The organism is Streptomyces sp. NPDC087270, assembly GCF_044744625.1.
In the GTDB taxonomy this organism is placed as follows: domain Bacteria; phylum Actinomycetota; class Actinomycetes; order Streptomycetales; family Streptomycetaceae; genus Actinacidiphila.
In genome coordinates this window covers 388,130-445,800 of record NZ_JBIUYR010000002.1, presented here as the reverse complement: position 1 = coordinate 445,800, position 57,671 = coordinate 388,130, and the positions used below count along the sequence as shown (strand labels likewise).

At 71.8% G+C, this 57,671-nt stretch carries 45 protein-coding genes, 2 tRNA genes and 2 pseudogenes (1 of these 49 cut by a window edge); 32 read left to right on the top strand and 17 right to left on the bottom strand.

Going from position 1 to position 57,671, the window contains the following annotated elements; all coding sequences use genetic code 11:
- Both pepN (ACIPAE_RS05390) and ACIPAE_RS05385 read left to right on the top strand, forming a co-directional pair.
- Nucleotides 1-655, top strand: partial view of an aminopeptidase N gene (gene pepN, locus ACIPAE_RS05390; RefSeq protein ID WP_366413321.1) — the final stretch only. Its footprint begins 1,931 nt before the window's first position; only the last 655 of its 2,586 coding nucleotides appear in the window; its start codon lies beyond the left edge, outside the window; its stop codon occupies nt 653-655.
- 326 nt (nt 656-981) lie between these two features.
- Nucleotides 982-2,409: an alkaline phosphatase family protein gene (locus ACIPAE_RS05385; protein ID WP_329369373.1), complete on the top strand. Its 1,428-nt coding sequence runs from the start codon at nt 982-984 to the stop codon at nt 2,407-2,409.
- Nucleotides 2,410-2,497: 88 nt separating this feature from the next.
- On the opposite strand, the gene ACIPAE_RS05380 is transcribed toward ACIPAE_RS05385, so the two are convergent.
- Nucleotides 2,498-4,069: an MFS transporter gene (locus ACIPAE_RS05380; RefSeq protein WP_402443029.1), complete on the bottom strand. Its 1,572-nt coding sequence runs from the start codon at nt 4,067-4,069 to the stop codon at nt 2,498-2,500.
- Between the two features lie 135 nt (nt 4,070-4,204).
- Between ACIPAE_RS05380 and ACIPAE_RS05375 the strand changes: the two are divergent.
- A pseudogene (locus ACIPAE_RS05375) lies at nt 4,205-4,690 on the top strand (MarR family winged helix-turn-helix transcriptional regulator); the annotation flags it as partial.
- Nucleotides 4,691-4,881: 191 nt separating this feature from the next.
- On the opposite strand, the gene ACIPAE_RS05370 reads toward ACIPAE_RS05375, so the two are convergent.
- Both ACIPAE_RS05370 and malQ read right to left on the bottom strand, forming a co-directional pair.
- Complete coding sequence (locus ACIPAE_RS05370; RefSeq protein WP_328464203.1) at nt 4,882-5,127, bottom strand: hypothetical protein; 246 nt, start codon at nt 5,125-5,127, stop codon at nt 4,882-4,884.
- 47 nt (nt 5,128-5,174) lie between these two features.
- Nucleotides 5,175-7,247: a 4-alpha-glucanotransferase gene (malQ, locus tag ACIPAE_RS05365; protein WP_402443027.1), complete on the bottom strand. Its 2,073-nt coding sequence runs from the start codon at nt 7,245-7,247 to the stop codon at nt 5,175-5,177.
- A gap of 283 nt (nt 7,248-7,530) precedes the next feature.
- Here malQ and ACIPAE_RS05360 point away from each other — a divergent pair, with 283 nt between their 5' ends.
- The 3 genes from ACIPAE_RS05360 to ACIPAE_RS05350 all read left to right on the top strand — a co-directional run bounded on the left by ACIPAE_RS05360 (nt 7,531) and on the right by ACIPAE_RS05350 (nt 13,076).
- Nucleotides 7,531-8,403 carry an ABC transporter ATP-binding protein gene (locus tag ACIPAE_RS05360; RefSeq protein WP_402443310.1) on the top strand — a complete coding sequence of 291 codons (873 nt, stop codon included), beginning with the start codon at nt 7,531-7,533 and terminating at the stop codon, nt 8,401-8,403.
- Entirely contained in the window at nt 8,400-11,045 is a 2,646-nt protein-coding gene (locus ACIPAE_RS05355) for an FtsX-like permease family protein (protein ID WP_402443025.1), read from the top strand. The genes ACIPAE_RS05360 and ACIPAE_RS05355 overlap by 4 nt, the downstream gene beginning before the upstream one ends.
- A 240-nt stretch (nt 11,046-11,285) precedes the next feature.
- Nucleotides 11,286-13,076 (top strand): TIGR03767 family metallophosphoesterase, encoded by a 1,791-nt coding sequence (locus ACIPAE_RS05350; protein WP_402443023.1) that lies wholly within the window; start codon nt 11,286-11,288, stop codon nt 13,074-13,076.
- A 39-nt stretch (nt 13,077-13,115) separates the two neighbouring features.
- Here ACIPAE_RS05350 and ACIPAE_RS05345 read toward each other — a convergent pair whose 3' ends face one another.
- Nucleotides 13,116-14,108 (bottom strand): hypothetical protein, encoded by a 993-nt coding sequence (locus tag ACIPAE_RS05345; protein ID WP_329369385.1) that lies wholly within the window; start codon nt 14,106-14,108, stop codon nt 13,116-13,118.
- A gap of 324 nt (nt 14,109-14,432) precedes the next feature.
- A complete protein-coding gene (gene pepN / locus ACIPAE_RS05340; RefSeq protein ID WP_402443308.1) occupies nt 14,433-17,027 on the bottom strand; it encodes an aminopeptidase N in 2,595 nt (864 codons plus the stop codon).
- Nucleotides 17,028-17,228: 201 nt separating this feature from the next.
- Between pepN (ACIPAE_RS05340) and ACIPAE_RS05335 the strand changes: the two genes are divergently transcribed.
- The 5 genes from ACIPAE_RS05335 (at nt 17,229) to ACIPAE_RS05315 (ending at nt 20,779) form a co-directional block, all read left to right on the top strand.
- A complete protein-coding gene (locus tag ACIPAE_RS05335; protein ID WP_328464193.1) occupies nt 17,229-17,870 on the top strand; it encodes a DsbA family protein in 642 nt (213 codons plus the stop codon).
- Between the two features lie 16 nt (nt 17,871-17,886).
- Entirely contained in the window at nt 17,887-18,273 is a 387-nt protein-coding gene (locus ACIPAE_RS05330; protein ID WP_328464191.1) for a VOC family protein, read from the top strand.
- A 292-nt stretch (nt 18,274-18,565) separates the two neighbouring features.
- Nucleotides 18,566-19,156 carry a biotin transporter BioY gene (locus tag ACIPAE_RS05325; RefSeq protein WP_328464189.1) on the top strand — a complete coding sequence of 197 codons (591 nt, stop codon included), beginning with the start codon at nt 18,566-18,568 and terminating at the stop codon, nt 19,154-19,156.
- A 229-nt stretch (nt 19,157-19,385) separates the two neighbouring features.
- Nucleotides 19,386-19,874, top strand: coding sequence for a ribose-5-phosphate isomerase (locus ACIPAE_RS05320; RefSeq protein WP_402443019.1), 489 nt, complete (start codon nt 19,386-19,388; stop codon nt 19,872-19,874).
- Between the two features lie 65 nt (nt 19,875-19,939).
- Nucleotides 19,940-20,779: an Fpg/Nei family DNA glycosylase gene (locus ACIPAE_RS05315; protein WP_402443017.1), complete on the top strand. Its 840-nt coding sequence runs from the start codon at nt 19,940-19,942 to the stop codon at nt 20,777-20,779.
- Nucleotides 20,780-20,964: 185 nt separating this feature from the next.
- On the opposite strand, the gene ACIPAE_RS05310 is transcribed toward ACIPAE_RS05315, so the two are convergent.
- A complete protein-coding gene (locus tag ACIPAE_RS05310) occupies nt 20,965-21,417 on the bottom strand; it encodes an Lrp/AsnC family transcriptional regulator (RefSeq protein WP_328464183.1) in 453 nt (150 codons plus the stop codon).
- 137 nt (nt 21,418-21,554) lie between these two features.
- On the opposite strand from ACIPAE_RS05310, the gene ACIPAE_RS05305 reads away from it, so the two are divergent.
- Nucleotides 21,555-22,586: an asparaginase gene (locus tag ACIPAE_RS05305; protein ID WP_329369392.1), complete on the top strand. Its 1,032-nt coding sequence runs from the start codon at nt 21,555-21,557 to the stop codon at nt 22,584-22,586.
- Here ACIPAE_RS05305 and ACIPAE_RS05300 read toward each other — a convergent pair.
- Both ACIPAE_RS05300 and ACIPAE_RS05295 read right to left on the bottom strand, forming a co-directional pair.
- Complete coding sequence (locus ACIPAE_RS05300; protein WP_328464179.1) at nt 22,551-22,745, bottom strand: hypothetical protein; 195 nt, start codon at nt 22,743-22,745, stop codon at nt 22,551-22,553. The two genes, ACIPAE_RS05305 and ACIPAE_RS05300, sit on opposite strands and share 36 nt — an antisense overlap.
- A gap of 131 nt (nt 22,746-22,876) precedes the next feature.
- Nucleotides 22,877-24,019: a PP2C family protein-serine/threonine phosphatase gene (locus tag ACIPAE_RS05295; protein ID WP_328464178.1), complete on the bottom strand. Its 1,143-nt coding sequence runs from the start codon at nt 24,017-24,019 to the stop codon at nt 22,877-22,879.
- A gap of 167 nt (nt 24,020-24,186) precedes the next feature.
- Here ACIPAE_RS05295 and ACIPAE_RS05290 point away from each other — a divergent pair, with 167 nt between their 5' ends.
- Nucleotides 24,187-25,422 carry a GNAT family N-acetyltransferase gene (locus tag ACIPAE_RS05290; protein WP_402443014.1) on the top strand — a complete coding sequence of 412 codons (1,236 nt, stop codon included), beginning with the start codon at nt 24,187-24,189 and terminating at the stop codon, nt 25,420-25,422.
- An 887-nt stretch (nt 25,423-26,309) separates the two neighbouring features.
- Here ACIPAE_RS05290 and ACIPAE_RS05285 read toward each other — a convergent pair.
- From ACIPAE_RS05285 to ACIPAE_RS05275, 3 genes are all read right to left on the bottom strand, one after another.
- Nucleotides 26,310-26,582: a hypothetical protein gene (locus ACIPAE_RS05285; protein WP_402443012.1), complete on the bottom strand. Its 273-nt coding sequence runs from the start codon at nt 26,580-26,582 to the stop codon at nt 26,310-26,312.
- A 246-nt stretch (nt 26,583-26,828) separates the two neighbouring features.
- Nucleotides 26,829-27,398, bottom strand: coding sequence for a hypothetical protein (locus ACIPAE_RS05280; protein WP_402443010.1), 570 nt, complete (start codon nt 27,396-27,398; stop codon nt 26,829-26,831).
- Between the two features lie 180 nt (nt 27,399-27,578).
- Nucleotides 27,579-27,788, bottom strand: a complete 210-nt coding sequence (locus tag ACIPAE_RS05275; RefSeq protein ID WP_402443307.1) for a transposase — start codon at nt 27,786-27,788, stop codon at nt 27,579-27,581.
- Between the two features lie 514 nt (nt 27,789-28,302).
- Between ACIPAE_RS05275 and ACIPAE_RS05270 the strand changes: the two genes are divergently transcribed.
- Nucleotides 28,303-29,172: a nuclease-related domain-containing protein gene (locus ACIPAE_RS05270; RefSeq protein WP_402443008.1), complete on the top strand. Its 870-nt coding sequence runs from the start codon at nt 28,303-28,305 to the stop codon at nt 29,170-29,172.
- Nucleotides 29,173-29,381: 209 nt separating this feature from the next.
- Here the strand turns inward: ACIPAE_RS05270 and ACIPAE_RS05265 are convergent.
- Nucleotides 29,382-29,455 (bottom strand) — tRNA-Gly (locus ACIPAE_RS05265).
- Between the two features lie 111 nt (nt 29,456-29,566).
- Between ACIPAE_RS05265 and ACIPAE_RS05260 the strand changes: the two genes are divergently transcribed.
- From ACIPAE_RS05260 to clpX, 5 genes are all read left to right on the top strand, one after another.
- Nucleotides 29,567-29,643: transfer RNA gene (locus tag ACIPAE_RS05260), tRNA-Pro, on the top strand.
- A 186-nt stretch (nt 29,644-29,829) separates the two neighbouring features.
- Nucleotides 29,830-31,281, top strand: coding sequence for a trigger factor (gene tig, locus ACIPAE_RS05255; RefSeq protein WP_402443006.1), 1,452 nt, complete (start codon nt 29,830-29,832; stop codon nt 31,279-31,281).
- Between the two features lie 445 nt (nt 31,282-31,726).
- The gene (locus tag ACIPAE_RS05250; RefSeq protein ID WP_202238536.1) at nt 31,727-32,341 is read left to right on the top strand and encodes an ATP-dependent Clp protease proteolytic subunit; all 615 of its coding nucleotides are present in this window, start codon (nt 31,727-31,729) and stop codon (nt 32,339-32,341) included.
- A 109-nt stretch (nt 32,342-32,450) separates the two neighbouring features.
- On the top strand, nt 32,451-33,134 hold the full coding sequence (locus ACIPAE_RS05245) for an ATP-dependent Clp protease proteolytic subunit (protein WP_402443004.1): 684 nt from the start codon (nt 32,451-32,453) through the stop codon (nt 33,132-33,134).
- A gap of 161 nt (nt 33,135-33,295) precedes the next feature.
- A complete protein-coding gene (clpX, locus tag ACIPAE_RS05240) occupies nt 33,296-34,579 on the top strand; it encodes an ATP-dependent Clp protease ATP-binding subunit ClpX (RefSeq protein ID WP_328464172.1) in 1,284 nt (427 codons plus the stop codon).
- 99 nt (nt 34,580-34,678) lie between these two features.
- Here the strand turns inward: clpX and ACIPAE_RS05235 are convergent, their stop codons facing one another.
- Nucleotides 34,679-35,545 carry a hypothetical protein gene (locus tag ACIPAE_RS05235; protein WP_402443002.1) on the bottom strand — a complete coding sequence of 289 codons (867 nt, stop codon included), beginning with the start codon at nt 35,543-35,545 and terminating at the stop codon, nt 34,679-34,681.
- A gap of 137 nt (nt 35,546-35,682) precedes the next feature.
- Complete coding sequence (locus ACIPAE_RS05230) at nt 35,683-36,717, bottom strand: hypothetical protein (protein WP_402443000.1); 1,035 nt, start codon at nt 36,715-36,717, stop codon at nt 35,683-35,685.
- A 208-nt stretch (nt 36,718-36,925) separates the two neighbouring features.
- On the opposite strand from ACIPAE_RS05230, the gene ACIPAE_RS05225 reads away from it, so the two are divergent.
- The 12 genes from ACIPAE_RS05225 to ACIPAE_RS05170 all read left to right on the top strand — a co-directional run bounded on the left by ACIPAE_RS05225 (nt 36,926) and on the right by ACIPAE_RS05170 (nt 54,887).
- A complete protein-coding gene (locus ACIPAE_RS05225; protein WP_366413338.1) occupies nt 36,926-39,586 on the top strand; it encodes a valine--tRNA ligase in 2,661 nt (886 codons plus the stop codon).
- A 74-nt stretch (nt 39,587-39,660) separates the two neighbouring features.
- Nucleotides 39,661-41,247 (top strand): folylpolyglutamate synthase/dihydrofolate synthase family protein, encoded by a 1,587-nt coding sequence (locus tag ACIPAE_RS05220; protein WP_329369407.1) that lies wholly within the window; start codon nt 39,661-39,663, stop codon nt 41,245-41,247.
- 118 nt (nt 41,248-41,365) lie between these two features.
- Nucleotides 41,366-41,701, top strand: a complete 336-nt coding sequence (locus ACIPAE_RS05215; protein WP_329369408.1) for a DUF4233 domain-containing protein — start codon at nt 41,366-41,368, stop codon at nt 41,699-41,701.
- Nucleotides 41,702-41,770: 69 nt separating this feature from the next.
- Nucleotides 41,771-42,184, top strand: a complete 414-nt coding sequence (gene ndk, locus ACIPAE_RS05210) for a nucleoside-diphosphate kinase (RefSeq protein WP_329369410.1) — start codon at nt 41,771-41,773, stop codon at nt 42,182-42,184.
- A 255-nt stretch (nt 42,185-42,439) separates the two neighbouring features.
- Complete coding sequence (locus tag ACIPAE_RS05205; RefSeq protein ID WP_328474074.1) at nt 42,440-43,462, top strand: rod shape-determining protein; 1,023 nt, start codon at nt 42,440-42,442, stop codon at nt 43,460-43,462.
- A gap of 156 nt (nt 43,463-43,618) precedes the next feature.
- On the top strand, nt 43,619-44,614 hold the full coding sequence (mreC, locus tag ACIPAE_RS05200) for a rod shape-determining protein MreC (protein ID WP_329369412.1): 996 nt from the start codon (nt 43,619-43,621) through the stop codon (nt 44,612-44,614).
- Between the two features lie 3 nt (nt 44,615-44,617).
- Nucleotides 44,618-45,319 carry a rod shape-determining protein MreD gene (gene mreD / locus ACIPAE_RS05195; RefSeq protein ID WP_329369414.1) on the top strand — a complete coding sequence of 234 codons (702 nt, stop codon included), beginning with the start codon at nt 44,618-44,620 and terminating at the stop codon, nt 45,317-45,319.
- A 90-nt stretch (nt 45,320-45,409) separates the two neighbouring features.
- On the top strand, nt 45,410-47,653 hold the full coding sequence (gene mrdA / locus ACIPAE_RS05190) for a penicillin-binding protein 2 (RefSeq protein ID WP_402442996.1): 2,244 nt from the start codon (nt 45,410-45,412) through the stop codon (nt 47,651-47,653).
- Nucleotides 47,650-48,849, top strand: coding sequence for a rod shape-determining protein RodA (gene rodA, locus ACIPAE_RS05185; protein ID WP_329369417.1), 1,200 nt, complete (start codon nt 47,650-47,652; stop codon nt 48,847-48,849). The genes mrdA and rodA overlap by 4 nt, the downstream gene beginning before the upstream one ends.
- 359 nt (nt 48,850-49,208) lie before the next feature.
- Nucleotides 49,209-50,741: a CHAD domain-containing protein gene (locus tag ACIPAE_RS05180; RefSeq protein ID WP_402442994.1), complete on the top strand. Its 1,533-nt coding sequence runs from the start codon at nt 49,209-49,211 to the stop codon at nt 50,739-50,741.
- Nucleotides 50,742-50,910: 169 nt separating this feature from the next.
- Nucleotides 50,911-52,857, top strand: coding sequence for a TIGR03960 family B12-binding radical SAM protein (locus tag ACIPAE_RS05175; RefSeq protein ID WP_329369420.1), 1,947 nt, complete (start codon nt 50,911-50,913; stop codon nt 52,855-52,857).
- A 176-nt stretch (nt 52,858-53,033) separates the two neighbouring features.
- Nucleotides 53,034-54,887, top strand: a complete 1,854-nt coding sequence (locus ACIPAE_RS05170; protein WP_402442992.1) for a glycoside hydrolase family 76 protein — start codon at nt 53,034-53,036, stop codon at nt 54,885-54,887.
- Nucleotides 54,888-54,983: 96 nt separating this feature from the next.
- Here the strand turns inward: ACIPAE_RS05170 and ACIPAE_RS05165 are convergent, their stop codons facing one another.
- The 3 genes from ACIPAE_RS05165 to ACIPAE_RS05155 form a co-directional block, all read right to left on the bottom strand.
- Nucleotides 54,984-55,934: an SPFH domain-containing protein gene (locus tag ACIPAE_RS05165; RefSeq protein ID WP_366414390.1), complete on the bottom strand. Its 951-nt coding sequence runs from the start codon at nt 55,932-55,934 to the stop codon at nt 54,984-54,986.
- A gap of 123 nt (nt 55,935-56,057) precedes the next feature.
- Entirely contained in the window at nt 56,058-56,510 is a 453-nt protein-coding gene (locus ACIPAE_RS05160) for a DUF5994 family protein (protein WP_402442989.1), read from the bottom strand.
- Between the two features lies 1 nt (nt 56,511).
- Nucleotides 56,512-56,820 carry a hypothetical protein gene (locus ACIPAE_RS05155; protein WP_402442987.1) on the bottom strand — a complete coding sequence of 103 codons (309 nt, stop codon included), beginning with the start codon at nt 56,818-56,820 and terminating at the stop codon, nt 56,512-56,514.
- 146 nt (nt 56,821-56,966) lie between these two features.
- Between ACIPAE_RS05155 and ACIPAE_RS05150 the strand changes: the two are divergent.
- A pseudogene (locus ACIPAE_RS05150) lies at nt 56,967-57,671 on the top strand (hypothetical protein); the annotation flags it as partial.

The following is a 57,671-nucleotide window of genomic DNA, read 5'->3' as shown; positions in this document are numbered from 1 at the left end:
GGCCGCCGCCCCCGGCAGCGACCACCAGCTCGCCTGGGCCCGTGCCTTCGCCGCCACCGCCCACACCCCCGAGCAGCTCGACGTCCTCCAGGGCCTGCTCGACGGCAGCGACAGCATCGACGGCCTGGCGGTGGACACCGACCTGCGCTGGGCGCTGCTGACCCGGCTGGCCGCGACCGGCCGGGCCGGCGAGGACGCGATCGACGCCGAGCTGGTCCGCGACCCCACCTCGGCCGGCGAGCAGCACGCCGCCGCGGCCCGGGCCGCCCGCCCCGGCGCGGAGAACAAGGCCGAGGTGTGGGCGTCGGTCGTCGACGAGGACAAGCTGCCCAACGCGGTGCAGGAGGCCGTCATCGGCGGTTTCGTGCAGAGCGACCAGCGCGAGCTGCTCGCCCCTTACGTCGAGCGGTACTTCGCCTCGGTGAAGGGCGTGTGGGACTCGCGCAGCTACGAGATGGCGCAGCAGGTCGTGGTCGGCCTGTACCCGTCCCTCCAGATCTCGCAGTCGACGCTGGACGCGACCGACGCGTGGCTGGCCTCGGCCGAGCCGGTGCCGGCGCTGCGCCGGCTGGTGGTGGAGTCCCGCTCCGGCGTCGAGCGGGCCCTGAAGGCGCAGGCCGCCGACGAGGCCGCGAGCCGGGCGGCCGCTTCGTAGCACCGCCTCGCGCCTGGCGGGCGCATGGTTCGACGACGGTGCCCCGGTCGTTTTCGGCCGGGGCACCGTTGCGTCTGCCGTGGGCTGAGGGAGCGTCATCGGCCATGCGTGGCGGGCGCGTTCGGAGGGTCGTGCGGCGCTCAGGTGAACAACGCGCCGCGGCGGGAGTGGCGTAGCGGTAACAGAGGTAAAGGTGTGGCCAACTGCTTCCTGCACGTTGGCCACTTGTTCACCGGCGGCCCCCATCGGCCCATGCCTCCCTCCGTTCAGAGTGCCCTGGGGCCTCGGCAAAGGGGGCCGCACCGACGGCTCAAGGAGGGACGTTCATGGCCGAGTTGACGCGACGCAGACTCCTCGGATCGACGGCTGGAGTGGTGGGCGGCGCGGCTGCGCTGGCGCTGCTTCCGCCGAGCGTGCAGAAGGCGGTCGCCGCCGGCCCGCCGCGCAGCGGCTCGCTGCGCGACATCGAGCACGTGGTCATGCTGATGCAGGAGAACCGGTCGTTCGACCACTACTTCGGCACCCTGTCCGGCGTGCGCGGCTTCAACGACCCGCACGCCAAGCGGCTGTCCACCGGCCGCTCGGTCTTCTACCAGCCGGACGCCGAGAACCCCGACGGCTACACGCTTCCCTTCCACCTGGACACCAAGAGCACCAGCGCCCAGGCGATCCCCTCCACCAGCCACGCCTACGCGGTGCAGCACCAGGCGTGGAACGGCGGCGCGATGGACCAGTGGCTGCCGGCGCACCGCGCGGCCGACGGCGCCAACGGCCCCTACGTGATGGGCTACTACACGCGCGAGGACATCCCGTTCCAGTTCGCGCTGGCCGAGACGTTCACCATCTGCGACAACTACTACTGCTCGATGATGGGCCCGACCTGGCCGAACCGGCTGTACTGGATGACCGGCACGGTCGACCCGGGCGGCACCAAGGGCGGCCCGATCATCAGCAACGTGGCGCCGAGCCCGTACCGCTGGACCACCTACGCGGAGCGGCTGCAGGCGGCCGGCGTGGACTGGCGGGTCTACCAGGAGACCGACAACTACGGCACCAACATGCTGTCGGAGTTCCAGCAGTTCCAGGACGCCAAGCCGGGCGAGCCGCTGCACGACCGGGCGATGGTCTTCCAGCCCGAGGGCACCTTCGAGGACGACGCCCGCAACGACCGGCTGCCGGCCGTGTCGTGGATTCTGCCCACCAGCTACCAGTCCGAGCACCCGGACTACCTGCCGGCCGCCGGCGCGGACTTCGTCGCCTCCAAGATCGAGGCGATCGCGTCCAACCCGAAGGTGTGGGCGAAGACCGCGTTCATCCTCAACTACGACGAGAACGACGGCCTCTTCGACCACGTGGTGCCGCCCACCCCGAAGGCCGGCACGCCGGACGAGTTCATCAACGGGCTGCCGATCGGCGCGGGCTTCCGGGTGCCCTCGATCATCATCTCGCCGTGGACGGTCGGCGGCTGGGTGGCGAGCGAGGCGTTCGACCACACCTCGTCGCTGCGGTTCCTGGAGCGCTTCACCGGGGTCGAGGAGCCCAACATCTCGCAGTGGCGCCGCCGCACCTTCGGCGACCTCACCTCGGCGTTCCGCTTCTCCGACACGACGCGGAAGCCGCCGCGGCTGCCCGACAACACCGCCGAGCAGCTGGCCGAGGCCGAGCAGGAGGTCGCCACCCTCCCCAAGCCGACGCTCCCGGGCGCCGACCAGAGCTTCCCCAAGCAGGAGAAGGGCAACCGCCCCCACACGTGACCGGCAGGTGAGCCGTCGAAACGGTCCCGCGCCCCCCTCCAGAGGCGCGGGACCGCGTGTGTGGACCCTGCCGCGAGCAGCGGGCCGGTCAGAAGGTCCGGGATGCCGTGCCGGCGGCGACGGCCCGGCGGGAGGCCCCGGGTGCGGTGCGTACGGCGGCGCACAGGCCGGTGCCCGCGGGAGTAGCGGCGGTCGGTGGGGCGGCCGGCGCGGGGGCCGGATCGGCGGTGGTCACCGCCGGGAGGGACGTCATCACCGCGGCCGGCGCCGTGAACCGTACGGCGTCCACGGGGAGCCGGTTCTCAAGACGGACCAGCAGCGCCGCGGCCGACAGCGCGGTCCCGGTCAGCAGCAGCCAGGGCAGCCGCGCGTCGGCGGCGTTCAGCGCGGTGAAGAGCGAGGGCGCGAGCGTGCTCGCCAGCGACCAGGAGAGCTGGTACGTGGCCATGTAGCGGCCGCGCAGCTCACCGGGTGCGGCTGCCACGGCGAGCGAGCCCGACGCCGGGTTGTGCACCGTCTCGGCGGTCGTGTAGAGCACCACCAGCGCGAACAGCCCGGCGGGCAGCACCCATCCGGAGTGCGGCCGGACCGTGCCGAGCAGCGCGAGCCCGGCGAACGCGGTCGCGAACAGGGTCGCCCCGAGCGCCGCCGCCCGGGTCCGCCGGCCGCCGCGGCGCCGTACCACCCCGGCCACCGCCACCCCGCCGACCGCGCACAGCACCGTGTTCAGCGTGAACGCGGCCCCGGTCAGCGCCTGCGGCAGCCCCAGCCGGCCGACGATGAACAGCGGGAACATCACCGGCAGCGCGGAATACCCCAGCGCGGTGAGGAAGTTGGCGCCGGTCAGGCCGAGGAAGGCCCGGTCGCGCAGCACCACCCGGTAGCCCGCAGCCGAGCCCTGACCCGCGCGACCGCGCCCGAGCGGAAGGAGCGGACGGAGCGGCCGGAGCGGTCGGCGGCCCGCGGCCGCAGGCACCGGCGCCGCGCCGTCCACGCCCCGCCCGTCCACGCCCCGCCCGTCCACGCCCCGCCCGCCCCGCGCACTCCGCACGCCCCGCACGCCCCGCACGAGGAGGGCGGCCACCGCGAAGCTCGCCGCGTTGAGCCAGGCCGCGACCGTGAACCCGTTGCCGCCGGCGACCGAGACGGCCAGGGAGGCGAGCAGGGCGCCCGCGCCGAGCCCGCCGTTGCGCAGCGCGCGGGACGCCGCCTGGAGCCGGTCCCGGTCGGTGCCGGAGGCGACCTCGCCGATCCACGCCTGCTGCACCGCGGGGAACGCGCGGTCGCCGAAGGCGGTGAAGAGGGCGACGGCGGCGAAGGCCGGCAGCGTCGTCGCGAACGGGTAGAGCGCGAAGCCGATGCCGCGCACCCCGTAGAGGAGGAGCTGCACGCGGCGCGCGCCGTAGCGGTCGACGGCCGTGCCGGCCAGCGGCAGCGCGGCCATCCCGGCCAGCCCGACCGCGGTGAGCACCGCACCGACCACGGTGAACGACAGCCCGGTGATGTGGTGGAAGAAGACCAGGCTGAACGGCACGTACATGCCCGAGCCGACCGCGTCGACCCCCATCGCGGTGAGCATGGCCCGCTCGCCGGGAATCCCCGGCCGGCGCCGGGCCTGCTGGCCGGTCCGGGCCGCCGAACGTGTGCTGCTGCGCTGCATCGGAACCCCCGAAAGACCAAGTCGTTGCTAAGTAGCTTAGCAGTAAGCGACTTGAAGGCAAGCGACTTTTGCAGAAGTAACTTACCTGCAAGCTACTTTCTTGCCTTCGACCGACCCCGCGCCGATACTCGGAGCATGGAAACCGACGCCGTCGACGCGATCACCGGCCAGTGGAACCGTGAGCGCCCGGAACTGGACACGCGCGCGATGGCCGTGTTCGGCCGGATCTACCGGCTGTCGCGGCTGATGGGCGACCGGATGGAGAAGGAGTACCGCCGGTTCGGCATCGGCCGCGGCGAGTTCGACGTGCTCTCCACCCTGCGGCGCTCGGGCGAGCCGTACACCCTCTCGCCCCGGCAGCTCTCCGCGACGCTGATGCTGACCACCGGCGGGATGACCGGTCGGCTGGACAAGCTGGAGCGGGCCGGACTGCTGGAGCGCTCGCCCGACCCGGACGACCGCAGAGGTCTGCGGGTCTCGCTCACCGCGCGCGGGGTCGGGGTGATCGACGAGGCGGTCGCCGCCGGGGTGGAGGTGCAACAGGCCGCGCTCGACGGCATAGACGACAGCCAGGCGGAGCTGCTGGCCGACCTGCTGCGGCAGTTGCTGGCCTCGACCGAGGCCCGCCCGTCGGGCACGCAGGGTGGACCGGGCACGCAGGGTGGACCGGGATCGTCAGCCGGCCGGGCCGACGGCTCCGGGCAGCACTGAACCCCCGGACGCGCCTGGCGCGGGCGGGGGTTGCACGGGCGTGGGCGGGGACGCGTACGGGGACGGCCGGGCGGCCCGGCCTCGGTCGTCCTACCGCGCGATCAGTGCTCTTGCTGCTGCTTGCGGGACTTGTCCGTCACGATGACCAGCCCGGCGATGACCCCGAACAGCACCAGCGGAATGGCCACGAACAGGCCGAGGGTCTGGAGCACGCTCAGACCCGAACCCGGGTCGTCACCGTCGTCGTGCGCCACGGCGAAGGCGGGGGACGACATCAACAGCAGCAGCGCCGTACCGGTGGTGACGACCCCGGCGCGCACGACCTTCTTGGTGAGCTTCTTGTCCACGTACTCAATGTAGTGACCACACCTGTGACCCGTGCGCGCGGGGTGCCTTACAGGCGCGTCGGGCGCGTCGCGAGCGCCTGCCGCACCTCGTCGGCGAGCGCGTGCAGCCGCGGTGACGCGGCGAGCTGCTCCAGGGTGAGCGGCCGCCCGTCCGGACCGGCCACCGGCAGCCGCCAGTTCGGGTACTCCGTGGACGTGCCCGGCAGGTTCTGCGGGCGCCGGTCCCCGACCGTGTCCGGCAGCCACACCCCGATCATCCGCGCCGGGGTCCGGGCCAGGAACCGGTGCACCGCCTTCACCACCGCCTCCTCGTCCGCCGCGCCCTCCGGCAGCAGCCCCAGCCGGCCGAGCAGCGCGATCCACTCCGCGACCTCCGCGGCGTCCTCCGCCTGCTCCGCCTCGAGCGGCCGGCTGAGCAGTCCCAGCCGGTGCCGCAGCCCGACGTGCTCGCCGGTCAGCCGGGCCGCGGTGCTCGGCAGGTCGTGCGTGGTCGCCGTCGCCAGGCACGACTCCCGCCACGCCGAGGGCGGCAGCGGCCGGCGGTCCGGGTCGGCCCCGGAGTAGTCCCGCTCGAACCACAGCACGGACGTGCCCAGCACGCCCCGGTCGGCCAACTCCTCCCGCACCCCCGGCTCCACGGTGCCCAGGTCCTCGCCGATCACCACCGCGCCCGCTTCGTACGCCTCCAGCGCCAGCAGCCCGAGCATCGCCTCCGCGTCGTACCTGACGTAGGTGCCCTCCGTCGGCGGCCGGCCTTGCGGCACCCACCACAGCCGGAACAGGCCCATCACATGGTCCATCCGCAGGCCCCCGGCGTGCCGCAGCATCCGGGAGATCAGGTCGCGGTACGGCGCGTAGCCGGTCGCCGCCAGCGCGTCCGGCCGCCACGGCGGCAGCCCCCAGTCCTGGCCGCGGGAGTTGAAGGCGTCCGGCGGCGCCCCGACCGAGATGCCCGCGGCCAGCACGTCCTGCATCGACCAGGCGTCGGAACCGGCCGGGTGCACGCCCACCGCCAGGTCGTGCACCACCCCGACCGCCATCCCCGCGTCCCGTGCGGCCCGCTGCGCCGCGCCGAGCTGTCCGTCGGTGAGCCAGGTCAGCCAGGAGTGGAAGTCCACCCGCTCCATCAGCTCGCTGCGGGCCCGCGCCACCTGCGGCGAGCGCGGGTCGCGCAGCCCGGGCGGCCAGTTGTGCCAGTCCGGGCCGTGCAGTTCGGCCAGCGCCGACCAGGTGGCGTGGTCGTCCAGCGCCTGCCCCTGCTCGGCGAGGAAGTCGGCGTACGCGGCCCGGCGGCCCGGGCTCAGCGGCACCGTGCGCAGCAGCTCCAGCGCCCGCGACTTCAGCGCCCACACCGCGTCCCGGTCGATCAGCGCGTCCTTGAGCAGCACCTGGTCGCGCAGTTCGACGGCCTCGCGCAGCACGTCCGCGGCCTGCTCGCGCGACTCCGCCGGCAGGTAGGAGTACTCGGGGATCTCCTCCACCCGCAGATAGACCGGGTCGGGGAAGCGGCGCGAGGACGGGCGGTACGGCGAGGGATCGGTCGGGCGGCCGGGCACGGCCGCGTGCAGCGGGTTGATCTGCACGAAGCCCGCGCCCAGGGTCCGGCCCGACCACGCGGCGAGGTCGGCCAGGTCGGCGAGGTCGCCCATGCCCCACGAGCGGGACGACAGGGTGGAGTAGAGCTGCGCCATGAAGCCGAAGGTGCGCTCCGGCGGGCCGGGCAGCCGCTCCGGCGCGACCACCAGGTCGCCGGTCGCGGTCCGCCCGTCGGCGGATGTGGCGCGCAGGACGTAGCGGCCCGGCGCGGTCGGGGCGGCCGGCAGCGGCTCGCCGGTGCGGGTGGCCACGGTCAGCCGGGTGCCGCGCGGCAGCCGGGCCCGGACCGTGTCGAGGGTGCCGTGGCCGGCCCGCAGCACCGTGCAGGGGTTGAGCAGCCGGTGCGACTCGCGACGCTCGTACGCCGCCAGCGCGTCCTTCACTGAGCAGTGCGTGCTCGCGTCCACCCCGAGCGCCGCCAGCACGGCCACGATCGTCTCCTCCGGCACGGGCACTTCCGTATCCGCGGTCGGGCGGTACGTCACGTCCACGCCGTACAACCCGGCCAGCCGTACCCGGTCCATCGGGCCTCCGTCCTCACAGTGGGTGCACACACCCCTACCCCGGGGCGCCCCCCTCCTACCCCGCCCCGGGGGTCTCACCCGCGCGGAACCGCCGCCGGCGCGGGCGAACAGGGGCCGGTCGGGGAGATCCCTCCGGGTGGCTGGTCGGGAAAACCCCACCACGAGGACGCCGGAGAGCGCCATGGTCCGCGCGGCCCGCGCTTCGTAGTTTCGAAGCGTGGACGAATACGGAGCGAGCCCGATGACCAGCCCGACGACGAGCACGCCGAGCATGCCGATCGGCATGCCGGTCGGCACGGCGACAGGCACCGCGACAGGCACCGCGACCCCCGCGGTGGAACTGCGTGGTGTGCGCCGGACCTACGGCCGGGGCGACGCGGCGGTGCACGCGCTGCGCGGGGTCGATCTGGCGCTGCCGCGCGGCAGTTTCACCGCGGTCATGGGGCCGTCCGGCTCCGGCAAGAGCACCTTCCTCCAGTGCGCGGCCGGCCTGGACCGCCCGTCGGGCGGCTCGGTGCTGCTCGGCGGCGAGGAGATCACCGGACTGAGCGAGAACAAGCTGACCCGGCTGCGCCGCAGCCGGATCGGCTTCGTCTTCCAGTCGTTCAACCTGCTGCCGTCCCTCACCGTCCAGCAGAACGTACTGCTGCCGCAGCGCCTGGCCGGGCAGCGCCCCGACCGGCGCCGGGCCGCGGCGATGCTGGCGCGGGTCGGCCTGGACGGGTACGGCAGGCGCCGGCCCGGCCAGCTCTCCGGCGGGCAGCAGCAGCGCGTGGCGATCGCCCGTGCGCTGGTGACCAGCCCGGAGGTGATCTTCGCGGACGAGCCGACCGGCGCGCTCGACACGGGTACGGCCCGCGACATCCTGGCGCTGATGCGGCAGGCGGTCGACGGCGGCCTGGACGGTTCCGGCCCGGCCGCGACGGTGGTGATGGTGACGCACGACCCGGTCGCCGCGTCGTACGCCGACCGGGTGCTCTTCCTGGCCGACGGGAACCTCGCGGGCGAGCTGGTCGCGCCCGACCCGACGGCCGTCGCGGACCGGATGGTCGCGCTCACCTCGCGGACCGGCGGGTCCGGCCGCGGTGCCGACGGCCGGGCCCACCGGGACTCCGTGGCCGAGGCCGCCCGCGCCACCCGGGGGAGGGTGGCGTGAACGGCCTGGCCCGCGCCTCCGTGCGCTTCCGGCCCGCGTCCTTCGTCGGCACGTTCGTCGCGCTGCTCTTCGCGGCCGCCGTGGTCACCGCGTGCGGCACCCTGCTCCAGACCGGCCTGACCGCGCACGTGCCGCCGGTCCGGTACGCCCACGTGCCGGTCGTGGTCGCGGCCGACCCGCAGGCCCACATCACCACCGGGCACGGCGACAACCAGGACTCCGACTCCGAGCCGCTCACCGACCAGCCCCGGCTCGCCACGAGCATGGCCGCCCGGATCGCCGCCCGCCCGGGCGTGGCCGCGGCCGTCCCCGACATCGCGTTCCCGGTGGGCGCGGCCCACCAGGGCGCCACGGGTGCGGGTGCGGGTGCGGGTGCGGGTGCCGGTTCGGGTGCCGGTCTGCCGCAACTGACCGGCCGGGACTGGTCCGCGCACCTGATCTCCCAGCCCCCCGGGTCCCCGTCCGGTACCGCCTCGTCCGGTACCGCCTCGTCCGGTACAGCCCCCTCCGGCACGGCCGCCGGTGGCACGGCCCACGCGCCCGGCGCGGGCGAGGTCGTGCTCGACGCCGGCACCGCCCGCGCGGCACACGTCTCCGTCGGGGACACCCTGACGCTGACCTCACCCGGCCGGACCGCCGCCTACCGCGTCTCCGGGCTGGTCCCCGCCGACCGCTCGGCCGGCCCCACCGCGTACTTCGCCGACTCCGTCGCCGGGCCGCTCTCCGGCCACCCCGGCCGGGCGGACGCCATCGCGGTCTTCCCCAAGCCGGGCGTCGGCACGGACGCGCTGGCCGACCAGGCCCGGCACGCCGTCGGCGGCCACGCGAAGGTGCGCACCGGCGACGACCGGGGCGCGGCCGAGCAGCCACAACTCGCCGAGGCCAAGGAGATGATGACCGCGATCGGCGGCTCCTTCGGCGGGATCGCCACGGCCACGGCCGTGTTCGTGGTGATGGGCACCGTCGCCCTCGCCGTCGGCCAGCGCTCCCGGGAGATCGCGCTGCTGCGCGCGATCGGCGCCACCCCGCGGCAGATCCGCAGGACCGTCGCGACCGAGGCACTGCTGGTCGCTCCGCTCGCGGGCGCCGCCGGGATCTGGCCCGGCGTCCAACTGGCCCGCTGGTGGCTGCGCCAGCTCGTCCACAAGGACGCGGTGCCGCACGGCGTGACCCTGTCCGTGGGCTGGATTCCGATGGTGGTCGCGGTCGGCGCCGGCCTGCTCGGGTCGCTCGTGGCCGGCTACCTCGCCGCGCGCCGCCCTTCGAAGGCCCGGCCCAGCGAGGCACTGGGCGAGGCCGCGGTGGAACGCCGCCGGCCCGGCGTGATCCGTACCGTGCTGGGCGTGGCCGCGGTGGTCGGCGGCTGCTTCCTGGCCGCGGTCGCCGCACACGAGACCGGCGACGACGCCGCCTCGGTGGCACTCGGCGTCGTGTTCAGCCTGATGGCCGGAGTGGCCTTCCTCGGTCCGGTGGTGGCGTGGCTCGCCGCGTCCCTGCTGGGGCTGCCGCTGCGGGCGTCCGGCTCGGTCTCCGGGATGCTGGCCGCCGCCAACACCCGTGCCGCCGCGCGCCGGTTGGCCGCCGCGATCACCCCGATCGCGCTGGTCACCGCCTTCTGCGGCACCCTGCTGTGCATGCAGGGGTCGATCACCCACGCCACGTCCCGGCAGATCCACCAGGCGGTCGTCGCGGACCAGGTGGTCGGCTCCGACGGCGCCGGACTGCCGGCCGCCACCGCCGACCGCGCCGCCGCGCTGCACGGCGTGGACACCGCGGTCGGCGTCCTGCGCACCGGCGCGCTCATCCGGGAGAGCGGGGCACTGGACTCGGAGAACCTGATCGGCGTCTCCGGCGACCCCGCCGCCCTGCCCAAGGTGCTCCAACTCGGCGTGAAGAGCGGCTCGCTGGCCGACCTCACCGGCGACGGCGGTACGGTCGCGGTCGACACGCTGCTGGCCGGCAGCGCCCACGCGAAGGTCGGCGGCCACCTCTCGCTCTGGCTCGGCGACGGCACCCAGATCCGGCCCAAGGTGGTCGCCGTCTACGAACGGGGCCTCGGGATGGGCCAGTTGCTCATGCCGCGCGCCGCGGTCGCCGCACACGCGAACACGGCGTACGACGCGCAGGTGCTCGTGCACGACGCGCCCGGCGCCGACCCGGCCGCCGTGCAAAGGGAGTTGGCCGGGCTCGGGGTGCCCGGGCTCACTGTCACCGACCGGGCCGGATACCGCGCGCAGGCCGACAAGAACCTCGAACTCAACGCCTGGTCCAACCAGGTGATGGCCGCCGTGCTCGGCGGGTTCGCGACCGTCGCCGCCGCCAACACCCTGGTGATGACGGTCCTCGACCGGCGCCGTGAGATCGCGCTGCTGCGGCTGGCGGGCACGACCCGGCGGCAGGTGCTCGGGATGATGCGCTGGGAGGCGCTGGTCGTCGCCGCGGGCGGGCTCGTCATCGGCGGGGCGATCGCGTGGATCACCCTCGTGCCGATCGCCCGCGGGCTGACGGGCGCGAGCCCGTACGTGCCGCCGGGCACCGCCGGCGGCATCGTGGGGGGTGCGCTGGTGCTGGCCCTGGCCGCCACCGCCCTTCCCACCCGGGCGCTCCTGCGGCGTCCCGCGGCGACGGCTCCGCCCGAGTAGCCCCTCCGCCCGAGTGGCCCCGCCCGGCCCCCGCCGGGCGGGGCCACGGGAACGAGACGGGAACCGTAACGGCGGGCCCCCGCAGGATGACTCACGCGGAAACGGACATTCGCGCCCGGAGATGGGCATTCCGCGTTCGTGCCGCGTTACGGCACACGTCACTTCCGCTGCCAAGCATCCCCGTGGGTGCCCCACGCCCGGGGCCGCTCGTACGCCTCAGCCTCCCCACGGGGGAACGAAATGCCCGCACCCGAGCCCGCCCGAACCCCTCCCCACGTCGACCGCCGCACCCTGCTGATCGCCTCCGGTACCGGCCTCGCGGCAGCGGGAGGCGCCGCCGCCTGGCTGTTCGGCCCCGGCTCCGACCGGGCCAGCGCCCGGGCGGCCACGGCGCCGACCGCTTCCGTGTCCGTCTCCACCCCGAGCACCCCGAGCACCGCGACCGGCGCCACCACGGCAGCCCCGACGGCGCCGCCGGGGCCGACGACCATCGGGACCACCCTGCACTCCGTGGCCACCCCCACCGGCAAGGGCTCGTACCGCCGGCTGGCCGACGGCCCCGGGTGGAAGCGGGTGGTCCGCGCCGACCTCGCCCCCGCGCACCCCGGCCGCGCGGACCGCCGTACCGCGATCGCCGCGTTCGTCCAGCTCACCGACCTGCACGTGATGGACGTGCAGTCGCCGCTGCGGATGGAGTGGATGCGCGAGCACGGCCCGCACGACTGGCGCCCGCACGAGGCGCTGTCCGTGCTGAGCACGCTCTCGCTCATCGACCGGGTGAACAGCCTGCGCGGCGGCCCGGTCACCGGCCACCCGCTGTCGTTCGCGATCACCACCGGCGACAACACCGACAACAACTCCACGATCGAGCTCGACTGGTTCCTCTCCGCGATGAGCGGCGGCCGGATCGACCCCAACACCGGTGACCCGCAAGCCTTCGAGGGCATCCAGAACTCCGGGCTACCGCTGTTCTGGCAGCCGGAGAGCGCCCGCACCGACGCCGACAAGAAGCTCGGCTTCCCGCACCTGCCCGGCTACCTGTCCGCCGCGATGCGCCCGCTCACCGCGCCCGGCCTGAAGATCCCGTGGTACTCGACGGTCGGCAACCACGACGCCCTGTTCAGCGGTGCCTACCGGTCCGGCCCGCACGGGTCGTTCGCCGGGCAGATCGCGGCCGGCGACCGCAAGCTGGAGCAGGTGCCGCACGCCGACATGCTGCGCGTGTACAAGGCCGTCAACGCGCAGCAGGACCCGGACGGCACGCTGGTGCGCGAGGTGCTCCAGCACTACGCCCGCACCGCGCGCACGGTCACCCCGGATGTGCGCCGCGCCCCCTTCACCCCGCAGGAGTACCTGGCCGCGCACCTCGACCCGCGCCGTACGGGCGCCGGTCCGGTCGGTCACGGCTACGCCGCCGAGGGCGTGGACGCCGACCACATGTACTACAGCTTCCCGGTCGCCGACGGCGTGCTCGGCATCAGCCTGGACACCACCGACCGGGGCGGCTCGTTCCTCGGCTCGATCGGCTCCGAGCAACTCGCCTGGCTGGGGCGCACCCTGGCCGCGCACGAGGACCAGCACATCCTGGTCTTCAGCCACCACGCCGCCCACAGCATGACGAACCTGCGCACCGACCCGGCCCGCCCGCGCGAGAAGCGGCACAGCGGCGCGGAGTTGACCGCGCTGCTGAAGAAGCACCCGAACGTGCTGGCCTGGATCAACGGGCACAGCCACCACAACCGCATCGACCCGCGAGGCACCTTCTGGGAGGTCAACACCGCCTCCCACGTGGACTATCCGCAGCTCGGCCGGGTCATCGAGATCGTCGACAACCACGACGGGACGCTGTCGCTGATCACCACGCTGATCGAGTCCGCGGCGCCGCACCGGACCGACTTCCACGATCTGTCGACCGCCGGACTGGCTTCCCTGTACCGGGAGTTGGCCTTCAACGCGCCCGGTGCCGACATCTCCTCGGCGAGCGGTGCCGCACACGACCGCAACGCCGAGTTGCTGCTCGGGAAGCGGTGAGGACGGTGAAGGCGCGCCGAGGGGCCGGCCGGGAGCCGCTCAGCGCGGGGTGACCACCACGTAGGCGGCCGGGTCGAGTTCGCAGGACGCCATCAGCGCGGTCCTGACCACGGCCGCCTGCAGTTCCATCGCGTCGTGCAGTTTGGCGGGGGACAGGAACACCATCGTGATGCCCAGCGCCTCCAGGTGCTCGCGCTGCCGGGCGTAGTGGGACCACAGCGCGGCGTCGTCCGGGTCGAGGCAGACCGCGACGCCGTGCTCGGGCCAGAACGCGTCCACCCCGCCCAGCGGCGGGCCGCCGGGCAGCCGCAGGTCCACGTTCCATACCGGGTCGGGCAGTTGGTGGCAGTGCACCATCATGTACAGCCGCTGCTCGGCCATCGCGCGGTCCTCGCTGCGCAGCACGTCCACCGCGCGCCGCACCTGCGGGCGGGCCAGCAGCCCGGCCCGGGACAACTCCCGCAGTACGGCGGTGCCGTCGCAGTACCCGGACCGCACCGCCTCGGAGAGCAGCGCGCGTACGGCGTCGGTGTCGTCGAGTTCGGCGACCGCGTCGGCCACCGCGCGCGGCACCGGAGCGCAGGGCAGCCCCACCACGTCCAGCGGGCGCGGCAGTTCGCGGGTGCGGTGCACGCTGACGTCACCCGCGTCGCGCAACCGCCGTTGCCACGGCACGAGCACGTCGATCACCGGGAGGCCGATCAGCGGAGGCACCGACGCGAAGTGGTACAGCGCGAGCGCGGCGAGCCCCGTCACCATCGCCTCCCGGCCGCCGCCGACCGGGCCGTGGCCGCCCGGATCGCGGCCTGCGTACAGCAGCGCGGCCCGTACGCGTTCCTCGCTGCTGGGTGGGCCGGAGTGCAGCAGGCACACCTGCGGCAGGATCTGCTGCCAACGGCCGCCCGGGCGGCAGCGGTCGGCGATCTCGGCCGCGGTCAGGCCGAGTTCACGAAGTTGACGGAACGTCAGTACGGTCTCGTCGCAGTCGTCGAGGCGGTCCAGGGCGTGGGGGGTGAGGTCGTTCGCGTTCATGGCCGAGTGTTTCCCGCGGAACGGGTGGTTACTAACCGTTGTTACACGCTCGTCGACAAACCAGGACAACGCCGGGCTAAAGTCCCGCCCCGCCCCTGCCGAGCTCCTTCCCTTCCCGCCACCCGAGTGAACGTTCCTCCACCCCCTCGGCCACGACGACGCAGCCGTGACCCCCAGCCCGGCCCCCGCGCCCCCAGGGGGGCGCGGGGAACCGCGCGCTCAGCCCACCACCGCGGCGCGCCGGGCCCGCAAGCCCAGCCCCCGCGGCGAGTCGGTCCGCCCGCCGAAAGCTTCCGCGGCGAGTCGGTCCGCCCGCCGAAAGCTTCAGCGGCGGGCGTCGCACTCCTGCGCACGAACCGCCCGTGCCAGGTCGTCGCGGCCCTCAAGGACGAGGCGCCGCAGCGCGGGAGCCGCTTCGCTCCGTTCGGAGAGCCACTCGTCGGTCGCCGCGAGGACGAGGGACCCCTGCTGGAGGGAGGGGTAGAGCCCGCGCACGACATCCATCGCGATCTCGATCGACCGCTCGGCCCAGACCCGTTCGATCGCGGCGAAGTAGGGAGCGACGTAGGGCTCGCCCAAGTCCCGTTGCCCGGGCTGGGAGAACCCCGCGATGGTCGCTTCGACGAGCGCGTTGGACAGGGCGTCGGACTCGACCACGGAGGCCCAGGCGGCAGCCTTGACCTCGGGGTCGGGCCGGGCCGCGAGGCACCGCACCTCGTGCCGGTTCCCGGACGCGGTGTCGTCCCTGGCCCGCTCCGCGGCGATCACGTCCGCGCCGGCCACGCCCTCAGCCGTGAGGGCCTCCAGGAACGTCCACCGCAGCTCCTGGTCGACATCGAGCCCGTCGATCTTCGCGGACCCGTCCAACAGCCCCTGCAGCAGCTGCAGATCGGCCGCCGAGGAGGAGACCGCCGCGAAGAAGCGGGCCCACGCCAGCTGGTGGCCGCTGCCCGGCTCGGCCAGCCGCAACTCGTGCAGCGCGCCCTCCGAAAGAGCCGCGCCCGCCTCCTGCCGCGCGTCCGGCGCCACGTAGTGGACCAGCGCGGTCCGCGCCTGGAGGTGCAGGGTCTGGAGGACCCCGATGTCGCTCTCCTGCCCGGCGAAGCGCAGCACCAGGTCCAGGTAGTCCCGCGCGGGCATCAACGCGTCCCTGGTCAGGTTCCACACCGCCGACCAGGCCAGCGCCCGCGCGAGCGGGTCCGCGAGGTCGCCGAGCCGCTCGCGGAGCGTGGCCAGCGAGACCTCGTCGAAACGGGTCTTGGCGTACGTCAGGTCGTCGTCGTTGACCAGCACCAGATCCGGCCGCGGCTGCCCGGCCAGCTCGGCCACCGTCGTGGACGGCCCGGCCACGTCGGCCTCCGCGCGGGCGTAGCGCTCCAACGTGCCGTCGGGCGTGCGCCGGTACAGGCCCACCGCGACCCGGTGCGGGCGCAGCCGCGGCTGCGAGCCGTCCGCGGTCTGCGCCACCGACAGCTCGGTGATCCGGTCCTGCGCGTCACAGACCACCTGCGGCGTCAGCGAGTTGACACCCGCGGTCTCCAGCCACGCCGCCGACCAGGCGGCCATGTCCCGGCCCGAGGTCTCCGCGAGCACCGACAGCAGGTCCGCCAGCGTGGTGTTGCCGTACGCGTTCCGCTTGAAGTACCGCCGGGCCGCCTCCAGGAACGCCTCCCGCCCCACGTACGCGACGAGTTGCTTGAGCACCGAGGCGCCCTTGGAGTACGTGATCCCGTCGAAGTTGAGCTTCGCCGCCTCCAGGTCCGGGATGTCGGCCACCACCGGGTGGGTGGAGGGGAGTTGGTCGGCCCGGTAGGCCCACGCCTTGCGGCGGTTGGCGAAGGTGATCCACCCCTCGGTGAACTCGGTCGCCTCCACCTGCGCGAAGGCGCCCATGAAGTCGGCGAACGACTCCTTGAGCCACAGGTCGTCCCACCACCGCATGGTCACCAGGTCGCCGAACCACATGTGCGCCATCTCGTGCAGGATGACGTTCGCCCGGTGCTCGTACGACGTCCGGGTCACCTTGCCGCGGAAGACGTACTCCTCGCGGAACGTGACGCACCCGGGGTTCTCCATCGCGCCGAGGTTGTACTCCGGCACGAACGCCTGGTCGTACTTCCCGAACGGGTACGGGTAGTCGAAGTTCTCGTGGAAGAAGTCCAGCCCGCGCTTGGTGACGTCGAAGATCGCGTCGGCGTCGAAGTGCCGGGCCAGCGAGCGGCGGCACAGCGCGGACAGCGGGATGTCCAGCACCGCGCCGTCGGGGTGCGTGCGCGCGTAGTGGTCGTGCTCCACGTGGTACGGCCCCGCGACCACCGCGGTGATGTAGGTGGAGATCGGCTGGGTCGGCACGAACGCGGTGGTGGCGCCGCCACCCTCGGCCGGCGTCGGGTCACCGTCCGCCGCGCCGTTGCTGAGCACCGTCCAGCCCTCGGGCGCGGTCACCCGGAAGGAGAACGGCGCCTTCAGGTCCGGCTGTTCGAAGTTCGCGAACACCCGCCGGGAGTCGGCCGGTTCGTACTGCGTGTAGAGGTAGACCTCGCCGTCCTCGGGGTCCTCGAAGCGGTGCAGGCCCTCGCCGGTCCGGCTGAAGGCACACCGCGCGTCCACCACCAGGGTGTTGCGCTCGGCCAGGCCGTCCAGCGCGATCCGCGCCCCGTCGAAGACCGCCGCCGGGTCCAGCTCCCGGCCGTTGAGGCGCACCGACGTCACCGAGGGCGCGATCAGGTCGGCGAAGGTCGAGGCACCCGGCCGCGCGCAGCGGAAGTCGATCACCGTGGTCGACCGGAAGGTGCGCGGTTCGCCCTCGGCGGCCGGCCCGACCGCGGAGCGCACGTCCAGCGCCACGTCGTACCGCTCCACGGACAGGATCGCGGCCCGCTCGCGGGCCTCCTCACGGCTCAGGTTCTCGCCGGGCACGTGGCGGCTCCTCTCGGTCATGGCACTCCTGCCGGTGGACGCGCCGGATCGCGGCGCCCTGGCATCCTCCCACGGCCCCTGCGAGGTGGCAGCGGGGAATGACCCGGGGTGCGGAGTGCGTTGTACGTCAGGGTGGAAGGTGCCGACCGACGACCGCCGACCGCCCGTCCCTGACACGATGTTGTGAACGAGGAGCATGCCGTGACCGCGACCGCCGCTGAGAAGACCCCGGCCGATTTCTGGTTCGACCCGCTGTGCCCCTGGGCCTGGATGACCTCCCGCTGGATGCTGGAGGTGGAGAAGGTCCGCCCGGTCGAGGTGCGCTGGCACGTGATGAGCCTCGCGGTGCTCAACGAGGACAAGCTCGACACCCTCCCGGAGCAGTACTCCACCTTCCTGCGCGAGGCATGGGGCCCGGTCCGGGTCGTCATCGCCGCCCAGGAACTGCACGGCGACGCCGTGGTCGGCCCGCTCTACACCGCGCTGGGCACCCGCTTCCACAACCAGGCGAAGCCCAAGACCCGCGAGACCATCGTGGAGGCCCTGGAGGAGGTCGGCCTGCCCGCGTCGCTCGCGGACCACGCGGACTCCGACGAGTACGACACGCAGTTGCGCGCCTCCCACAAGGAGGGCATCGACAAGGTCGGCCAGGAGGTCGGCACCCCGGTGATCGCCGTCCCCGGCGCCGACGGCGAGCAGATCGCCTTCTTCGGCCCGGTCGTCACCCCCGCGCCCAAGGGCGAGGAGGCGGCCCAACTGTGGGACGGCACCTTGATGGTCGCCGCGATCCCGGGTTTCTACGAGATCAAGCGCACCCGCACCCAGGGCCCGATCTTCGACTAGGAGCACCCGCCCCGCCATGCCGCACCTCGCCCTGACGGCCCTGGTCGTACGCGACTACGACGAGGCCCTCGACTTCTACACCCGCGCCCTCGGCTTCGAGCTGCGCGAGGACAGCCCGCGTGGCGACGGCAGCCGCTGGGTGGTCGTCGCGCCGCCCGGCGCCCGGGAGTCGGCCCTGCTGCTGGCCCGGGCCGCCACCCCCGCGCAGGCCGAGCGGATCGGCGACCAGAGCGGTGGCCGGGTCGGCTTCTTCCTCCACACCGACGACTTCGCCCGCGACCACGCCCGGATGGCCGCGGAAGGCGTCGTGTTCGAGGAGCCGCCCCGGCGCGAGCCGTACGGCACGGTCGCCGTCTTCCGCGACCTGTACGGCAACCGCTGGGACCTGCTCCAGCCCGCGTAGCGCGGGTACGCGCCTTGGTGGAATCCCACAGCGCCCGCGGCGTACGGGGCGGCCCCGCACCGGCCGCCCCGTACCCGTGTTCGCGGGTCCTCATGGCGTGACGAGTCTCACGTGAGCTGCTGAAATGGCGTACGGCGACGGGCCGGTGGGGGAGCGGCGGTAGGGCTCGGGTCGCGGGTGAAGCCTCCAAGGGTGACCGCCGTGCTTTGTAGGGGTCCGACGATGATCAACGCGCGGGTGCTGCGCTAGCGTCGCGATGTCCCGACCGCCCTCGCACCTCGCGGAGTCACCCATGAGCACCGCCGCTTCCTCGGCCCCCGGCACCGTACTCGCCGATCTGCTGCCCGCCTCCTCGGTCAACCGGGCCCGGCTGCGGGACGCCGCGCTCGTGGTCGGCGGCGCCGTGCTCACCGGTCTGGCCGCGCAGATCTCGGTTCCTGTGCCGGGGTCGCCGGTGCCGGTCACCGGGCAGACCTTCGCGGCGCTGCTGGTCGGCACCGCGCTCGGCGCCCGCCGCGGCTTCGCCGCCCTCGGGTTGTACGCGGTCGCGGGGGTCGCCGGGCTGCCCTGGTTCGCGGAGGGCAGCTCCGGCTGGTCCATGCCCACGTTCGGCTACATCCTCGGGATGATGCTCGCCTCCGCGGTCGTCGGTGCCCTCGCCCGCCGCGGCGGTGACCGTACGGTGCTGCGGACCGCCGGCGTCATGGTGCTCGGCTCCGCCGTCGTCTACGCGGTCGGCGTGCCCTACCTCGCGCACGCCGCCCACCTCTCCACCGCCGACGCCCTCCGGCTCGGCCTGCGCCCCTACCTGCTCGGCGACGCGCTCAAGGCCGCCCTCGCGATGGGCTTCCTCCCCGCCGTGTGGCGCGCCCTCGACCGCTGAGCAAGAAGGGTGCCCTGACCCCCGGGGTGCCCGGTGCTGTCGGTTCAGGGACCACCCGCCGGTCCTGGGTCGGCCGCGCCCAAAGGGGCGCGGGGAACTGCGCGACCAGCCCTCCACCGGGCAGGTGGTCCCGTTCCGACGGAACCGCCCACCCCGGAGGGACCCCCACCGGGCAGGTGGTCCCGGGGGCGACCGGGCCGGGCACCCCGGGGGGTGGAAGAATCACCGCATGCGCGTCTACCTCGGCTCGGATCACGCCGGCTTCGAACTCAAGAACCACCTCGTCGAGTGGCTGAAGGCCAACGGCCACGAGCCCGTGGACTGCGGTCCGCAGATCTACGACGCGGTGGACGACTACCCCCCGTTCTGCCTGCGCGCGGCGAGCCGTACGGTCGCCGACCCCGGCACCCTGGGCATCGTGATCGGCGGCTCGGGCAACGGCGAGCAGATCGCCGCGAACAAGGTGAAGGGCGTCCGCGCCGCACTCGCGTGGAGCGAGCAGACCGCCTCGCTCGCCCGCCAGCACAACAACGCCAACGTGCTGAGCATCGGCGCCCGCATGCACACGCAGGAGGAGGCGGTGAAGTTCGCCGAGGTCTTCCTCGCCACGCCGTACTCGCAGGAGGCACGCCACCAGCGCCGGATCGACATGCTCGACGCCTACGAGGCGACCGGCGAGCTCCCCCCGATCCCGGCCCACCACCCGCAGCAGGACTGACACCGCACAGCAGGGCTGACACCGCACAGCAGGACCGACTCCACACGGCAGGACCGACACCACCGATGCCCGAGGGCCACACGATCCACCGGCTGGCACAGGAGTGCCTGGAGCGGTTCGCCGGCTGGACGACCCGGGTCGGCAGCCCGCAGGGCAAGTTCGCCGACAGCGCGGCGCTGCTGGACGGCGCCGTGCTGGACGGCGTGGACGCGCACGGCAAGCACCTGTTCCTCGGCTTCGAGGGGCGGGGCTGGGTGCACATCCACCTCGGCCTGATCGGGAAGATCGCGTTCGACGGGGACGCGGTGACCGACACCGTACGGCTGCGGCTGGTCGGCGGCCGGCACGGCGACCAGGCGATGAACCTGCGCGGCCCGGCCGCCTGCGAGCTGATCACCGATGGTGAGAAGCAGGCGATACACGACCGGCTCGGCCCCGACCCGCTGCGCGCGGGCGACGACCCCGGCCGCGCCTACACCCGTATCTCCCGCTCCCGGATCTCCGTCGCCGCGCTGCTGATGGACCAGAAGGTGCTCGCCGGCGTCGGCAACGTCTACCGCGCGGAGGTGCTCTTCCGGCACGGCGTCGACCCGTTCCTGCCCGGCCGGGCGCTGTCCCGCCCGCTGTGGGACGCGATGTGGGCCGACCTGGTCGGGCTGATGCGCGAGGGCGTGCGCACCAACCGGATCGACACGGTGCGCCCCGAGCACGAACCGGAGGCCATGGGGCGCCCGCCGCGCCGCGACGACCACGGCGGCGAGGTCTACGTCTACCGCCGTACCGGGCAGCCGTGCCTGATCTGCGGGACCGAGGTGCGCACCCGGCCGCTCGCGAACCGCAACCTCTTCTGGTGCCCCACCTGCCAGCCGCCGGCGCCCGAGTCCGCGCTCGCCGCCGACCGCTGAGCGCGCACGTCCGACGGCCGAGCCGGGCGGACCGCCGAGCCCCCGGGGCCGTTGAGCCCGCAGGACCGCCGCACCGCCGCACCGCCGCACCGCCGGACCACCGCACCGCCGGACCACCGCACCTCGCGGACCGTCGAACCCGGGAGACCACCGGACCCGGTCCCGTACGGGGCATCCGGCGGCGGTCAGTCCACCGGGACGCCCTGCGGCGACTTGATCCGCTTCATGATCATCTGCGAGTTCACGTCGGAGACCCCCGGCAGCGCGATCAGCTTGTCGGTCCAGAACCTCTCGTACGCGTCGGAGTCCGCCACCGCGATGCGCAGCAGGCAGCCCGGCGCGCCGTAGAGCCGGTACGCCTCCACCACGTCGGGGGTCGACTGCACCTCGGCCTCGAACGCGGCGACCGAGTCGCGGTCGCGGTGCACCTCGACCGACGCGAAGACCTCGAAGCCCCGGCCGACCGCGGCCGGTTCGACCACCGCGCGGTAGGTCTGGATCACTCCGTCGTCCTCCAACTGCCGCACCCGGCGCAGGCAGGGGGAGGGGGTCAGGCCCACCCGCTGGGCCAGTTCCTGGTTGGTCAGCCGGCCGTCGGCCTGGAGCTCGCGCAAGATACTTCTGTCGATGGCATCCATAAGAGGGATTCCTACCACGATATGGCGGACTACCGATCAGTATTAGCAATCATATGGCAGGTCTACGCGCATATCATTGTGCTGGGGAATGCCGTGCGCCCGGGGAGGCGCGACACCAGTCAGGGAGGCTGCGCATCGTGCGTCACGTCGTGGTCATCAGCACCGGGGGAACCATCGCCAGCCGCTGGCAGGGCGACGGATACGCGGCCGAGGCCGCCGGACAGGAAGTACTCGCCGCGGGCGCCGTGCCCGAAGGGGTGGACGTGAGCGTGGTGGACCTGTTCACCGTGAACAGCTCACGGCTCACCACCGCCCACCAACTGCGGCTGCTGCACGCCGTGCACGAGGCGCTCGCCGATCCCGGCGTGGACGGCGTCGTGGTCACCCACGGCACCGACACCCTGGAGGAGTCCGCCTTCTTCCTCGACCTGTTCCACCACGACCGCCGACCGGTCGTGCTCACCGGCGCCCAGAAGCCGCTGGACGCCGAGGACGGCGACGCCGCGGGCAACCTCTACGACGCCCTGCTGACCGCCGCCTCCGGCCGCGACATCGGCGCCGTGATCGTCTTCGGCGGGCAGGTGTACGCCGCCCGGGGCACCGTCAAGAAGCACACCGTGGACGCGCACGCCTTCGGCGATCCCGACGGACTGCCGCTCGGCCGGCTGGAGTTCGGCCGGGTGAGCTGGGGCCGCCGCCGCCCGCGGCCGGTCCCGCTGCCGATGCCCGCGGTGGACGCGGTCGGCCCCCGGGTCGACATCCTCACCCACCACAGCGACGCCGACGCGGTGCTGCTGAACGCCGCGCTGGGGGCCGGCGCCCGCGGCCTGGTGGTGGCCGGCACCGGCGCGGGCAACGCGAACCCCGAGGTCGCCGCCGCGGTGCGCGAAGCCGTCGCCGACGGCGTGCTGGTACTGGTCAGCACCAGGGTCGCCGCGGGGGCCGTCGCGCCGCTGTACACCGGTGGCGGGGCGGTCGACCTGGTCGCCGCCGGTGCACGGCTGGCCGGCTCGCTGCGCCCCGCCCAGGCCCGGATCGCGGTGCTGGCCGCGCTGCTGGCCACCCCCGAGGGCGAGGACGCCGGGCAGACCCTGGACGCGATCCTGCGGGCCGCCCCGCAGGCGCTGCGGGCGTCAGAGCTTTATCTGGTTGATGGTGTCGGCCACTGAGTTGAGGAAGCGGTTGATGTCCGGCGCCATGTTCGTCGAGGCCAGGAAGAACCCGAACAGCGCGGCCACGATGGCCGGTCCGGGCTTTATGGACTTCGAGCGGATCATCACGACCAGCACGATCGCCAGCAGCAGTGCGGCAGACAGGGAGATAACCATGACGGATCACTTCCTCTTTCGGTAATGCCGGTCCGGGGACCGCGCCGCCGCCCCCGCCTCGCCCGTTCCCATGGTGCCATCAGCCACGGACACAGGAGACGTGTCTGGACCCATAGTCCCATTCCCGTGGGCTAGTCCCGGCACACCACGAGCAACGCCCTGTCGTCGTTGACGTCTTTGGCGACCGCCTCGATCAACCGCCAAGCGGAGCCCCGGAATCCGCCTGCCACCAGGCGGTCCGCCTCGCCGATCAGCCGGTCCATGCCCTCGGAGATCTCCCGGTCCGGCGTCTCCACCAGGCCGTCGGTGAACAGCATCAGCACGTCACCCGACCCCAACGTGCCCTTGACGCCATGGAATTCGGCCCCGTCGTACACCCCCAGCAGGGGCCCTTCGGCCGCCATCTCCTCCCAACGGCCGGTCCCCGCGTGCAGTTGCACCCCCGGCAGGTGGCCCGCCGACAGCAACTCGTAGTCGCCGCTCTCCAGATCGAGCACCAGGTGCACCGAAGTGGCGAAGCCCTCCTCCCAGTTCTGCCGCAGCAGGTAGCCGTTGGCAGCGCCGAGGAACGCGTGCGACGGCAGCGAGCCCAGCAGCCCGCCGAACGCCCCGGACAGCAGCAGCGAGCGGGACGCCGCGTCCATGCCCTTGCCGGACACGTCGGTGAGCACCGCCTCCAGCACCCGGCCGTCCGAACTGCGGGTGGCGACCACGAAGTCACCGGAGAAGGACTGCCCGCCGGCCGGGCGCAGCGCCATCTCCGCGTGCCACCCGCCGGGCAGCCGCGGCAGCCGGCTCTGCACCCTGATCCGCTCGCGCAGGTCGAAGAGCATGCTGTGGCCGCGCCGCCAGGGCACCCCGACCCGGGCTCTGAACTGGGCTATCACCAGGCCGACCAGCGCCACCGCGGTGACCAGCAGCACCGTGCCCGGCGTCACCCGGCCCGGGCCCTCCCGGTACGGGCCGAGCACCGCCGACTCCACCACCATCGCCAGCGCCGAGCCCGCGTAGAGCAGCAGTAGGCTCGCCGGGCGCAGCAGCAGCCCGCCGGCCAGGATCGGCAGCACCAGCGCCTCCGGCGGGCACCACACCGGCACGTTGACCGACGCGTACGCCAGGGCCGGGATCGCCACCGCCACCGCCGCCAGCCCGGCCCACTCCGAGGCGTCGCCCCTGAAGTAGTCGACCGCGGAACGGCGCACGGTCAACCGGGCCCGGTGCAGCCTTCTGCGCCACCGGAGCCCGAGCTCACCCTTTGCCGTCGCTTTATCCATGTCCCGGCGACCCTACCCACCGATTGCCGCGCCGTGCAGGGCGGATGGCCTGTGAGGTTGCGCGGGGCCGCAAGGACAGGGTGCCCACCGCGGTCCTGACGAGCAACGGGTCCGGCGGCGCGGAAATGTGTTCGCCGCAGTCCGCACCCGCCTGGTAGGGAGGGGGCATGACCATCGAACTGCGCGGCGCCGACCCGGACCAGTGGGACTACCTCTTCGACCGGGTGGTGCGCGCCTTCCACGCGAACCCCGACGCCGTCGAGGAGCGCGCCGGATGGCGCAGCGTCTTCGAGTTCGACCGGCTGACCACGGCCTGGGACGGCGACGAGGCGGTGGGCACCGCGGGCCTGCACTCGTTCCGGATGACCGTCCCCGGCGGCGGGCTGCTCGACGCCGCCGGCGTGACAATGGTCACCGTCCAGCCCACCCACACCCGGCGCGGCATCCTCACCTCGATGATGCGCCGCCAGCTCGACTCGCTGCACGACGGCGGCGAGTCCGTCGCGATCCTCACCGCCTCAGAGCCGGTCATCTACGGCCGCTTCGGATACGGCACCGCCACCCAGGAGTTGACCGGCACCGTCGACACCACCCGGGTCGCGTTCGCCGTCCCCGAGGGCACCGACGCGGTCCGGCTGCGGCTGGTGCGGCCCGCCGATCCCGCGGCGCTCGCCGCCTGCGAGGCGGTCTACGCCGACCTGGTGCCCGGGCGGGCCGGGATGCTCGCCCGGCAGCCGCACTGGGAGAACCTGCCGATCGTCGACGCGCCCGCGGCCCGCCACGGCGCCGGCCCCCTGGTGTGCGTCCTGGCCGAGACCGACGGCGAGGTACGCGGCTACGCCCGCTACGCCGTCGCCCACCGGTCGGTCGGCGGTCACCGCGAAAGCACCGTCAACCTGCGGGACATCGCGGCCCTCGACCCGGCGACCTATGCCGCGTTGTGGCGCTACCTCGCCTCGATCGACCTCACCAGCGCGGTGCACTTCGACAACCGCCCGGTCGACGACCCGCTGCTGCACCTCGTCTCCGACCAGCGCCGCTGCGACCTCGGCGTGCTCGACAGCCTCCACCTGCGGCTGGTCGACGTCGGTGCCGCGCTGGCCGCCCGCGCCTACTCCGTCCCGGTCGACCTGGTGCTCGACGTCACCGACGCCTTCTGCCCCTGGAACGCCGGGCGCTGGCGGTTGACCGGCGACCCCAAGGGCGCGACCTGCGAGCGCACCACCGACCCGGCCGACCTCGCCCTCGACGTCAAGGACCTCGGCGCCGCCTACCTCGGCGGCCCCACCCTCCGCGCCATGTCCGGCGCCGGCCTGATCCGGGAACTGCGCCCCGGCGCCCTCCCCACAGCCTGCGACGCCTTCCACACCACCCCAGCCCCCTGGCTCCCCCACGGCTTCTGACCCCGCAAGCGCGGCTCCCCCTTGCCTGCCCCGGTGGGAGCCGCACATCCCCAGGGGCGCGCGGGGGTACCTCCCAGGCGAAGCTCCGGGGGAGCACGGCGCGGGAACCCGTGGTGACCTCGTACGGGCCCGTACAGGGCCTTTGGGGCGTCCGGCCCGCTGCTCCCCGTGGTTTCCCCTCCTTCGCCCGTCAGACGGGCACGTGGCGGGCACGTGGGGCACACCCGCTGCTCGTCCTCGAACTCCTCGACGGACGGCGGCAACCAGTACTCCCGTTCCACGTCGGTGAGCCGGGCACGCCGTACCTCATCGATCGCTTCGAGGTCTGCGCAGACAACGGTGTGCGCCGGCATCACGAGGTCGTTGGGCAGGGCGGCTCTATCCCTCTGACCCGTACGGCGACTGAGCCGACGACGTACGTTGAGTAGCTAGCCCGGATCGGCTCGATCCGCCACCAGTACCGACGCGGTACCTCCCTGGCCCGCGTCGGTCTGGTCGCCAGACGTACCCAGCGGTCGTAGTTGGTGAGCACGGTCCGCACCGCCATGCCGTACCTGGGGCACTCGTCAGGCTCGATCGGATCGAAGCTCTCCGGGCCTGGGTCGGGCCTTGGCAGAGCAGTTGCCCGTCGGTCTGCGCCATCTCGTTGGCGAGCCGGTTCCAACACGGATCGCACCACATCGCCTCAAGCGCGATCACCACCCCGCGCTTCTGCACCGGCCGCCCCGGGTCGCCGCAGTCCTCACACACGTGCCGCTGTTCGGTGCGCCCACCACCCATACCTCCGAGTGTGAGCACGTGGGTGCGCGGAGCAGCAGGGCGAGTTCAAGCCCAATCCTGTGGTTTGGGCGAGCCCGCCGGTTTGACGGCGAGGTAGTGTGCGACGGCTACGCGTCCTCGTCCTCTTCCAGTCCAAAGCTCTCGGGAATCGACATCATCGCATTCCGGAAACGCGGCTGGGCCTCCTCGGCGGCCGCCTGCCGAAAGAGCTGTGCCAACTTGCTCCGGTCCTCGGTTTCAAGCCCATCGAACTGTGCCGCAACATCTTCGAACCACGTGGTGGCCAGGTCCGGGTCGACCTCGTCATCGGTAGTCAGGTCAATGGCACTGATCATCTGCGCCATCGCCTTCACCACCGTGCTCAGCAACTGATCGCTCACGATATAGCCCCCGCACCCCGCGTCCCCATGGGCACAGACTATTCGGCGATGGAGATCACTCGTAGGCGCCCCTGCCGCACTTGACCCCCAGAGCATAGGTTCAAGGGTTTCCGCAGATCAGGGGCGTTTGGGGTCACGTCCGGCCGTGCGGCAGAGCTACTGAAGTTGAAAGGGTGATGTCGGAGGAAGTGATGGCTGTCGTGGGCACGAGAGGCGGGACCTTCGGCAGGCACTCCGGACGAGTCCTCACCACTCGAAGGTCTTCCACTCCTGTCGGGGGATGCAGCCCTCCGTGGTGTCCCAGCAACGGTGGGCCCATGCCTCTGCCACCAGCACTGGGCGGCTCAGCACGATGTCGCCAGCCCGCTGGGCCCGAAGCACCAGGCCGAGCTGAGCCGAGCACGGATCGGCGCACTGCGAGTACTGCAGGTCCTTGTTGTGCGTCTCGAGGTAGTCGGTGAACTGATCCTCCAGACGTGATGGCACCTGACCCACGAGGCACATCCCGTTCAGGGCCACCTGTGGGCCGCGGAGGGCGTTGACCGCAATGCCTGCCAGGCCGATCGACCGGCCGTAGTACACGGTTACCGCCGGCCCGGAGAACCGTGCATCAGGTCGCTGCGCCAGCCAAAAGTCAGCCCGCACCTCGTTTCCGGAAGAACCTTCTCGGAGAGCGGTCTGCAGGACGCCATCGACTGCCGCCTCTGCCTGCTCATGCGTCATGCCGAACTCCAGAGGCCCGACATGCTCGAACGGCGAGAACAGCCATCGAAGGCGCCTCTTCTCGTCCAGCACACCCCAGACGTCCGTTGCCACCGATCAACCTCCGGTCAGTAGTGAACTTCAGCCTGGACGGCAGGCAGCGCGAAGATACTGGTCCTGTTCGATCGCGGATGCAGCGGTACCACTCCCGGACGCCGACTGGCTGGTCGTCTACTCGCCATCGTGCAGGGCCAAGCCGGTGCCGACGAGGCAGCCGCCAACCAGGTCCTGGCGCTACTGGATCTTCTTGAGCCGGTGTTGCACGGTTCTGGTGATCTCGCTGAGGTCCGCGGCGGCCAGGTTGCCGAGGTCGCGCTTGACCAGCGACCAGATGCCTTCGGTCGGGTTGAGGCCAGGTGCGTAGGCCGGCAGTTGGAACACAGTGAGCCACTCGGCGTTCGCGGCTATGAACTCCCGAATTCCAGCTGTCAGGTGGAGCCGCAAGTTGTCCCGTGGTCGCAATGACGGTCATCTCTATATTTGGGATGACGACGAATCGCGAAATCCCACAAAGGGAAAATAACTCCCCAGAGGGCGATATTCCCACTGCTCGCAGCGGCGACTCGGCATCGAACGAAGCGGAAGTCCCAGCGGAACCCTGAGAAAACAGTCAGCGATCACAACTCTTCCCATCCGGTCTGCCGTCGGCCCGCACTCCTCCCACGACGAACCCGCGGTCGACATCGGGGTGGGGCCATCCCGGAGCTGGAGTGCCCCCGCCGGAGGCATCGTCTTGACCCTGGCTGTTCGATCTCGCCTCATGCCGCCGGCCAACCCATCGCGGGCGCGCGCGGTGGTGGTTGCGCCAGCACGGCCGAGACAGGAGCGGGCGCGGCGGGAGCCTTGAATGAAGTAGGGAGACCTGTAACAACCCTGGGCCGTTGGCCGGTTGGGCGGTCTTGTGTGGTGATCGGCTCCGCTGCTGCGATGGGTCGAACGACATGGTTCGGCGTGGGGGATGGGCGTGGACGAGTTACGGGTCTCGGTGTGGAAGCGGTACGGCCAGGATCGGCTGTACGTCAACACGCTCAAGGGGGAAGCCGCCGCCTGGCAGGATCGCCGGACCGGTGAGGTCCACATCGTCATTGAGGCGCTGGGCGAAGCCGCACGTGCAGCTCTGGCCGCCTACGAAACGCAGGCTCCCGAACCCGCCCCGTCCGCTCCCGCTCTCCTTGCTCCGCAGCCGATCGCACAGACGCCTCCCCCGATCCCCCCGGACTTCGACCTCGCTCTGCACAAACCCGGCGACTCCCTACGCGGGCTTGCCGCGGAGCGGCCGAGCTTCGTCGCGCGCATCTTCGCATGGCTGATGCGGCGGCCGGTCAAAACTGACTCCTGGAACCTCGGCATCGCGGGTGAACAAGTCATAGGCGCGGAGCTGAACCGGCTGACGCGCCGTGGGTGGTACGTGCTGCACTCCGTGCCGCTCCCACGCATCAAGGCGGACATAGATCACCTGCTGATAGGGCCGGGCGGAGTCTTCACCGTCAACGCCAAGAACCACCGCGGCCGGCGGATATGGGTCGGCGACCACGCCGTACGGGTGGACCACGGCAAGGCGCACCCGTATCTCCGCACCGCACGCCGGGAAGCCGCACGCGCAGCCCGCGTACTGACCAGTGCGTGCGGGTTCCCCATCACGGTCACGGGCATCCTGGCCTTCGTCTCGCCGGCGGAACTCCGCGTGGTCCCCACCCTCCTCGACGTGCGGGCCTTCAAGGACCGTGACCTGTCGTCGCTCGCTCCTCTGTCGGGAGTGCTCACGGCCGCTCAGGCACAGCAGGTGTTCCAGGTCGCCCGGGACCGGCGTCTGTGGGAGAGCGCTTGACCGGTGCGGCGCCACCGTCGGGGGACGGAGTACCAGCGGAGGAGTGGGTGCGTTCGATCCATGAACCTGTCCGCGGAAGACGCCCGCGAGCACTTCGCCGCCTCGCCGGTCGCGCGCCTGGCGGCGCGGGAACCCCCTCACCAAGAGGTGGTCCCTCAGCCGACAGCACCAGGCACCCCGGTGGGTCAGGGCGCCGGCGCCGACGCAACTGGAGCGGGCGACGGGAATCGAACCCGCGTAGCTAGTTTGGAAGACTAGGGCTCTACCATTGAGCTACGCCCGCGACGCCAAGATTCTGGCACACCGCATGGTAGCCGGTCGAACCGGCTCCGCGGCGGGCGTGAATACGGGCTGCCCGGGCGTACGGAGGCATGTACTCTACGTGTCGCACCAGCGGGGTGTGGCGCAGCTTGGTAGCGCGTCCGCTTTGGGAGCGGAAGGCCGTCGGTTCGAATCCGGCCACCCCGACCAGCAGTTACGTGGCCGTCGCGCGACGGCGCGGTGGGAGGACGGCGAGCGCGCCGCGGATCGGGATCGACCCCGTCCGCGGCGTTTGGCACTACCGGTAGGATGGGCGGTCGGCGACCCGACGCGCGGCACCGATCGCGCGCAAGTGAGTGGCCCCCATCAACGTAAAGCCCCCAAGGAGACCCAACCGTGAAGAGCGCCGTCGAGACTCTGAACCCGACCCGGGTTCGACTCACTGTCGAGGTGCCCTTCGAGGAGCTCAAGCCCAGCCTCGACGCGGCGTACAAGAAGATCAACCAGCAGGTCACGGTGCCGGGCTTCCGCAAGGGCAAGATCCCTGCGCGCGTCATCGACCAGCGGTTCGGCCGTGGCGCGGTCCTCGAAGAGGCCATCAATGAGGCGCTGCCGAAGTTCTACACGGAGGCGGTCACCGAGGGTGAACTCTCCGAGAGCGTGCTCGGCCAGCCCGACGTGGACATCACCGAGTTCAACGACGGCGACGAGCTGAAGTTCACCGCCGAGGTCGAGATCCGGCCGACCATCGAGATCCCGGACTACACCGGCATCGAGGTCACCGTGGACGCCGTCGAGGTGCCCGAGGAGGACGTCGACACCTCGCTGGAGCAGCTGCGCGACCGCTTCGCGACCACCACGCCGGTCGAGCGCGCCGCCGCCGAGGGCGACGTGGTCGTGGTCGACCTGCAGGCGTCGGTCGACGGCAACGTGCTGGACGACGGCGTCGCCACCGGCGTCAGCTACACCATCGGCTCCGGCCAGCTCCTCGACGGCATCGACGAGGCCGTCACCGGCCTGGAGAAGGGCGGCAGCGCCACCTTCACCTCCTCGCTGAGCGGCGGCACCGGCGCCGGCCAGGAGGCCGAGGTCAAGGTCGACGTCACCGACGTCCAGGCCCGCGAACTGCCCGAGCTGGACGACGAGTTCGCGCAGCTCGCGTCCGAGTTCGACACCCTGGAGGAGCTGCGGGCCGACTCCCGCAAGCGCCTTGAGCGGATCAAGTCCTACGACCAGGCCACCCAGGCCCAGGAGAAGGTGCTGGACGCGCTCATCGAGCTGACCGAGGTCCCGATCCCGGAGAAGCTGCTGGAGAGCGAGATCGAGACCCGCACCCACAACCTGGAGCACCACCAGTTCCCGGCGCTCGGCCTGAACTGGGACACGTACCTGGAGCGTGAGGGCAAGACCCGCGAGGAGTTCGACGCGGAGGTCTCGGAGCAGGCGGTCAAGGGCATCAAGACCCAGTTCATCCTGGACGAGCTGGTCAAGACCGAGAAGCTGTCGGTCAACCAGGAGGAGCTGACCGAGCACCTCATGCGCCGCGCGCAGTCCTCCGGCATGTCCCCCGAGCAGTTCGCGCAGGCCGTCGTCGAGGGCAACCAGGTGCAGCTCCTGGTCGGCGAGGTGGCCCGCGGCAAGGCGCTGGCCGTCGTCGTCGAGGCCGTCAAGGTCACCGACAGCAACGGCGAGGTCGTCGACCTGTCCGACGAGGAGGACGACGAGGACGAGGCCGCCGCTGAGGCCGCCGACGGGGACGCCCCCGAGGCCGCTGAGGCCGCTGAGGCCGGCGAGGACGCCCCCGAGGCATCCGAGGCCGCGGACTCCGCCGAGGCCGACAAGAGCTGACCTGAGGCTGCCTGAAGGGCACGGGGGACCGCCGCGGAAGGCGTTCGCCTCTCAGGGACGCGGGGAACCGCGCGACCGACCCGCCACCACTCGACCACCACCGGCCGGTGGCGGGACCTCGCCGCGGGGGCCGGGCCTACGGGCCGGGCTCGCCACGGTGCACGGTTGCTCGCGCGGTTCCCCGCGTCCCTTTTTCGGCCCCGCGGCCCGAACGCCGGGCCCGGTCCGCCCGAGCGACCCGGGCGTTCCAAACCCGTACCGCGCGGCATGCGCTCACAGCGAACAGTCCCGCGTAGGGGATTGCTGGGCCCCACCTGCGCGTTAGGGTCCACAAGTAGGAGGGCAGGGGTGCGGCGAGGGTCAGCGGCCGCCTCCGGCCCGGACGAAGACCGTGACGGTTGCTTCGACCGTCCGACAACGAGCAGGTGGATACGTGACGACTACGATGCCTACCGCCGCCGGCGAGCCGAGCCCCGGCGGTCTCGGCGACCAGGTCTACAACCGACTGCTCGGCGAGCGCATCATCTTCCTCGGCCAGGCCGTCGACGACGACATCGCCAACAAGATCACCGCACAGCTGCTGCTCCTTGCGGCCGAGCCCGACAAGGACATCTTCCTCTACATCAACAGCCCCGGCGGCTCCGTGACCGCCGGCATGGCGATCTACGACACGATGCAGTTCATCAAGAACGACGTCGTCACCATCGCCATGGGCATGGCCGCCTCGATGGGCCAGTTCCTGCTCACCGCGGGCACCCCCGGCAAGCGCTTCGCGCTGCCCAACACCCGCATCCTGATGCACCAGCCCTCCGCGGGCCTCGGCGGCTCCGCCACCGACATCAAGATCCAGGCCGAGCAGCTGCTGCACACCAAGCGCCGGATGGCCGAGCTGATCGCCGAGCACTCCGGCCAGAGCTTCGAGCAGATCACCAAGGACTCCGACCGCGACCGCTGGTTCTCCGCCGAGGAGGCCCGGGAGTACGGCCTGGTGGACGGCGTGATGCTCTCCGCCGCGCACGTCCCGGGCGGTGGCGGCACCGGCGCCGCGCCCGCCTCCTGAGGCTGCCCGCACCGGCCGCGTGGCCGCGCCGGCCCGGCACTGCCGACGCGCCGGCCGCGCCCGCCCGGCCCCCGACATCGACGCACCTCATCACCTGGAGACGGTGGACGTGAACCCCTTGAACTTCCCCGGCAGCGGCCTCTACGAGCGCACCGCGGCCGAGCGGCCCGGCGTGTTCGGCGCCGAGGCCCGCTATGTGATCCCGCGCTTCGTCGAGCGCACCTCGCAGGGCGTGCGCGAGTACGACCCGTACGCGAAGCTCTTCGAGGAGCGCGTGATCTTCCTCGGCGTGCAGATCGACGACGCCTCCGCCAACGACGTCATGGCGCAGTTGCTGTGCCTGGAGTCGATGGACCCCGACCGGGACATCTCGGTCTACATCAACAGCCCCGGTGGCTCCTTCACGGCGCTGACCGCGATCTACGACACGATGCAGTTCGTGAAGCCCGACATCCAGACGGTCTGCATGGGCCAGGCGGCCTCCGCGGCGGCCGTGCTGCTCGCGGCCGGCAGCCCCGGCAAGCGGATGGCGCTGCCGAACGCGCGGGTGCTCATCCACCAGCCGTACAGCGAGACCGGCCGCGGCCAGGTCTCCGACCTGGAGATCGCGGCCAACGAGATCATCCGGATGCGCCAGCAGCTGGAGGAGATGCTCGCGAAGCACTCCACCACGCCGATCGAGCAGATCCGTGACGACATCGAGCGCGACAAGATCCTCACCGCTGAGGAGTCGCTGGCCTACGGCCTGGTCGACCAGATCGTGTCCACCCGCAAGACGTCCGTGGGCGTCTGAAGGACGGGTAAGCTGCGCCCTCCGTGCGTGCCCCCGCCCGTACTCGGATCGCGAGTACGTCCAGGGGGGCCCACACGGGGGGCGCGGCAAGGTACCGTCGATGAGAGAAGCACCAGGTTCCGTTGAAGGTCGGCGGAGCCCAGGCGAAGGGGAAAGACCTCGTGGCACGCATCGGTGACGGCGGAGACCTGCTGAAGTGCTCGTTCTGCGGAAAGAGCCAGAAGCAGGTGAAGAAGCTCATCGCAGGTCCCGGTGTGTACATCTGCGACGAGTGCATCGACCTCTGCAACGAGATCATCGAGGAGGAGCTCGCCGAGTCCTCCGAGGTGCGCTGGGAGGACCTGCCCAAGCCGCGGGAGATCTACGAGTTCCTGGAGAGCTACGTGGTCGGGCAGGCGCCCGCCAAGAAGGCCCTCTCGGTCGCGGTGTACAACCACTACAAGCGGGTCCAGGCAGGGGAGAGCGGCCGCCCTGGCCACGACGACGCCATCGAGCTGGCGAAGTCCAACATCCTGCTGCTCGGCCCGACCGGCTCCGGCAAGACGCTGCTGGCCCAGACGCTGGCCCGGATGCTGAACGTGCCGTTCGCCATCGCCGACGCCACCGCGCTCACCGAGGCGGGCTACGTCGGTGAGGACGTCGAGAACATCCTGCTGAAGCTGATCCAAGCGGCGGACTACGACGTCAAGAAGGCCGAGACCGGCATCATCTACATCGACGAGATCGACAAGGTCGCCCGCAAGAGCGAGAACCCGTCGATCACCCGCGATGTCTCCGGCGAGGGCGTCCAGCAGGCGCTGCTGAAGATCCTGGAGGGCACCACCGCCTCCGTGCCGCCGCAGGGCGGCCGCAAGCACCCGCACCAGGAGTTCATCCAGATCGACACCACGAACGTGCTGTTCATCGTGGGCGGCGCCTTCGCCGGTCTGGAGAAGATCATCGAGGCGCGGGCGGGCGCCAAGGGCATCGGCTTCGGCGCGACCATCCGCTCCAAGCGCGAGCTGAACATGGCCGACCAGTTCTCCGAGATCATGCCGGAGGACCTGGTGAAGTTCGGCATGATCCCCGAGTTCATCGGCCGGCTGCCCGTGATCACCAACGTGCACAACCTCGACCGCGAGGCGCTGCTGCAGATCCTGGTCGAGCCGCGCAACGCGCTGGTCAAGCAGTACCAGAAGCTCTTCGAACTCGACGGCGTGGAGCTGGAGTTCGAGCGCGGCGCGCTGGAGGCCATCGCCGACCAGGCGATCCTGCGGCAGACCGGCGCCCGTGGCCTGCGCGCCATCATGGAGGAGGTGCTGATGTCGGTGATGTACGAAGTGCCGTCCCGCCAGGACGTCGCCCGCGTCGTCATCACCGCCGACGTCGTGCACTCCAACGTCAACCCGACCCTGGTGCCGCGCGACCCGCGCATCTCGGGCCAGGGCGAGCAGAAGAGCGCGTAGCCCCCGGCGGCACCGCAGGCACAGCACGAAGCACGAAGGGGGCACCCGGTCGCAGGACCGGGTGCCCCCTTCGTCGTGGTCGCGGGCGGGGCTTCGTCCCTACGAGGCGGGCACCTCGGCGTCGGCACGGACCTTGGCGGCCAGCGCGGCGGTGTCGGCGACCGACGGCCAGGTGGCGGTGCCGTCCGAGACGTGCGCGTCGTCGATCGTGCTCACATAGGCCACCGTGCTGTAGTCGGCCCAGGCGCAGATGGTGGTCTTGAAGGGGATCTTCTGGTTGTCCTGCTCCTGGGTCTCGTTGATCTTCTGGCACTTCATCAGCGCGTCGGGCTTCAGGCCGGCCGGCTTCACCGTCTGCGGGGTGCCCAAGGGGGAGACCGTGACCTTCGAGCCGTCGCTGGTCGGGTTCGTGCCGCCCTTGTCGAGCAGCGCGAACATGCCGTCCAGCGCCTTGCCCGGGTCCTTGACGGTGCCGTAGACGCCGTCGAAGCTCAGGAAGACGCCGGTGAACTGGCTGCCCTTCAGATAGAGGGTGCCGGCGCTCTTGGCGTCGTCGACGCCGAGCGCCTTCAGGGTGCCGACCGCGGTGTCGTCGAGCTGCGGGCCGGTGCTGCCCACGGGGGACTTGACGTAGTCCCCGGCGACGGTGTCCGGGGTGGTGAGGGTGTACTTCTTGCCGTCGTCGTGGAGCCCGGACGAGCCGCTGTTGCCCTTGTGCGCGACGAAGACGCCGGCGCCGACCGCGAGCACCGCGACCACGACGCCGATGATGATCCCGTTGCGCTTGCCCTTGCCGCCGGACCTGGGCGGTTGCGGCTGCCCGTAACCCTGCTGGGGCACCTGCCCGTACGGCTGCGGCGGGCCGTAACCGCCCTGCGGCGGCTGCTGTTGCGGTTGCGGTGGGCCGTAGCCGCCGCCCTGGGGCTGGTTGCCGTACGGGTTCGGCGGCTGCTGGTCATGGCTCATGGGTTCGTCCCCTCCGTCAACGAGTGCGCCCATCCTTGCGCAGGACGGGAGCGCCCGGGGTCCGCGGTCGGCCCGGATACGCGAGGGGGCGCCCGGTCCCTCGCGGACCGGGCGCCCCTTTTCGTCTGCGGTGGCGGCTACTTCGCCTCCACCTCGACGTCGTTGCGGACCTTGGCGGTCAGGGCAGCCGCGTCATCGATGGACGGGGCGGAGCCGCCGCCGGTGACGAGCTGCGCGGAGTCCAGTGGGATGACGTACGCCACCGTGCTGTAGTCCGCCCACACGCAGACCGTCGTGTTGATGGTGAAGCTCTGGCCGGAGTCCTGGCCGGTCTCCTTGATCGTCTGGCACTTCATGATCGCTTCGCTCTTCATGCCGGACGGAGTGACGGACTGCGGACTGCCGGAGGTCTCGACCTTCGTGCCGTCCTTCTTGTCCTGCTCGGTGCCCTGCTTGAGCATCGCGAACATGCCGTCGACGACCTTGCCCGGGTCCTTGACGGTGCCGTAGACGCCGGCGAACTCCAGCAGCTTGCCCGACAGGGCCGAACTGCCTTCCTTGTAGGCCGCGTTGACCTGGGTCGGGTCGCTGACGCCCAGCGCCTTGATCTTGGTGAGGTCGCTGTCGTCGAAGCTGTCGCTGTCCGAGTCGTCGCCCTTGGCGTAGTCGCCGGCGACGGTGTCCGGGGTGGTGAGGGTGTACTTCTTGCCGTCGTTGTGGAGCGAGGAGGAACTGCTGCCACTGCCCTTGGTGGCGAAGTAGACCCCGCCGGCGACCGCGACCAGGGCGACGACGATGCCGATGATGATGCCGTTGCGCTTGCCGTTGCCGCCGGACTGGGGCGGTTGCGGGTAGCCGTAGCCCTGCTGGGGCACCTGGCCGTAGGGCGGCTGCTGGCCGTAGCCGGGCTGCTGCGGCTGCTGGCCGTACGCCGGCTGGCCGCCGTAGGGAGGGGCGGGGGGCGGGGCCTGCTGCGGGTAGCCGTACCCGGGCTGGGGCTGCGGCTGGCCGTAACCGCCACCCTGCGGCGGCTGTCCGTAACCGCCCTGCTGCGGGGGCTGCGGCTGGCCGTAGCCGCCACCCTGCGGCGGCGGGCCGGGCTGCGGTTGGCCGTAGCCGCCACCCTGGGGTTGATCGCCGTACGGGTTCGGCGGCGGCTGGTTGTAACTCATGGTTTCGTCCCCTCCGTTAACGAGTCCGCCCATCCTCCCGGATGACATGCTCGCTTCCGAATCCGGGGGCGTGACCAGCAGCCATCCTCCCGCGCCGGAATCCGGCCGCGGCATCAGAAGCGCAACCGGTTCGTCACAGAGCTGTGGACAACCCGCCCTGTGGATAACCCGTCGGGGGTGAAGCCGCGGGAGCACTAGAATCGGGACCGTGACCGACAACACTCATCCGCGCCCCGACAGCGGGCAGCACAGCGACCCCCATCTGCCGACCCAGTACACGCCGGCCGAGGTAGAGGGGCCGCTGTACGAGCGGTGGGTAGAGCGCGGGTACTTCGAAGCCGACACGAAGAGCGACAAGCCGCCGTACACCATCGTCATCCCGCCGCCGAACGTGACGGGCACCCTCCACCTCGGACACGCCTTCCAGCACACGCTGATGGACGCCCTCACCCGCCGCAAGCGCATGCAGGGGTACGAAGCGCTGTGGCTGCCCGGCATGGACCACGCGGGCATCGCCACCCAGAACAAGGTCGAGCAGCAGCTCGCCGAGGAGGGCAAGTCCCGGCACGACGTGGGCCGCGAGGAGTTCGTCGCCCGCACCTGGCGGTGGAAGGAGGAGTACGGCGGCCGCATCCTGGGCCAGATGCGCCGGCTCGGCGACGGCGTCGACTGGTCCCGCGAGCGCTTCACCATGGACGAGGGCCTGTCCCGGGCCGTCCTGACCATCTTCAAGAAGCTCTACGACGACGAGCTGATCTACCGCGCCGAGCGGATCATCAACTGGTGCCCGCGCTGCATGACCGCCATCTCCGACATCGAGGTGGACTACCAGGACGACGACGGCGAGTTGGTCTCGCTGCGCTACGGCGACGGCGAGGACAGCGTCGTGGTCGCCACCACCCGGGTCGAGACGATGCTCGGAGACACCGCCGTCGCCGTCCACCCCGACGACGCGCGCTACGCCCACCTGATCGGCCGCCGGATCAAGCTGCCGCTGACCGACCGGACCATCCCGGTGGTCGCCGACGCCCACGTCGACCCGGAGTTCGGCACCGGCGCGGTCAAGGTGACCCCGGCCCACGACCCGAACGACTTCGCGATCGGCCAGCGGCACGGCCTGGAGTCGCTGACGATCATGGACGAGCGGGCGGTCATCACCGCGCCCGGTCCGTTCGAGGGCCTGGACCGCTTCGAGGCCCGCGCCGCCATCGTCGAGGCGCTGCGCGAGCAGGGCCGGGTCGTCGCGGAGAAGCGCCCTTACGTCCACTCCGTCGGCCACTGCTCCCGCTGCAAGACCACCGTCGAGCCGCGGCTGTCGCTCCAGTGGTGGGTCAAGGTCGAGCCGCTGGCCCGCGCGGCGGGCGACGCGGTCCGCGACGGCCGGGTGAAGATCCACCCGCCGGAGATGGAGAAGCGGTACTTCGACTGGGTCGACAACATGCACGACTGGTGCATCTCGCGGCAGTTGTGGTGGGGCCACCGCATCCCGGTCTGGTACGGGCCGAACGGCGAGCAGATCTGCGTCGGGCCCGACGAGGCGGAGCCCACCGGCGAGGGCTGGACCCAGGACGCCGACGTCCTGGACACCTGGTTCTCCTCCGCGCTGTGGCCCTTCTCCACCCTGGGCTGGCCCGAACAGACCCCGGACCTGGCGAAGTTCTACCCGACCGACGTGCTGCTCACCGGCCACGACATCATCTTCTTCTGGGTCGCCCGGATGATGATGTTCGGCCTGTACGCCATGGAGGACGTCCCGCCGTTCCACACCATCGCGCTGACCGGCCTGGTCCGCGACGAGTTCGGCAAGAAGATGTCCAAGTCCAACCCGAACTCGGTGGACCCGCTGACCTGGATGGACGCCTACGGCTCCGACGCGGTCCGCTTCACCCTGGCCCGCGGCGCCAACCCCGGTGCCGACGTGCCGATCGGCGAGGACTGGGTCCAGGCGTCCCGGAACTTCGCCAACAAGGTGTGGAACGCCACCCGGTTCGCCCTGATGAACGGCGCCACCGTCGAGGGTCCGCTGCCCGCGCCCGAGGAGATGTCCGCGACCGACCGCTGGGTGCTCTCCCGGCTGAACACCGTCGTCGCCGAGGTCGACGCCCTCTACGACGACTTCCAGTTCGCGAAACTCTCCGACGCGCTCTACCACTTCGCGTGGGACGAGGTCTTCGACTGGTACGTCGAGCTGTCCAAGACCACCTTCCTCAAGGGCGGCGACCCGGCACGCGTCTCCAGCCGGGTGCTCGGCGAGGTGCTGGACGTCACACTGCGGTTGCTGCACCCGATCGTGCCGTTCGTCACCGAGACGCTGTGGACCACCCTCACCGGCAAGGAGACGGTGGTCACCGCGGACTGGCCGAAGGCCGTGCTGGTCGCTGGCGCCGACGCGCCGGGCGGCTTCCGTGACGCGGCCGCCGAGGCGGAGATCGCCGAGGTGCAGCGGCTGGTCACCGAGGTCCGCCGGTTCCGCAGCGACCAGGGCCTCCAGCCCGGCCAGAAGGTCCCGGCCGAGCTGTCGCTCGACGGCACCCTCCTGCCGCCCCACGAGGACGCCATCCGGCAGCTGCTGCGGCTCCAGCCGGCCGGCGACGGCTTCCACGCCACCGCCACCCTGCCGGTCGGCGCGGCGCGGGTCGCCCTCGACCTGTCCGGGACGATCGACGTGGCCGCGGAGCGCAAGCGGCTCGCGAAGGACCTGGCCGCCGCCGAGAAGGAGAAGCAGCAGGCGGAGCGGAAGCTCGGCAACGATGCGTTCCTCGGCAAGGCGCCGGAGAAGGTGGTCGAGGGCATCCGCACCCGGCTGGCCGCCGCCGACGAGGACATCGCCCGGATCACCGCGCAGCTCGCCGCCCTCCCGGCGGCATAGCCACCGCACGGCACCCCTCGGGGTGGCACAGGCCCGGGCCATTCGGCCCGGGCCTGTTCCGTAGACTGGACGCTGTGAGCGAGCACCGGCAGGACGACGATTTCCCGGACGACGGCTTCAGCGACGCCGCCGACCGGGCCGCGGACGAGGTCGACTACGACGCCGCGCACCAGGCCACCGACGAGGACGACTCGGAGGACGGCGAAGGCGGCGGACCGCGCGAGGCGGACATGGCCGTCATCGAGGCCGGCAGCCGTACGCTGCGCACCCATGTCACCCCGCCCGCCCCGGAGGACGACGTGCCGGCCCGGCCCGCCGACCCCGAACTGGACCGGCAGCTGCGCGAGGTCGAGGACGAGCTGCTGGGCCGCTGGCCCGAGACGAAGCTCGACCCGTCCCTCGATCGGATGACCGCGCTGATGGACGTGCTCGGCCAGCCGCAGCGCTCCTACCCGTCGATCCACATCACCGGCACCAACGGGAAGACCTCCACCGCGCGGATGATCGAGCGGCTGCTGCTCGCCTTCGAACTGCGCACCGGCCGCTACACCAGCCCGCATGTGCAGTCCATGACCGAGCGGATCAGCCTGGACGGCGTCCCGATCTCCGCGGAGCGCTTCGTCGAGGTCCACCGCGACATCCAGCCCTACGTCGACATGGTGGACGGCTCCCAGCCGCACCGGATGTCCTTCTTCGAGGTGCTCACCGGCATGGCGTACGCGGCTTTCGCGGACGCCCCGGTCGACGTCGCGGTGGTCGAGGTCGGCATGGGCGGAAGCTGGGACGCCACCAACGTGGTGGACGCCACCGTGGCCGTGGTCTCCCCGATCTCGCTGGACCACACCGACCGGCTCGGCAGCACTCCCGGTGAGATCGCCGTCGAGAAGGGCGGCATCATCAAGAAGAGCGCCACCGCGGTCCTCGCCCAGCAGCCGCCGGACGCGGCGCGCGAACTGCTGCGGCGCTCGGTGGAGATGGACGCGACGGTCGCCCGCGAGGGCGAGGAGTTCGGCGTGCTCCACCGCGAAGTGGCCGTCGGCGGCCAGTTGCTGACCCTGCGCGGCCTCGGCGGCGAGTACGAACAGGTCTTCCTCCCGCTGCACGGCGAGCACCAGGCGCACAACGCGGCCCTGGCGCTGGCCGCGGTGGAGGCGTTCTTCGGCATCGGCAGCGTGCACCAGCGCACCCTCGACATGGACACCGTGCGCGGCGCGTTCGCGGCGGTCACCTCGCCCGGCCGGCTGGAAGTGGTCCGGCGCAGCCCCACCGTGGTGCTGGACGCCGCGCACAACCCGGCCGGCGCGCGGGTCACCGCGGCCGCGATCAGCGAGGTGTTCGGCTTCAGCCACCTGGTCGGCGTGGTCGGGCCGAGCGGCGACAAGGACGTCCGCGGACTGCTGGAGGCGTTCGAACCGGTCTTCGCCGAGGTCGTCGTCACCCGCAACTCCACCTCCCGGGCGATGGACGTGGACGCGCTCGCGGCGCTGGCCGTGGAGGTGTTCGGCGAGGACCGGGTGCAGGTCGAACCGCGCCTCGACGACGCCCTGGAGGCCGCGGTGACCCTCGCCGAGGACGAGGGCGAGTACGCCGGCGCCGGGGTGCTGGTCACCGGTTCGGTCATCACGGTCGGCCAGGCCCGCCTGCTGCTGGCCCGCCGGTAAGGGAGCCAGGGATGCGGACGCGTCAACGGACTTACTCGCGCACGCGGACTCACCCGCGTACGCGGACTCACCCGCGCACGCGGACTCAGACGGATTTCAGAGGGAAGGGGGCCCGGGTATGCGGACCCTGTGTTCGAGCACGCTGATCGGCGAGTTCTTCGTGATCGGCTTCGCCGGGCTGGTCGCGATGAAGCATCCCGACCTGTCGATGGGCACCGTGTGGACGGTGTGCGGCATCGCGATGGTGCTGTGCGTACTGCTGTGCGGCGTGGTCACCCGCCCGTGGGCGGTCGTGGTCGGCTGGGCGCTCCAGATCGGGTTGATCGCCAGCGGCTTCGTGGTCGGTACGATGTTCGTGCTCGGCGTGATCTTCGCCGCCCTGTGGTGGGCGTCGATCCACTTCGGGCGCAAGGTCGACCAGATCAGGGCCCGGCACGCGACACAAGCCGCCTGACAACCGACCGGCACGTGCCTTGTAGGCTCGTCGTCACATTCGCTTGTCATACCCGTCAGGAGCCGCCCCGTGTCCCAGCGCACCCTTGTCCTTCTCAAGCCGGACGCCGTTCGCCGCGGCCTGGTCGGCGAGATCCTGGGCCGGATCGAGCGCAAGGCCGGCTGGTCGGTCAACGCGCTGGAGCTGCGCACCCTGGACCGCGGCACCCTGGAGCAGCACTACGCCGAGCACGTCGGACGGCCGTTCTACGAGCCGCTGGTGGAGTTCATGGCGTCCGGCCCGTCGGTGGCCCTGGTCGTCGAGGGCGAGCGGGTGATCGAAGGCGTGCGCGCGCTGGCCGGCCCGACCGACCCGATCGCGGCCGCACCCGGCTCCATCCGGGGGGATTTCGGCACCATCACCCGTGAGAACCTGGTGCACGCCTCGGACTCCGAGGAGTCCGCCGCGCGCGAGATCAAGCTCTTCTTCCCCACCTTGGCGTAACGCGGCGGCGACGCGTATGGTCCCGTGAGTCGGCGCGACCACGGTCCGACTGCCGCTGTGGCCGCGCCCGTTCCGGCAGGTACCGGGCCGAACGGGAACCAAACACTCCGACACGGCGTCACCATTACTGAGGTCCGCTGTGTGTTCTGATGACAATGGGCGTCGGAACCCCGACGCCGCGCTCAGCCCGGCGCGACTACGATGGAACCTCCGCCCACGCTCGGGAAGGCCAGACGTATCCACATGGCGAACAACATGTCGTTCATCGGCCGTGACATGGCTGTCGATCTCGGGACCGCCAACACGCTGGTGTACGTCAGGGGCCGCGGGATCGTCCTGAACGAGCCGTCGGTCGTCGCGGTCAACACCAATACCGGCGGCATCCTCGCGGTCGGTGCCGAGGCGAAGAAGATGATCGGCCGCACCCCCGGCAACATCGTGGCGGTGCGCCCCCTGAAGGACGGCGTCATCGCCGACTTCGAGATCACCGAGCGCATGCTGCGCTACTTCATCCTCAAGATCCACCGCCGCCGCTACATGGTCCGCCCGCGCGTCGTGGTGTGCGTGCCGTCGGGCATCACCGGCGTGGAGCGCCGCGCCGTGATCGAGGCCGCCACCCAGGCCGGCGCCCGTACCGTGCACATCATCGAGGAGCCGATGGCCGCCGCGATCGGCGCCGGGCTGCCCGTGCACGAGGCCACCGGCAACATGGTGGTGGACATCGGCGGCGGCACCACCGAGGTCGCGGTGATCAGCCTCGGCGGCATCGTCACCGCCCAGTCCATCCGGGTGGCCGGCGACGAGCTGGACAACGCGATCATCCAGCACATCAAGAAGGAGTACAGCCTGCTGCTCGGCGAGCGCACCTCCGAGCAGATCAAGCTGACCATCGGCTCCGCGTTCGCCGCCGAGAAGGACGACGAGCACACCGAGATCCGCGGCCGGGACCTGGTCAGCGGACTGCCCAAGACCGTGGTGATCTCCGCGGGCGAGGTGCGCAAGGCCATCGAGGAACCGGTGAACGCGATCGTCGACGCGGTGAAGACCACGCTCGACAAGTGCCCGCCGGAGCTGTCCGGCGACATCATGGACCGCGGCATCGTGCTGGCCGGCGGCGGCGCGCTGCTGCGCGGCCTGGACGAGCGGCTGCGGCACGAGACCGGCATGCCCATCCACATCGCCGAGTCCCCGCTGGACTGCGTGGCGCTCGGCGCGGGCAAGTGCGTGGAGGAGTTCGAGGCGCTTCAGCAGGTCCTCGACGCGGCCCCGCGCAGATGACGCAGAAGCGGATGACGCAGAAGACGAACCGCCCCACCCGGCGCAGGCGCGGTCACCACCGCGGCGCCGGATGCGGGCGCAACCCAGCACAGTAGCTCCGACCGGCCGCGGCCCCAGCGGCGGCGGGTCCGATGAGGAAGGCACGGACTGGCGCCCGTGAGGGACACAAAGGAGAGCCGGCTGCTGCTGGTACTGCTGGTGGTGGTGGCGCTCGCGCTGATCACCGTGGACATCCGGGGCGGTGAGAACTCACCGCTCGACCGGCCGCGGCGGGCGGCCCAGTCCGCCTTCGGCCCGGTGGAGAACGCGGTGTCCGGCGTCGTCGACCCGGTCGGCAACGCCGTGGACGCGGTCCGGGACTCCGGCCACGACAGCAGCACCATCAAGCGGCTGCAACGCGAGAACACCGAGCTCAAGCAGCAACTCGGCAGCAAGGACACCACCCGCGCCCGCGCCCAGGAGCTGGACAAGCTCCTGAAGGTCGCCGGCGCCGGGCAGTACACCGTCAAGGGCGCCCAGGTCATCGCGATAGGAGCGGCCCAGGGCTTCTCCTGGACGGTCACCATCGACTCCGGCAGCAACGACGGCCTCAAGCGCGACATGACGGTGATCAACGGCGACGGGCTCGTCGGCCGGGTCACCACCGTCGGCCGCTCCACCTCCACGGTCCTGCTCGCCAACGACCCGGACTTCACCGTCGGCACCCGGCTGGAGGGCAGCCAGGAGATCGGCTTCGCCAGCGGCCAGGGCAACCGGCCGATGCGGGACCAACTGCTCGACGGCAAGGCCGACGTGCACCGGGGCGACCGGGTGGTCACCTTCGGCTCCGAGGCGGACAAGCCGTTCGTGCCCGGCGTCCCGGTCGGCAAGGTGGTCAGCGTCGAACCGTCGGCGGGCAACCTCACCAAGACCGTCGAGGTGCAGCCCTTCGTCGGCTTCACCAAGCTGGACGTGGTCGGCGTGGTCGTGGTCGGCCCGCGCACCGATCCGCGCGACAGCGTGCTGCCGCCGCGGCCCACCCCGCCGCACACCGCGAAGCCCAAGGCGAAGAACTCCCCGACGCCAGGCGGTACCCCGAGCTCCGGCAGTTCGGACACCGCGCTTCCCCCGGGCACCAAGCCGACCAATTCGACCACCACCAGCGGGGACTGAGCCATGCGCCTGAACCGGATCGTGCTCTCCACCGTCCTGGTGGTGATCGCCCTGGTCGCCCAGGTCAGCGTGCTGGCCCGGCTGCACCTGCCCGGCGCGGTCCCGGACCTGCTGCTGCTGACGGTGCTCGGCCTGGCCCTCACCTACGGCCACGTCGGCGGCTGCCTGATCGGCTTCTTCGCCGGACTGCTCGCCGACATCGCGCCGCCCGCGGACCACGCCGTCGGCCGCTACGCCCTGGTGCTGTGCGTGATCGGCTACGCGGCCGGCCTGGCCAAGCCCGAAAGCGGCCAACTGCGCACCGCCGCCGGACCGATGCTGGTGGTGATCGGCGCCGCCATCGCCACCACGCTGCTCTACGCGGGCGTCGGCGGCCTGGTCGGCGACACCGCGGGCGCGCACGTCGGCCTGGCCAAGCTGGTCTTCACCGCGACGCTCTACGACCTGCTGCTCGCGCCGTTCGTGGTCCCGCTCATCATGGCGCTGGCCCGCCGCTTCGACCACGACCCGCTCGCCGACGACGCGGCGGGCGGCTTCGGCGGGGGCTTCGGCGGCGGTTCCGGCGGTGGCTCCGGCGGCCGCTTCCGGCCGCGCGGCCGATCCCGTACGAAGGCCGGCGCCGGCGCCGGCATCACCCCGCAGCGCGGCCTGTTCGGCCGGGCGAGGTTCAGCGGCGGCATGACGGCAAAGGGTGTACGGCGATGACGGCGAACGACGCGCGCGAGGCAGCCGGGCGGCAGACGACGACGATGCGTGCGGTTTCGTGCCGAGCGCGCGCAGAAGTGAGCGATTGAGATGAGCAACATCCCGGAGACCGGGCGGACATCGCGGGTCACGATCCGGCTGGTCATCCTCCAGGTGCTGGTCGTCTCGCTGCTGCTGACCCTCGGTGGCCGGCTGTGGTACCTCCAGATCCGCAACGGTCAGGAATACGACGCGCAGGCCAACAGCAACCACTTCCAGCAGGTCGTCACCTCCGCCGTGCGCGGCTCGATCCTCGACGACCGGGGCGTGCCGATCGCCAACAACCAGACCCTGCTGGTGGTCTCCGCCAACCGCACCGACCTGCTCCAGCAGCCGGACGACGGCAAGGCCGTACTGACCCGGCTGGCGAACGTCCTCGGCATGAAGCCGCAGGACGCGATGGACAAGGTGCGGCTGTGCGACGCGCAGACCCCGCGCCCGTGCTGGAACGGTTCGCCGTACCAGCCGATCCCGATCACCGACAAGGCCACCACCCAGCAGGCCCTCCAGATCATGGAGCGCCGCGAGGACTTCCCCGGCATCACCGCGGAGCCGACCGCCGTGCGCACCTACCCCGCGCCGGACAAGGCCAACGCCGCCCAGGTGCTCGGCTACCTCTCCCCGGTCACCGACAAGGAGGTGGCCGCCTCCGAGAAGACCAGCAACCCGCTGCTGCGCTCGGACCAGGTCGGCCGCTCCGGCCTGGAGAGCACCTACGACGACCAGCTGCGCGGCAAGGCCGGCGTCACCAAGTACCAGGTCGACAACCTCGGCCGGGTGATCGGCAAGGCCGGTGACACCCCGGCCACCCCCGGCGACAACCTGGTCACCAGCATCGACGCGAAGGTCCAGGCGGTCACCGAGAAGGAACTCAACGACGCCATGGTGACCGCCCGCAAGACGTACGACCCGGTCACCCACAAGAACTTCAAGGCCGACTCCGGTGCCGCGGTCGTCATGGACAACAAGACCGGTCAGGTCATCGCGATGGCCAGCGAGCCCACCTACGACCCGAACGAGTGGGTCGGCGGCATCTCCGCCAAGGACTACGCGGCGCTGACCAACACCAAGTCCAACTACCCGCTGCTCAACCGCGCCATCCAGGGCGAGTCCGCGCCCGGCTCCACCTTCAAGGTGGTCTCCACCTCCGCCGCGATCCGGGCCGGCTACAGCGAGGACGGCCCGTACGACTGCTCGTCGTCGTTCAACATCGGCTCCCAGGTCTTCCACAACGACGAGAACGAGAGCTACGGCCCGATCTCCCTCGCCCGCGCGCTCGAGGTCTCCTGCGACACCGTCTTCTACGGGATCTCCTACGACCAGTGGAAGAAGGACGGCGGGACCGACGCGAAGCACCCCAAGGACTGGTTCTACAAGACGGCCCACGACTTCGGCCTCGGCGCGAAGACGGACATCGACGTGCCGGGCGAGGTCACCGGCCGGGTGCCGGACCGCCAGTGGAAGCAGGACTTCTGGGAGGAGAACAAGGCCGACTGGTGCGCGACCGCCAAGAAGCACAAGAACGACAAGAACCCGCCGCTGAGCATCGCCATCGCCATCGAGAACTGCCCGGACGGCTACGTGCTGCGCGCCGGTGACTCGGTGAACTACGCGATCGGCCAGGGCGACACCCTCGTCACCCCGATCCAGATGGCCCGGATCTACGCGGCCCTCGCCAACGGCGGCACGCTCTACCAGCCGTCCATCGGCAAGGCCGTGATAAGCCCCGACGGCAAGACGGTCACTCCCATCAAGCCGAAGGTGACCGGCAAGCTCCCCGACTCCAAGTCCACGCTGAAGTACATCAACCAGGCACTGGCCGGCGTGGTCACCGAGGGCACCGCCGACTGGAAGTTCGGCAACTGGCCGCAGGACAAGATCCCGCTGCACGCCAAGACCGGTACCGCCGAGGTCTCCGGCAAGCAGAGCACCTCCTGGTTCGACACGTACACCAAGGACTACACGATCGTCATGACGATCTCCCAGGGTGGTACCGGCTCCGGCGGTTCGGGTACCGCGATCCGCCGGATCTACGAGTCGATGTACGGCATCCAGAAGGACAGCACCAAGATCGACGCGAAGAAGGGCATCATGCCCACGCCGGTCACCACGCTGCCGAAGATCTCCGCCGACGGTGCGGCGGTGAGCGCCCAGCAGGCCGCGTTCTCCACCGCGGTCGCCGACAGCTTCGCCAACACCCCGGCCGGAGCGGGAGGCGGCGACCCGGCGCCCGTACTGGCCGCGCTCACCCCGACCCGCACCGAGAAGCTGCTGTACGGCAGGAAGAACACATGATGAGCGCGAACACCTACTCCGTCCGGCGGTTCACGCCGGAGCGCTCCACCATGGGCAAGCTGCTCGCGCGGGACTCCGTGGTGCGCCGGATGGACTGGCTGCTCTTCCTCGCCACGGTGCTGCTGTGCTTCATCGGCTCGCTGCTGGTCTACTCGGCCACCCGGCACCGCACCAACCTCACCCACGGCGACCAGTACTACTTCCTGATCCGCCATGTGATGAACGCCGGTATCGGCCTGGCGCTGTGCATCGGCGCCATGGCCATAGGGCACCACCGGATGCGCACCATCGTGCCGTTCTTCTACGCGCTGTCCATCCTCGGCATCCTCGCGGTGCTCAGCCCGCTCGGCTCGACCGTCAACGGCGCGCACTCCTGGATCATCATCGGCGGCGGATTCTCGCTCCAGCCGACGGAGTTCGTGAAGATCGCCATCATCATCGGCATGGCGATGGTGCTCTCCGCCCGGGTCGACGCCGGCGACCAGGAGCACCCCGACCACCGCCGGGTGATGCAGTCGCTCGCGCTGGCCGCGCTGCCCATCCTGGTCATCCTGATGATGCCCGACCTCGGGTCGGTGATGGTGCTCGGCGCGATCGTGCTCGGCGTGCTGCTCGCCTCCGGGGCGTCCACCCGCTGGGTGTTCGGCCTGATCGTCACCGGGGTGGTCGGCTCCATCCTGGTCTGGCAGCTCGGCATCCTCGACAAGTACCAGATCGACCGGTTCGCGGCGTTCGCCAACCCCGCGCTCGACCCGTCCGGCGTCGGCTACAACACCAGCCAGGCCCGGATCGCGATCGGCTCCGGCGGGCTGCTCGGCAAGGGCCTGTTCCACGGCAGCCAGACCACCGGGCAGTTCGTGCCCGAGCAGCAGACCGACTTCGTCTTCTCAGTGGCCGGCGAGGAACTGGGCTTCGTCGGCGGCGCGTTCATCGTCCTGCTGATCGGTGTGATCCTCTGGCGGGCCTGCTCCATCGCCCGCAACGCCACCGACCTGTACGGCACCATCGTGGCGGCCGGCGTCGTCGCCTGGTTCGCCTTCCAGTCCTTCGAGAACATCGGTATGACGCTCGGCATCATGCCGGTGACCGGCATCCCCTTGCCCTTTGTCTCCTACGGCGGATCATCGATGTTCGCCAACTTCGTGGCCATAGGGATTCTGCAGTCCGTGAAGATGCAGCGGCCCATGTCGGCGTAGGCCGTGTTCCGGAAGCGCCTCCCCTGCCTTCGGCGGGGGAGGCGCCCCCATGTGGCGCCTGGCACGCACGCTCGCTTCGTTGTCGGGCCTGCCCGAGCCGGCCCACGACCAGGGCAGTCCTCCGCCTTGCGATCGGGGGCACCTCCCGCGCCGAAGGCTGTGGGGAGCGCCAGACGCCACGGGGCCCCGCCCTTCGGTCGGACGGCGCTCCTTCCGCAACACGGCCCAACCGCCGGGCGGGGCGCTCGGCGCGGTGCCCGGTGTGCTGCCCGGCGTGGCGCCGGCGCTCGCAGGTCCGCCCGGGTGCCATGCCTGCGACGGGTCTGGCCAAGGGACCGATGCGGGCATACGGTCCCCTTATGGGCCGTCGCCTCGCCGAAACGGAACGCACCTACGAGACCGGGCCCCGGAACGACCTGCCCGACCTCACCGGGCTGACCGCCGGCACCCGGGCCCTGCCCCCGCTGCGGCTCAACGCCGTCTACTACGACACCGCCCACCTCACCCTCACCTCCCACCGCATCACCCTGCGGCGCCGTGAGGGCGGCGACGACGACGGCTGGCACCTGAAACTCCCCACCGACCGCCCCGACACCCGCACCGAGATCCACGCCCCGCTCGGCGCGCCCGGCACTCCGCCCGAGGACCTGCGCGCCGAGGTCGCCGCGCTCGTCCGGGGCCGTATCCTCACGCCGATCGTCCGGCTGCGCACCGTACGCAGCCGCGTGCTGCTCCTGGACGACCAGGACCGGACCCTCGCCGAGGTCGCCTACGACCAGGTCAACGCGAAGCCGGGGCCGGCCTGGTCCGAGATCGAGGTCGAGCTGTACGCGGGCGACGAGGCTTTGCTGGACGCGGTGGAGCGACGGCTGGGCGACGCCGGGGTGACCCGCTCCGACGCGCCCTCCAAGCTGGTCCGCGCGCTCGGCGGGCGGCGGCCGGAGCCCGCCGGCGGGCGGCCGGAACGGCCGGGGCCCGACGCCACCGCGGGCGCCGTCGCCCTGGCGTACCTGCGCGCGCAGCTCACCGCGATCGTCGCCCTCGATCCGGCCGTCCGGCACGCCGGGGAGGACGCGGTGCACCGGATGCGCGTCGCCACCCGGCGGGCCCGCTCCGCGCTGAAGAGCTTCGGCCACGTCCTGGACCGCGCCGAGACCGATCCGCTCGGCGCCGAACTGAAGTGGCTCGCCGAGGTCCTCGGGGCCGAGCGGGACCGGGAGGTGCTCGCCGCCCGCCTCGCGCGTCGGCTGTCCGAACTCGACCCGGACGACCCGGACGACCCGAGCGACCGGGGCCCGGCGCTCGACGCGGTGCGCCGGAGGCTGGGGGAGGGACCGCCGGGCGGGACGTGGAACGCCGAGGCGCACGCGGCCGACGCGCACACCGACGTGGTGCGGGCCCTGGACAGCGCCCGCTACTTCGCGCTTCTCGACGCCTTCGACGGGCTGCTGGCCGCGCCCCCGTATCTCCCGGCGGCCGACCGGCCCGCATCGCAGGTGGTCGCCGACGTGCTCGGGCACGACCGCAGGCGGCTGCGCGGAGCCGTACGGGCCGCGCTCGCGCTGCCGCCCGGCCAGGCGCGGGACGTCGCGCTGCACGAGGCGCGCAAGGCCGCCAAGCGGGCGCGTTACGCGGGGGAGGCGGCCGAACCCGTGCTCGGTGCGGAGGCCGCCGGGTACACCGCGCGGATGAAAGCGCTCCAGCAGCTGCTCGGCGAGCACCAGGACAGCGTGATGTGCCGGGCGGCCGTCGCGCGGGTGCGCGGGCGGGCGGAGGCGGCGGGGGAGGACACGGCACCGTACGAGGCGATCGAGCGGGCCGAGCTGGGGATCGCGGCGCGGGCGGAGGAGCGGTTGCCCGAGGTGTGGGGTGCGGCGGAACGCGAGGGGTGACCTCGAGGGTGCCGGGGCGCGGGGCCCGGGGTTCCGAAGCGCGGCGGTCGGGCGGGCCCCGGGCGGGCCGGGCACCTGCCGCGCCTCGGGTACTGTGGAGGGTCACCTTCCCCCCGGCGGTGGTCCGCCGGGGGCGCCCGCAAGATCAGGACACACGAAAGTCGCCGAGATGCCTGTCGAGTCGGTCTTCCCGCGCCTGGAAGCGCTGCTCCCGCACGTACAGAAGCCGATCCAGTACGTCGGCGGTGAACTGAACTCCACCGTCAAGGACTGGGACGCCGCCGATGTGCGGTGGGCGCTGATGTACCCCGACGCGTACGAGGTCGGCCTGCCCAACCAGGGCGTCATGATCCTCTACGAGGTGCTCAACGAGCGCGAGGGCGTGCTCGCCGAGCGCACGTACAGCGTGTGGCCGGACCTGGAAGCGCTGATGCGCGAGCACGAGGTGCCGCAGTTCACCGTCGACGGCCACCGCCCGGTGCGGGCGTTCGACGTCTTCGGGCTCAGCTTCTCCACGGAGCTGGGCTACACCAACATGCTGGCCGCGCTCGACCTCGCCGGCATCCCGCTGGACGCCGCCGACCGCACCGAGGACGACCCGATCGTGCTGGCCGGCGGGCACGCCGCGTTCAACCCCGAGCCGATCGCCGACTTCATCGACGCGGCCGTGATCGGCGACGGCGAGCAGGCCGTGCTCACCATCACCGACCTGGTCAGGCAGTGGAAGGCCGAGGGTCGCCCGGGCGGCCGCGACGAGCTGCTGCTGCGGCTGGCCAGGACCGGCGGGGTGTACGTCCCGCGCTTCTACGACGTGGAGTACCTGCCCGACGGCCGGATCTCCCGGGTCGTGCCGAACCGCTCCGGCGTGCCGTGGCGGGTGTCCAAGCACACCGTGATGGACCTGGACGAGTGGCCGTACCCCAAGCAGCCGCTGGTCCCGCTCGCCGAGACCGTGCACGAGCGGATGTCGGTGGAGATCTTCCGCGGCTGCACCCGCGGCTGCCGCTTCTGCCAGGCCGGCATGATCACCCGCCCGGTGCGCGAGCGCTCCATCACCGGCATCGGCGACATGGTCGAGAAGGGGCTGAAGGCGACCGGCTTCGAGGAGGTCGGCCTGCTGTCGCTCTCCTCCGCCGACCACACCGAGATCGCCGACGTCGCGAAGGGCCTCGCCGACCGGTACGAGCAGGACAAGGTCGGGCTGTCGCTGCCCTCCACCCGGGTCGACGCGTTCAACATCGACCTCGCCAACGAGCTGACCCGCAACGGCCGCCGCTCGGGCCTCACCTTCGCGCCGGAGGGCGGCTCCGAGCGCATCCGCAAGGTGATCAACAAGATGGTGTCGGAGGAGGACCTGATCCGCACCGTCGCCACCGCGTACGGCAACGGCTGGCGCCAGGTGAAGCTGTACTTCATGTGCGGGCTGCCCACCGAGACCGACGAGGACGTCCTGCAGATCGCGGACATGGCGCGGAAGGTCATCGCCAAGGGCCGCGAGGTGACCGGGCAGAACGACATCCGCTGCACCGTGTCCATCGGCGGGTTCGTGCCCAAGCCGCACACCCCCTTCCAGTGGGCGCCGCAGCTCGGCGTCGAGGAGACCGACGCGCGGCTGGCCAAGCTGCGCGACGCCATCCGGGGCGACCGCAAGTACAGCCGCAACATCGGTTTCCGCTACCACGACGGCAAGCCCGGGATCATCGAGGGACTGCTCTCCCGCGGTGACCGCCGGGTCGGCGCCGTCATCCGCGCGGTGTACGCCGACGGCGGCCGGTTCGACGGCTGGCGCGAGCACTTCTCCTACGACCGCTGGCTGCGCGCCTGCGACGCGGCCCTGCCGGCGTACGACCTCGACCTCGCCTGGTACACCACCCGCGAGCGCACCGCCGAGGAGGTCCTGCCCTGGGACCACCTCGACTCCGGTCTCGACAAGGACTGGCTGTGGGAGGACTGGCAGGACGCCCTCGACGAGACCGAGGTGGACGACTGCCGCTGGACCCCGTGCTTCGACTGCGGCGTCTGCCCCCAGCTCGACCTCGACATCCAGATCGGCCCCACCGGCAAGAAGCTCCTCCCCCTGACGGTCACCAACTCCTCTGGTCCCAGCGCCTCCTGACCCGGGGGCCGGCCCGCGCGCTCCGAGCCGGAGTGCCGCGGGTCGGCGACCGCGGGATTCGGCCAATCGGTGCCATCGTTGTCATGGTGGTGGACATGTCAATGGGCGCCGTGCTCTCATGCGTGCTGAGTGCTCCGTTTCCATCGTTGTAAGACGGACGGGTCCGAGGAGGCGTCATGCGTAGGGTGCCGGGGACGCGCAGGGGGGCGGGGCCGCTGCTGGTGGCGCTGCTGCTCGCGGTGGCGGCGCTGCTCCAGGGGGTCGGAGCGGCTGGTGCGAGTGCGGTGTCGGCGGCCGACTCCACCCAGGTGTGCGCGCTGTACTGCGACACCCTGGACCCCTCGCGGGCCGCTCAGGAGACCTTCCCGGTGCCGGACCTCACCCTCAACGGCAGGGTGGTGCGGCTGCACGTGGACGACACCGACGGCATGGCGTGGGCGAGCATCGACGGCGGCCAGACCGGTGACTCGGTGTGGCTGGATCGCTCCTGGGACGGCGGCGCCACGTGGGACGGGCTGCTCGGCGAGGCGTCCATCCCCTCGACGTGGACCGGCACCCGCACGCTGATGTACAACCTCTACGACCCGACCGGCCACCGCCGCGCGGTACTGCGCGCCTGCGGCGACGCGCAGGGCGTCGGCTGCACCTCCTGGGCGCACCTGGACGTGTGCGCGGCCGCCTGCGACGGCGCGGGCAGCGCACCCGGCGACACCCAGCCGGTCCCCGCCACGACGCTCAGCGGCCGTACCATCGCGCTGCACATGGACAGTTCGGGCATGGCCTGGGGCACCATCTCCGGCGGCACCGCGGGCGACGAGATCTGGCTCGACCGGTCCTGGGACCAGGGCGCGAGCTGGCCGGACGGCTCCTCCAAGGGCCGTACCAGCACACCGTCGGGCGCCACCGGCACCGCCACGGCGCGCTTCAACACCAGTGACCCGTTGGGGCGGTTGTACGGCGGCGCGGTGCGCGCGTGCGGCCGCGCGGTCGAGGGCGAGAACGGCAGCTGCACGGCCTGGGCGCGCCCGGTGCTGTCCAAAGCGTCGGCCGCCGCGGACGCGCTGATGTACTCCTACGACCCGAACACCGCCTACTGGCCGTCGAGTTGGTGGAACTCGGCGGTCGCGCTGAGCACCGTCATCGACTACATGCGGCAGACCGGCGACACCCGCTACCTGTGGATCGTGCAGCGCACCTTCCAGATCGACAAGGCGTCCTTCCCCGCCGGGGCCCGCAGTTCGGACCCGATCGACGGCGACTTCATCAGCCGCGCCACCGACGACTCCGAGTGGTGGGCGCTGGCCTGGGTGGACGCCTACGACCTCACCGGCGACCGGACGTACCTCGACGAGGCGGTCACCATCGCGAACTACGTCAACGGGCTGTGGGACACCAGTAGTTGCGGTGGCGGGGTGTGGTGGGACCGGGAGCGCACCTACAAGAACGCGGTGACCAACGGGCTGTACGTCCGGCTCACCGCCGAACTGCACGACCGCATCCCGGGCGACACCACGTGGCTGGGCCGGGCCACCACCTCCTGGCAGTGGTTCCAGGACAGCGGTCTGATCAACTCCTCCGGCCTGGTCAACGACGGCATCACCAGCGGCTGCGCGAACAACGGGCAGACCGTGTGGTCCTACAACCAGGGGCTGGCCATCGGCGCGGCCGTGGAGATGTACCGCGCCACTGGCGACGCCGCCGACCTCACCACCGCCCGCCGGCTGGCCGACGCCGCCGTGGCCTCGCCCGCGCTGGTCAGCGGCGGTGTGCTCACCGAGTCCTGTGACGCCGGCACGCCCTCCTGCGACGACAACGCCAAGCAGTTCAAGGGCGTCTTCATGCGCTATCTCCAGGACCTGGACTCCGTCACCGGCAACGCCTACGGCTCCTTCGCCGACCAGCAGGCCGACTCGCTGTGGTCCACCGCGCGTGACGGGCTCAACCGCGTGACCGAGGACTGGTCCGGCGGCGGCACCGCGGACTGGCGTACGGAGGCGTCCGCGCTGAGCGCGTTGCTGGCGGCGCCCTGAGCGCACGAGCGCACGAGCACACGAGCACACCGCGGTGCGGGCCCGAGTGGCGGGCCCGCACCGTGCCGGGAACTGCCGGGGCCGTCAGCCGTGCGGTCAGCCGTGCGGGGTGAGCCCGCGGACGCCGTCGGTGGAGGGCGCCTCGGCCAGGTGGGCGCCCTCGGCGGACGGCTCGTCCGCCACGTGGGCACCGTCCGCCGGGCGGCCGTCCGTGCCGGCGCCGTCCGTCGCGGCTTCGTCCGCGAGCCGTGTGAGCGTCGAACCTGTCGTCGGGGCCTGCCCGTCCTTGTCGCTGAGCCGGTCGAAGAAGCGCAGCAGCTCCACCGGGAACGGCATCACGAGGGTGCTGTTCTTCTCCGAGGACACGTCCACCACGGTCTGGAGCAGGCGCAGTTGGAGGGCGCCGGGGGTGTCGGCCATGGTCGCCGCGGCGTCGGTGAGGCGCTGCGACGCCTGGAACTCGCCGTCGGCGGCGATGACACGGGCACGCCGTTCACGTTCGGCCTCGGCCTGCTTGGACATCGACCGCATCATCGACTCGGGCAGCGCGATGTCCTTGATCTCGACCCGCTCGATCCGCAGCCCCCAGGGCCCCTCGGTCGGGGCGTCCATCACGTTCTTCAGCTCGGCGTTGACCTGGACGCGGTCGGAGAGCAGCGTGTCGAGGTCCGCGCGGCCGATCACCGACCGCAGCGAGGTCTGCGCGATCTGCGAGACCGCGGCGGGGTAGTTGGTCACGTTGACCAGTGCCTTGACCGGGTCGACCACGCGGAAGTAGACCACCGCGTCCACGGTCAGCGTCACGTTGTCCGCGGTGATCGCGCCCTGCGGTGACACGCCGAACACCTCGGTCTGGATGGACACCTTCCGCATCCGGTCGCCGATCGGCCGGATCAGCCGCAGGCCCGGCTCGCGGATCTCCGGCAGCAGCCGGCCGAACCGGAACACCACGCCTTTCTCGTACTGCTGCACGTTGCGGACGCTCAGCGCCAGCAGCATCAGGACGATGACGGCGATGACGATCAACGCCGTGACCAGGGCGACCATGGCAGTCACATCCTCGATGGGTCGAGACGACCACCGAAAGCGGCAGCAATCATGTCATATGTGCACGAAATACCCTCGGCACGTTCGACTTTACTCCTCGCGAGGGCGCCGCGACCGGCCCGTTCAGCGCGCGGGTGCGGCCCCGGGCGGGGACTCGGCCATCAGCCGGCGGGCCTCGTCGGGAGCCGTGCCCGGCGGGACGACCAGCAGGTCGCAGCGGCCCACGCCGTAGGAGACCAGCCGGATGGTGTGGCGGTCGGGGTCGGCCGGAGAGCGGGTGATGTGCACGGTCCGGCCGTCGGGCAGTTCCAGGGACTCGGGCCGGTGGCGCCACATCGAGCGGCTGACCGTGACGCGCCCGATGCCGGGCCAGCGTTCCTCCAGCGCGGCCAGCAGGCCGGGCAGGCAGTCGCCGAGGTCGTGCGAGCGCGGCCACCAGACGCCGTCGAGCCGCTGCGGCCCGGCGGCCGACCCGGTCAGCGCGAGGCGGACGGGCTCTTCCGCCGGGGGGTCGCGTGGCGGGTTCGAGTAGGTCACGTCCGCGCCGGGGCGGGGAAGGGCGCGGCCTGTGGTCATGTCACGCTCCAGGTTCGTGGTCGCGCCGGACCGGGAAGGGGCCGGCGGGCACCGCGTCCGGGGAGGCGGACGGCGGCAGGTCGTGGGGCGGCGGGAGGCCGTCGTCGCCGGGGCGCTCCTCGGGGGGTTCCCGCCAGGGGAAGTCGGCGGCGGGCTGGACCTCGGCGCCTTCCTCGGCGCCGGCCGGCGGGCCGTCCTCGATGCGCGGTGCGGGACCGCCGTCGCGCTGCTCGCCCGCCTGTCTGCGGAGCACCCACACGCCCGCGACGGCCACGACCGCGATCACTGCGAGGGCTATGGCGATGGTCATCGGTGATTCACCTCGCCGCGCGGTGCCCGTACGACGACGGCGGACCGCGCTCGACCGTTCCGACGGCGGCGCCGGCGCGAGTGCCCGCGCACGAAATGCCTCCGGTACTCCCACGGTACCCCGCACGGGACCGATAAGTTCTGGCCATGGCTTACGACAGACCGCGGCCGCCGGGCGGGCCACGGGCTCCGCAGGGCCCCCAGGGGCAGGGCGACGGCTGCGTCGCCGCCGTCGTCCGGATACCCGTGCGCGTCGTCGCGTTCGTCGTCGTGCTGCCGCTGAAACTGCTGTGGGACGCGCTGGCCTGGGTGTGCCGGGCGCTGTGGCAGTACGTCCTGTACCCGCCGCTGCGCGCGTTCGGCCTGCTGCTCTCCGCGATCTGGCGCCGTGTCCTGGTGCCGGTCGGCCGGGTGCTGATCGTGATCCCCGCCGTGTGGCTGTGGACCTACGTGCTGTTCCCGGTGCTGCGGGCGATCGGCCTGGCCGTGTCGTTCGTGGTGCGCTGGGTGCTGGTCCTGCCGGTGGTGGCGCTGTGGCGCTACGGGCTGCGGTGGGTCGTGATCGGCCTGGCCTGGCTGCTGGAGCACCTCCTTGTGGTGCCGCTGGTCTTCCTGTGGCAGAAGGCGCTGGTGCCGGTCGGGCGGGAGATCGGTGCGGCGATCGCGGCCGCCTGGCAGGCGGGGGCGTATGTGGCCCGGCTGATCGGCCGCGGCATCGGCTGGTTCTTCCGGGTGCTGGTCTTCCTGCCGGTGGTCGCGCTGTGGCGCTACGGGCTGCGGTGGGTCGTGATCGGCCTGGCCTGGCTGCTGGAGCACCTCCTTGTGGTGCCGCTGGTCTTCCTGTGGCAGAAG

Excerpts from the sequence above, each read along its gene's own strand:
- ACIPAE_RS05360 (WP_402443310.1), top strand. The coding sequence starts at position 7,531 with ATGCCGGTCGGCACGGCGACAGGCACCGCGACAGGCACCGCGACCCCC.
- ACIPAE_RS05345 (WP_329369385.1), bottom strand. The coding sequence starts at position 14,108 with ATGAACGCGAACGACCTCACCCCCCACGCCCTGGACCGCCTCGACGAC.
- ACIPAE_RS05160 (WP_402442989.1), bottom strand. The coding sequence starts at position 56,510 with ATGACCACAGGCCGCGCCCTTCCCCGCCCCGGCGCGGACGTGACCTAC.
- rodA (WP_329369417.1), top strand. The coding sequence starts at position 47,650 with ATGATGAGCGCGAACACCTACTCCGTCCGGCGGTTCACGCCGGAGCGC.
- ACIPAE_RS05165 (WP_366414390.1), bottom strand. The coding sequence starts at position 55,934 with ATGGTCGCCCTGGTCACGGCGTTGATCGTCATCGCCGTCATCGTCCTG.
- ACIPAE_RS05155 (WP_402442987.1), bottom strand. The coding sequence starts at position 56,820 with ATGACCATCGCCATAGCCCTCGCAGTGATCGCGGTCGTGGCCGTCGCG.
- ACIPAE_RS05235 (WP_402443002.1), bottom strand. The coding sequence starts at position 35,545 with ATGAGCCATGACCAGCAGCCGCCGAACCCGTACGGCAACCAGCCCCAG.
- ACIPAE_RS05320 (WP_402443019.1), top strand. The coding sequence starts at position 19,386 with ATGCGCGTCTACCTCGGCTCGGATCACGCCGGCTTCGAACTCAAGAAC.
- ACIPAE_RS05230 (WP_402443000.1), bottom strand. The coding sequence starts at position 36,717 with ATGAGTTACAACCAGCCGCCGCCGAACCCGTACGGCGATCAACCCCAG.
- ACIPAE_RS05315 (WP_402443017.1), top strand. The coding sequence starts at position 19,940 with ATGCCCGAGGGCCACACGATCCACCGGCTGGCACAGGAGTGCCTGGAG.
- ACIPAE_RS05385 (WP_329369373.1), top strand. The coding sequence starts at position 982 with ATGGCCGAGTTGACGCGACGCAGACTCCTCGGATCGACGGCTGGAGTG.
- ACIPAE_RS05250 (WP_202238536.1), top strand. The coding sequence starts at position 31,727 with ATGCCTACCGCCGCCGGCGAGCCGAGCCCCGGCGGTCTCGGCGACCAG.
- malQ (WP_402443027.1), bottom strand. The coding sequence starts at position 7,247 with ATGGACCGGGTACGGCTGGCCGGGTTGTACGGCGTGGACGTGACGTAC.
- ACIPAE_RS05380 (WP_402443029.1), bottom strand. The coding sequence starts at position 4,069 with ATGCAGCGCAGCAGCACACGTTCGGCGGCCCGGACCGGCCAGCAGGCC.
- ACIPAE_RS05180 (WP_402442994.1), top strand. The coding sequence starts at position 49,209 with ATGGGCCGTCGCCTCGCCGAAACGGAACGCACCTACGAGACCGGGCCC.
- ACIPAE_RS05290 (WP_402443014.1), top strand. The coding sequence starts at position 24,187 with ATGACCATCGAACTGCGCGGCGCCGACCCGGACCAGTGGGACTACCTC.
- ACIPAE_RS05325 (WP_328464189.1), top strand. The coding sequence starts at position 18,566 with ATGAGCACCGCCGCTTCCTCGGCCCCCGGCACCGTACTCGCCGATCTG.
- ACIPAE_RS05295 (WP_328464178.1), bottom strand. The coding sequence starts at position 24,019 with ATGGATAAAGCGACGGCAAAGGGTGAGCTCGGGCTCCGGTGGCGCAGA.
- mreD (WP_329369414.1), top strand. The coding sequence starts at position 44,618 with ATGCGCCTGAACCGGATCGTGCTCTCCACCGTCCTGGTGGTGATCGCC.
- ACIPAE_RS05300 (WP_328464179.1), bottom strand. The coding sequence starts at position 22,745 with ATGGTTATCTCCCTGTCTGCCGCACTGCTGCTGGCGATCGTGCTGGTC.
- ACIPAE_RS05350 (WP_402443023.1), top strand. The coding sequence starts at position 11,286 with ATGCCCGCACCCGAGCCCGCCCGAACCCCTCCCCACGTCGACCGCCGC.
- ACIPAE_RS05170 (WP_402442992.1), top strand. The coding sequence starts at position 53,034 with ATGCGTAGGGTGCCGGGGACGCGCAGGGGGGCGGGGCCGCTGCTGGTG.
- ACIPAE_RS05310 (WP_328464183.1), bottom strand. The coding sequence starts at position 21,417 with ATGGATGCCATCGACAGAAGTATCTTGCGCGAGCTCCAGGCCGACGGC.
- ACIPAE_RS05270 (WP_402443008.1), top strand. The coding sequence starts at position 28,303 with ATGGGCGTGGACGAGTTACGGGTCTCGGTGTGGAAGCGGTACGGCCAG.
- ACIPAE_RS05205 (WP_328474074.1), top strand. The coding sequence starts at position 42,440 with ATGTCGTTCATCGGCCGTGACATGGCTGTCGATCTCGGGACCGCCAAC.
- mrdA (WP_402442996.1), top strand. The coding sequence starts at position 45,410 with ATGAGCAACATCCCGGAGACCGGGCGGACATCGCGGGTCACGATCCGG.
- ACIPAE_RS05215 (WP_329369408.1), top strand. The coding sequence starts at position 41,366 with ATGCGGACCCTGTGTTCGAGCACGCTGATCGGCGAGTTCTTCGTGATC.
- ACIPAE_RS05175 (WP_329369420.1), top strand. The coding sequence starts at position 50,911 with ATGCCTGTCGAGTCGGTCTTCCCGCGCCTGGAAGCGCTGCTCCCGCAC.
- ACIPAE_RS05330 (WP_328464191.1), top strand. The coding sequence starts at position 17,887 with ATGCCGCACCTCGCCCTGACGGCCCTGGTCGTACGCGACTACGACGAG.